Origin of the sequence: Tropicibacter oceani, from assembly GCF_029958925.1 — a bacterium.
GTDB classification, from domain to species: Bacteria; Pseudomonadota; Alphaproteobacteria; order Rhodobacterales; family Rhodobacteraceae; genus Pacificoceanicola; species Pacificoceanicola oceani.
In genome coordinates this window covers 1352984-1408481 of the sequence record NZ_CP124616.1, presented here as the reverse complement: position 1 = coordinate 1408481, position 55498 = coordinate 1352984, and the positions used below count along the sequence as shown (strand labels likewise).

Annotated in this window: 61 protein-coding genes and 1 tRNA gene (2 of these 62 cut by a window edge); 14 read left to right on the top strand and 48 right to left on the bottom strand. The window is 61.8% G+C overall.

Annotated features, from left to right (window positions below):
• Both QF118_RS06760 and QF118_RS06755 read left to right on the top strand, forming a co-directional pair.
• Nucleotides 1–668, top strand: the 3' portion of a protein-coding gene (locus QF118_RS06760; RefSeq protein ID WP_282301868.1) for a DEAD/DEAH box helicase. The gene continues 595 nt to the left of window position 1, outside the view; 668 of the gene's 1263 nt are visible here — the last part of the coding sequence; its start codon lies beyond the left edge, outside the window; the stop codon is at nt 666–668.
• A 185-nt stretch (nt 669–853) separates the two neighbouring features.
• Nucleotides 854–1318 (top strand): SRPBCC family protein, encoded by a 465-nt coding sequence (locus tag QF118_RS06755; RefSeq protein WP_282301867.1) that lies wholly within the window; start codon nt 854–856, stop codon nt 1316–1318.
• A gap of 6 nt (nt 1319–1324) precedes the next feature.
• Here the strand turns inward: QF118_RS06755 and QF118_RS06750 are convergent, their stop codons facing one another.
• The 29 genes from QF118_RS06750 to rpsL all read right to left on the bottom strand — a co-directional run bounded on the left by QF118_RS06750 (nt 1325) and on the right by rpsL (nt 20517).
• Complete coding sequence (locus QF118_RS06750; RefSeq protein WP_282301866.1) at nt 1325–2533, bottom strand: cytochrome P450; 1209 nt, start codon at nt 2531–2533, stop codon at nt 1325–1327.
• 124 nt (nt 2534–2657) lie between these two features.
• Nucleotides 2658–3443 carry an MBL fold metallo-hydrolase gene (locus QF118_RS06745; RefSeq protein ID WP_282301865.1) on the bottom strand — a complete coding sequence of 262 codons (786 nt, stop codon included), beginning with the start codon at nt 3441–3443 and terminating at the stop codon, nt 2658–2660.
• 272 nt (nt 3444–3715) lie between these two features.
• Nucleotides 3716–3904 carry a 50S ribosomal protein L30 gene (rpmD, locus tag QF118_RS06740; RefSeq protein ID WP_282301864.1) on the bottom strand — a complete coding sequence of 63 codons (189 nt, stop codon included), beginning with the start codon at nt 3902–3904 and terminating at the stop codon, nt 3716–3718.
• A gap of 5 nt (nt 3905–3909) precedes the next feature.
• On the bottom strand, nt 3910–4485 hold the full coding sequence (rpsE, locus tag QF118_RS06735) for a 30S ribosomal protein S5 (protein ID WP_282301863.1): 576 nt from the start codon (nt 4483–4485) through the stop codon (nt 3910–3912).
• Between the two features lie 129 nt (nt 4486–4614).
• Complete coding sequence (gene rplR / locus QF118_RS06730; RefSeq protein WP_282301862.1) at nt 4615–4974, bottom strand: 50S ribosomal protein L18; 360 nt, start codon at nt 4972–4974, stop codon at nt 4615–4617.
• Nucleotides 4975–4985: 11 nt separating this feature from the next.
• Nucleotides 4986–5519, bottom strand: a complete 534-nt coding sequence (gene rplF / locus QF118_RS06725) for a 50S ribosomal protein L6 (protein WP_282301861.1) — start codon at nt 5517–5519, stop codon at nt 4986–4988.
• A 10-nt stretch (nt 5520–5529) separates the two neighbouring features.
• Entirely contained in the window at nt 5530–5922 is a 393-nt protein-coding gene (gene rpsH / locus QF118_RS06720; protein WP_282301860.1) for a 30S ribosomal protein S8, read from the bottom strand.
• 15 nt (nt 5923–5937) lie between these two features.
• A complete protein-coding gene (gene rpsN / locus QF118_RS06715) occupies nt 5938–6243 on the bottom strand; it encodes a 30S ribosomal protein S14 (RefSeq protein ID WP_282301859.1) in 306 nt (101 codons plus the stop codon).
• Between the two features lie 12 nt (nt 6244–6255).
• The gene (gene rplE, locus QF118_RS06710; RefSeq protein ID WP_282301858.1) at nt 6256–6834 is read right to left on the bottom strand and encodes a 50S ribosomal protein L5; all 579 of its coding nucleotides are present in this window, start codon (nt 6832–6834) and stop codon (nt 6256–6258) included.
• Nucleotides 6834–7139 (bottom strand): 50S ribosomal protein L24, encoded by a 306-nt coding sequence (gene rplX, locus QF118_RS06705; RefSeq protein WP_282301857.1) that lies wholly within the window; start codon nt 7137–7139, stop codon nt 6834–6836. Before rplX ends, rplE begins: the two co-directional genes overlap by 1 nt.
• Before the next feature lies 1 nt (nt 7140).
• Complete coding sequence (gene rplN, locus QF118_RS06700) at nt 7141–7509, bottom strand: 50S ribosomal protein L14 (protein WP_282301856.1); 369 nt, start codon at nt 7507–7509, stop codon at nt 7141–7143.
• A gap of 83 nt (nt 7510–7592) precedes the next feature.
• Nucleotides 7593–7823: a 30S ribosomal protein S17 gene (gene rpsQ / locus QF118_RS06695; protein WP_282301855.1), complete on the bottom strand. Its 231-nt coding sequence runs from the start codon at nt 7821–7823 to the stop codon at nt 7593–7595.
• A gap of 3 nt (nt 7824–7826) precedes the next feature.
• Nucleotides 7827–8033 carry a 50S ribosomal protein L29 gene (gene rpmC / locus QF118_RS06690; protein ID WP_282301854.1) on the bottom strand — a complete coding sequence of 69 codons (207 nt, stop codon included), beginning with the start codon at nt 8031–8033 and terminating at the stop codon, nt 7827–7829.
• A 213-nt stretch (nt 8034–8246) separates the two neighbouring features.
• A complete protein-coding gene (locus tag QF118_RS06685; RefSeq protein WP_282301853.1) occupies nt 8247–8936 on the bottom strand; it encodes a hypothetical protein in 690 nt (229 codons plus the stop codon).
• A 106-nt stretch (nt 8937–9042) separates the two neighbouring features.
• Nucleotides 9043–9666, bottom strand: a complete 624-nt coding sequence (locus tag QF118_RS06680) for a 2OG-Fe(II) oxygenase family protein (RefSeq protein WP_282301852.1) — start codon at nt 9664–9666, stop codon at nt 9043–9045.
• Nucleotides 9667–9734: 68 nt separating this feature from the next.
• Complete coding sequence (locus QF118_RS06675; RefSeq protein WP_282301851.1) at nt 9735–10427, bottom strand: hypothetical protein; 693 nt, start codon at nt 10425–10427, stop codon at nt 9735–9737.
• Between the two features lie 92 nt (nt 10428–10519).
• A complete protein-coding gene (gene rplP, locus QF118_RS06670; protein ID WP_282301850.1) occupies nt 10520–10933 on the bottom strand; it encodes a 50S ribosomal protein L16 in 414 nt (137 codons plus the stop codon).
• A gap of 2 nt (nt 10934–10935) precedes the next feature.
• Nucleotides 10936–11655: a 30S ribosomal protein S3 gene (rpsC, locus tag QF118_RS06665; RefSeq protein WP_282301849.1), complete on the bottom strand. Its 720-nt coding sequence runs from the start codon at nt 11653–11655 to the stop codon at nt 10936–10938.
• Nucleotides 11655–12035, bottom strand: coding sequence for a 50S ribosomal protein L22 (rplV, locus tag QF118_RS06660; protein ID WP_282301848.1), 381 nt, complete (start codon nt 12033–12035; stop codon nt 11655–11657). Before rplV ends, rpsC begins: the two co-directional genes overlap by 1 nt.
• 3 nt (nt 12036–12038) lie before the next feature.
• On the bottom strand, nt 12039–12317 hold the full coding sequence (rpsS, locus tag QF118_RS06655) for a 30S ribosomal protein S19 (protein WP_005980699.1): 279 nt from the start codon (nt 12315–12317) through the stop codon (nt 12039–12041).
• A gap of 3 nt (nt 12318–12320) precedes the next feature.
• Entirely contained in the window at nt 12321–13163 is an 843-nt protein-coding gene (gene rplB / locus QF118_RS06650; RefSeq protein WP_282301847.1) for a 50S ribosomal protein L2, read from the bottom strand.
• Between the two features lie 732 nt (nt 13164–13895).
• Nucleotides 13896–14192 (bottom strand): 50S ribosomal protein L23, encoded by a 297-nt coding sequence (locus tag QF118_RS06645; protein ID WP_282301846.1) that lies wholly within the window; start codon nt 14190–14192, stop codon nt 13896–13898.
• Nucleotides 14189–14806: a 50S ribosomal protein L4 gene (rplD, locus tag QF118_RS06640; protein WP_282301845.1), complete on the bottom strand. Its 618-nt coding sequence runs from the start codon at nt 14804–14806 to the stop codon at nt 14189–14191. Before rplD ends, QF118_RS06645 begins: the two co-directional genes overlap by 4 nt.
• The gene (gene rplC, locus QF118_RS06635) at nt 14803–15522 is read right to left on the bottom strand and encodes a 50S ribosomal protein L3 (RefSeq protein WP_282301844.1); all 720 of its coding nucleotides are present in this window, start codon (nt 15520–15522) and stop codon (nt 14803–14805) included. Before rplC ends, rplD begins: the two co-directional genes overlap by 4 nt.
• 15 nt (nt 15523–15537) lie before the next feature.
• Nucleotides 15538–15843, bottom strand: coding sequence for a 30S ribosomal protein S10 (rpsJ, locus tag QF118_RS06630; protein WP_121631216.1), 306 nt, complete (start codon nt 15841–15843; stop codon nt 15538–15540).
• Nucleotides 15844–16257: 414 nt separating this feature from the next.
• On the bottom strand, nt 16258–17433 hold the full coding sequence (gene tuf, locus QF118_RS06625; RefSeq protein WP_282301826.1) for an elongation factor Tu: 1176 nt from the start codon (nt 17431–17433) through the stop codon (nt 16258–16260).
• Nucleotides 17434–17523: 90 nt separating this feature from the next.
• Nucleotides 17524–19641, bottom strand: a complete 2118-nt coding sequence (gene fusA, locus QF118_RS06620; RefSeq protein ID WP_282301843.1) for an elongation factor G — start codon at nt 19639–19641, stop codon at nt 17524–17526.
• A gap of 21 nt (nt 19642–19662) precedes the next feature.
• Nucleotides 19663–20133 (bottom strand): 30S ribosomal protein S7, encoded by a 471-nt coding sequence (gene rpsG, locus QF118_RS06615; protein WP_282301842.1) that lies wholly within the window; start codon nt 20131–20133, stop codon nt 19663–19665.
• Between the two features lie 12 nt (nt 20134–20145).
• Nucleotides 20146–20517 carry a 30S ribosomal protein S12 gene (gene rpsL, locus QF118_RS06610; RefSeq protein WP_008883423.1) on the bottom strand — a complete coding sequence of 124 codons (372 nt, stop codon included), beginning with the start codon at nt 20515–20517 and terminating at the stop codon, nt 20146–20148.
• 376 nt (nt 20518–20893) lie between these two features.
• On the opposite strand from rpsL, the gene QF118_RS06605 reads away from it, so the two are divergent.
• Nucleotides 20894–21700: a putative rhamnosyl transferase gene (locus QF118_RS06605; RefSeq protein ID WP_282301841.1), complete on the top strand. Its 807-nt coding sequence runs from the start codon at nt 20894–20896 to the stop codon at nt 21698–21700.
• Here the strand turns inward: QF118_RS06605 and QF118_RS06600 are convergent.
• The 12 genes from QF118_RS06600 to secE form a co-directional block, all read right to left on the bottom strand.
• Nucleotides 21663–22562: a DMT family transporter gene (locus QF118_RS06600; RefSeq protein WP_282301840.1), complete on the bottom strand. Its 900-nt coding sequence runs from the start codon at nt 22560–22562 to the stop codon at nt 21663–21665. The two genes, QF118_RS06605 and QF118_RS06600, sit on opposite strands and share 38 nt — an antisense overlap.
• A gap of 153 nt (nt 22563–22715) precedes the next feature.
• Nucleotides 22716–26963 (bottom strand): DNA-directed RNA polymerase subunit beta', encoded by a 4248-nt coding sequence (gene rpoC, locus QF118_RS06595; RefSeq protein ID WP_282301839.1) that lies wholly within the window; start codon nt 26961–26963, stop codon nt 22716–22718.
• Nucleotides 26964–27048: 85 nt separating this feature from the next.
• Nucleotides 27049–31185 carry a DNA-directed RNA polymerase subunit beta gene (gene rpoB, locus QF118_RS06590; protein ID WP_282301838.1) on the bottom strand — a complete coding sequence of 1379 codons (4137 nt, stop codon included), beginning with the start codon at nt 31183–31185 and terminating at the stop codon, nt 27049–27051.
• A 595-nt stretch (nt 31186–31780) separates the two neighbouring features.
• Nucleotides 31781–32158, bottom strand: coding sequence for a 50S ribosomal protein L7/L12 (gene rplL, locus QF118_RS06585; RefSeq protein WP_282301837.1), 378 nt, complete (start codon nt 32156–32158; stop codon nt 31781–31783).
• Between the two features lie 75 nt (nt 32159–32233).
• A complete protein-coding gene (gene rplJ / locus QF118_RS06580; RefSeq protein WP_282301836.1) occupies nt 32234–32752 on the bottom strand; it encodes a 50S ribosomal protein L10 in 519 nt (172 codons plus the stop codon).
• A gap of 300 nt (nt 32753–33052) precedes the next feature.
• Nucleotides 33053–34837, bottom strand: coding sequence for an ATP-binding protein (locus QF118_RS06575; RefSeq protein ID WP_282301835.1), 1785 nt, complete (start codon nt 34835–34837; stop codon nt 33053–33055).
• Between the two features lie 3 nt (nt 34838–34840).
• A complete protein-coding gene (locus QF118_RS06570; RefSeq protein WP_282301834.1) occupies nt 34841–35341 on the bottom strand; it encodes a putative pterin-binding protein in 501 nt (166 codons plus the stop codon).
• Nucleotides 35342–35465: 124 nt separating this feature from the next.
• Complete coding sequence (gene rplA / locus QF118_RS06565; protein ID WP_282301833.1) at nt 35466–36164, bottom strand: 50S ribosomal protein L1; 699 nt, start codon at nt 36162–36164, stop codon at nt 35466–35468.
• Nucleotide 36165: 1 nt separating this feature from the next.
• The gene (gene rplK, locus QF118_RS06560) at nt 36166–36615 is read right to left on the bottom strand and encodes a 50S ribosomal protein L11 (protein WP_282301832.1); all 450 of its coding nucleotides are present in this window, start codon (nt 36613–36615) and stop codon (nt 36166–36168) included.
• A gap of 221 nt (nt 36616–36836) precedes the next feature.
• Nucleotides 36837–37826: a hypothetical protein gene (locus QF118_RS06555; RefSeq protein WP_282301831.1), complete on the bottom strand. Its 990-nt coding sequence runs from the start codon at nt 37824–37826 to the stop codon at nt 36837–36839.
• Nucleotides 37827–38026: 200 nt separating this feature from the next.
• Nucleotides 38027–38557, bottom strand: a complete 531-nt coding sequence (gene nusG, locus QF118_RS06550) for a transcription termination/antitermination protein NusG (RefSeq protein WP_282301830.1) — start codon at nt 38555–38557, stop codon at nt 38027–38029.
• A gap of 178 nt (nt 38558–38735) precedes the next feature.
• Nucleotides 38736–38936 (bottom strand): preprotein translocase subunit SecE, encoded by a 201-nt coding sequence (gene secE, locus QF118_RS06545; RefSeq protein ID WP_282301829.1) that lies wholly within the window; start codon nt 38934–38936, stop codon nt 38736–38738.
• A 243-nt stretch (nt 38937–39179) separates the two neighbouring features.
• On the opposite strand from secE, the gene QF118_RS06540 reads away from it, so the two are divergent.
• Complete coding sequence (locus QF118_RS06540) at nt 39180–39752, top strand: hypothetical protein (protein WP_282301828.1); 573 nt, start codon at nt 39180–39182, stop codon at nt 39750–39752.
• Between the two features lie 113 nt (nt 39753–39865).
• Here the strand turns inward: QF118_RS06540 and QF118_RS06535 are convergent.
• Nucleotides 39866–39941 (bottom strand) — tRNA-Trp (locus QF118_RS06535).
• Between the two features lie 451 nt (nt 39942–40392).
• On the opposite strand from QF118_RS06535, the gene QF118_RS06530 reads away from it, so the two are divergent.
• Entirely contained in the window at nt 40393–40623 is a 231-nt protein-coding gene (locus QF118_RS06530) for a hypothetical protein (RefSeq protein ID WP_282301827.1), read from the top strand.
• Nucleotides 40624–40722: 99 nt separating this feature from the next.
• Nucleotides 40723–40953: a hypothetical protein gene (locus QF118_RS06525; RefSeq protein WP_282301827.1), complete on the top strand. Its 231-nt coding sequence runs from the start codon at nt 40723–40725 to the stop codon at nt 40951–40953.
• Between the two features lie 242 nt (nt 40954–41195).
• Here QF118_RS06525 and tuf (QF118_RS06520) read toward each other — a convergent pair whose 3' ends face one another.
• Both tuf (QF118_RS06520) and QF118_RS06515 read right to left on the bottom strand, forming a co-directional pair.
• Complete coding sequence (tuf, locus tag QF118_RS06520) at nt 41196–42371, bottom strand: elongation factor Tu (protein WP_282301826.1); 1176 nt, start codon at nt 42369–42371, stop codon at nt 41196–41198.
• A 237-nt stretch (nt 42372–42608) separates the two neighbouring features.
• Nucleotides 42609–43181 carry a hypothetical protein gene (locus tag QF118_RS06515; protein WP_282301825.1) on the bottom strand — a complete coding sequence of 191 codons (573 nt, stop codon included), beginning with the start codon at nt 43179–43181 and terminating at the stop codon, nt 42609–42611.
• Nucleotides 43182–43283: 102 nt separating this feature from the next.
• Between QF118_RS06515 and QF118_RS06510 the strand changes: the two genes are divergently transcribed.
• Nucleotides 43284–44645, top strand: a complete 1362-nt coding sequence (locus tag QF118_RS06510; protein ID WP_282301824.1) for a cytochrome P450 — start codon at nt 43284–43286, stop codon at nt 44643–44645.
• A gap of 48 nt (nt 44646–44693) precedes the next feature.
• Here QF118_RS06510 and QF118_RS06505 read toward each other — a convergent pair whose 3' ends face one another.
• From QF118_RS06505 to QF118_RS06490, 4 genes are read right to left on the bottom strand one after another with little or no spacing between them, the layout of a single operon-like run.
• Nucleotides 44694–45266, bottom strand: a complete 573-nt coding sequence (locus QF118_RS06505) for a cob(I)yrinic acid a,c-diamide adenosyltransferase (RefSeq protein ID WP_282301823.1) — start codon at nt 45264–45266, stop codon at nt 44694–44696.
• 4 nt (nt 45267–45270) lie between these two features.
• Nucleotides 45271–45474: a twin transmembrane helix small protein gene (locus tag QF118_RS06500; RefSeq protein ID WP_282301822.1), complete on the bottom strand. Its 204-nt coding sequence runs from the start codon at nt 45472–45474 to the stop codon at nt 45271–45273.
• A 60-nt stretch (nt 45475–45534) separates the two neighbouring features.
• Nucleotides 45535–46368 carry an SDR family NAD(P)-dependent oxidoreductase gene (locus tag QF118_RS06495; protein WP_282301821.1) on the bottom strand — a complete coding sequence of 278 codons (834 nt, stop codon included), beginning with the start codon at nt 46366–46368 and terminating at the stop codon, nt 45535–45537.
• Nucleotides 46369–46417: 49 nt separating this feature from the next.
• A complete protein-coding gene (locus tag QF118_RS06490) occupies nt 46418–47002 on the bottom strand; it encodes an SH3 domain-containing protein (protein ID WP_282301820.1) in 585 nt (194 codons plus the stop codon).
• A gap of 163 nt (nt 47003–47165) precedes the next feature.
• Here QF118_RS06490 and QF118_RS06485 point away from each other — a divergent pair, with 163 nt between their 5' ends.
• The 7 genes from QF118_RS06485 to QF118_RS06455 all read left to right on the top strand — a co-directional run.
• Nucleotides 47166–49589, top strand: a complete 2424-nt coding sequence (locus QF118_RS06485) for a DNA topoisomerase IV subunit A (protein WP_282301819.1) — start codon at nt 47166–47168, stop codon at nt 49587–49589.
• Nucleotides 49590–49648: 59 nt separating this feature from the next.
• Nucleotides 49649–50878, top strand: a complete 1230-nt coding sequence (locus QF118_RS06480; RefSeq protein ID WP_282301818.1) for a DUF898 family protein — start codon at nt 49649–49651, stop codon at nt 50876–50878.
• On the top strand, nt 50875–51993 hold the full coding sequence (locus QF118_RS06475; protein ID WP_282301817.1) for a M48 family metallopeptidase: 1119 nt from the start codon (nt 50875–50877) through the stop codon (nt 51991–51993). Before QF118_RS06480 ends, QF118_RS06475 begins: the two co-directional genes overlap by 4 nt.
• 101 nt (nt 51994–52094) lie before the next feature.
• The gene (locus QF118_RS06470; protein WP_282301816.1) at nt 52095–53279 is read left to right on the top strand and encodes a DUF898 family protein; all 1185 of its coding nucleotides are present in this window, start codon (nt 52095–52097) and stop codon (nt 53277–53279) included.
• Nucleotides 53279–54400, top strand: coding sequence for a M48 family metallopeptidase (locus QF118_RS06465; RefSeq protein ID WP_282301815.1), 1122 nt, complete (start codon nt 53279–53281; stop codon nt 54398–54400). The genes QF118_RS06470 and QF118_RS06465 overlap by 1 nt, the downstream gene beginning before the upstream one ends.
• Before the next feature lie 189 nt (nt 54401–54589).
• Entirely contained in the window at nt 54590–55348 is a 759-nt protein-coding gene (locus QF118_RS06460; RefSeq protein ID WP_282301814.1) for an electron transfer flavoprotein subunit beta/FixA family protein, read from the top strand.
• Nucleotides 55348–55498: the beginning of an electron transfer flavoprotein subunit alpha/FixB family protein gene (locus tag QF118_RS06455; RefSeq protein ID WP_282301813.1), read on the top strand. It continues 776 nt past the right edge of the window; 151 of the gene's 927 nt are visible here — the first part of the coding sequence; the start codon lies at nt 55348–55350; its stop codon lies off the right edge, out of view. Before QF118_RS06460 ends, QF118_RS06455 begins: the two co-directional genes overlap by 1 nt.

Below are 55498 nucleotides of genomic sequence, written 5' to 3'. Positions count from 1 at the left end.
CGATCCGCATCGAGGTGTCGCCTCCGGGCAAACCGATCGAAAAGATCGAACAGTCGGTGCATTTCGTCGAACAGGCGCACAAGCCCAAGCTGCTGATCACGCACCTTGATCGTCACCGCGACGATGCCGCGCTGATCTTTGCCCGCACCAAGCACGGCGCTGAACGCCTGAAAAAAAGCCTTGAATCGCAGGGCTTCTCGGCCGGGTCGATCCACGGCAACAAAAGCCAGGGCCAGCGCGATCGCGCGCTTCAGGCCTTCCGCGATGGCGAACTCAAGGTGCTGGTCGCCACCGATGTTGCCGCACGCGGCATCGACATTCCCGCGGTGCGCTATGTCTACAACTACGATCTGCCGAACGTGCCGGACAACTATGTCCACCGCATCGGCCGGACGGCCCGCGCCGGCCGTGACGGCACCGCCGTGGCCTATTGCGCCCCGGACGAGATGGGCGAACTGAAGGCCATCCAGAAGGTGATGAAGCGCGACATCGACGTCGCCTCGGGCGAAGCCTGGGAAGGCGTCGCCAAGAAAAAGCCGAACGGCGGCGGCGGTCGTGGCCGTGGTGGCAAGCCCGGTGGCGGCGGTCGTCCTGGTGGCGGCGGCGGCGGCGGTGGCCGTCCCCAGCGCGCTCGCCGGTCCGGCGGCGGCAAGTCCCGCGCAGCCTGATACACCCTTGGAAAGCCGGGCCTCGCGCCCGGCTTTTTCTTTGCCCTCTGCTCGTCCGCCCTGCCATTACCAGCTCAAGACTCACTTTCGGAACGCCTTTGCCCGCGCTAGACTTGCCCAACACTTGGCCCGCGCGCGGCCTGGCTGCCCTGGCCACACACCGCGCCCCTTGAAAGACCGCGCAGATGGATCTGGACCCGAACACCGACCTGAGTTTCACCCGCACCCTGCCCATCGCCCCCGCGCTGGTCTGGGACTGCTGGACAACCCCCGCACACATCAAACACTTCTTTGTACCCAAACCCCATTCGATCAAATCCTGCGACATTGACTTGCGCGTCGGCGGGCGGTTCAACACCGTGATGGTGGTGAACGGGCAAGAGATGCCCAATTCGGGCGTCTATCTCGAGGTGATCCCGGGCCAGCGCCTGGTCTTTACCGACGCCTATACCGAAGGCTGGAAACCCGCCCCCGATCCGTTCATGACCGCGATCCTTGACCTGAAACCCGACGGCAAGGGCGGCACGATCTACACCGCCACCGCACGCCACCGGTCAACTGAAACACGCGAAGCCCACGAAAATATGGGATTTTACGATGGCTGGGGCACCGTGGTCGATCAACTGGTCGACTACGCCCGGACTCTGTAAAGCCCGCTAGCGCACCGACACCGGCAGCGTGGCAAACCCCCGGAACCGGGCCAGCGGCACCCTTGTCCTGTCCCCGGTCTGGCGGATTTTCGGAAAGCGCTGCACCAACTGGCCCAGGGCAATCTTGCCCTCGACCCGCGCCAGCGACGCCCCCAGACAGACATGAATGCCGGTGATAAAGGCGATGTGACGGTTCGGTTTGCGGGTGATATCCACCGCGTCGGGGTTTTCAAACACCGCCGGATCACGGTTCGCCGCCGCGATCGAGGTGTGGATATAGGTGCCCTTGGGAATGGTTTGCGTCGACAATGCGATATCCGCCCCCGCCAGCCGGTTACCGATCTGCAACGGGCTTTCCACCCTCAGGAATTCCTCGATGGCCGGGGTGATCAGGTCCGGCTGATCCAGCAGCAGCCGATGCTGATCCGGATTGTCGAACAGCACCCCCATCGCATTGCCGACAAAGCTGGTCGTCGTCTCATGCCCCGCGTTCAGCAGGAAAATGCAGTTCTGGATCAACTCTTCCTGCGTCAGGCGGCGGCCTTCGTGTTCGCCGAAAATCAGCGCATCCAGCACTTCGCCCTGCAACGCCCCGTCGGGATTGGCGCGGCGATGGTTGATCAACTCGTTCAGGATTTCGCCGAACTCGACCACCGCCCTGTTGCCCGCGTCCAGCCGATCCTGCGGTACAACCGGATCAAGCGCGCCCAGAATGGCCAGCGAATAATCACGCAGTTTCGACCGGTACTCTTCCGGGATACCCAGCATGAAACTGATGATCTCGGTCGGCAGCACCTTGGCGAAATCGTCGATCAGGTCCAGATCGCCCAGATCCTCGACCCGGTCCAGCAGGCGCCCGACGATGCCCTCGATCAGCGGTTCGAACTCGGCCAGTTTGCGCGGCGTGAAAGCGCCGGAAATCAGCTTGCGCACCACGGTATGATAAGGCGGATCGTTAAAGATCAGGCTGGTTGTGTGATGGGTGTGCAGCGGGCAGCGTCCGAACTTTTCGCCAAAGGCCTCGGTCTTGTCCGACAGCATGTCGCGCGACTGATAAACCTTCAGAACGTCGTCATGGCGCGTCAGGTAGACCGACCCATCGGCATTGCGGAACACCGGGCGATCGCGGCGCAGCGCATGCAGGGTCGGATGCGGGTTTTCGATGAACCCCATGTCGATGCGGTTCAGATCGAAGGCATCCAAATCAATATGCATGCTTATTTTCCTCCCGCAGGGATGGTGGAGCATCCCGCACAGCAGCGCAAGCATCGAAAAAGGCGCCCCGAACGGGACGCCTTTGACCAATCAGAAGCGGGGTTGTAACCCGCCCTTGGGGGTGTCAGCCCAGCTCGCCGGGTTTGTACCAGGGCCCCATCTGGACCTGCGCGGCATCGCCCACAAGGCTGGCAAATTCCGCCGGGTCCTGCGTGCCGCCATCCCGGCCGCGATAGTGATAGGGATAGACGAACTTGGGACCAAATTCCTTGACCGCATCGGCGGCGGCACTGGCCTCCATAGTAAAGGGCAGGTTCATGCAGACAAAGGCCAGCGTGATGTCTTCCAGCGCGCGCATTTCCGGAATGTCCTCGGTATCGCCCGAGATATAGGTGCGGAAATTGCCCATGGTCAGGACATAGCCGTTGTCACGCCCCTTGGGGTGGAAATTCTCGCGCCCTTCGGTGATGTTGTGCGCCGGGATCGCGTCGATCGTCACGTCGCCCCAGCTGTGGCTGTCGCCATTGGCCATGCTCATCGCCTTGGCCTTCAGCGCCTCGGGCAGCATGCCGTAAACGGCGGGGTTGGTGATCAGCTGAGTACCGTCCTTGACCAGCGCGGCCAGGGTGTCGGCGTTGTAGTGATCGCCATGCTCATGCGTGATCAGGATCAGGTCGGCATCGGGAAATCCGTCATACATCGCAGCATCACCCACGGTGTCGACGTAAATGACGCCCGCGGGCGCTTCCATCACAAAGGACGCATGCGCGACGGGGTGCACGGTGACAGGCCCCATGTCGGTTTCGAACATGTCGCCGGCATGGGCGGCCGCGCGGGCCTGAAACGGCAGGATCGTCACCGCGCCAACAGCGGCGGCGGTGGCAAGAAAGGTGCGGCGGGTCTGGGTCATAGCTCATTCTCCCTGAGGTTTATTCAGTTTAACATAGAGGCGTGCCAACCTGCGGCAATCCCTGCACAGACCATGTGCAAGGATGCGCGCACGCCTTGCACCCCCCAGCGACACCAAGCAGGAAAACCCGTCAAAGGGCAGCAAACCAGCCCCCGAAACGGGCCGTGATCCAACGCCCGTGAGCGAAAAACACACAAACCCTTCGCACGAAAAAAAGCCCCCCGGACCGAACCGAGGGGCGTTCATTCAATCCCGAAGGACTGAAAAATCGCTTAGCCGCGCTCTTCGATGATCTCGACGAGGTGCGGGATCGAGCGAACCATGCCACGAACCGAGGGTGTATCCTCCAGCTCGCGGGTGCGGTGCATCTTGTTCAGGCCCAGGCCGACCAGCGTGGCACGCTGCTTGGCGGGGCGACGGATCGGCGAGCCGATCTGCTTGACGACGATGGTCTTTGCCATTGGAATCAGGCCTCCTCGGTTGCGGCTTCGGCTGCCGGTGCGTCATCACGCTTGGGCAGGATGTCGGCCACTTTCTTGCCACGACGCTGTGCAACGTTGCGCGGCGACTGTTCTTTCGACAGGCCGTCCAGCGTGGCGCGGATCATGTTGTAGGGGTTCTGCGAGCCGATCGACTTGGCGACGACGTCCTGAACACCCAGCATTTCGAACACGGCACGCATCGGACCACCGGCGATGATCCCGGTACCGGTCGGGGCGGTGCGCATGACCACCTTGCCGGCGCCGTGACGACCTTCGATGTCGTGGTGCAGGGTACGGCCTTCTTTCAGAGGAACGCGGACCATCTGACGCTTGGCTTGCTCGGTGGCCTTGCGGATGGCCTCGGGGACCTCCTTGGCCTTGCCCTTGCCAAAGCCGACGCGGCCCTTCTGGTCCCCAACAACGACGAGTGCGGCAAAGCCAAAGCGCTTACCACCCTTCACGGTCTTGGAAACACGGTTGATCGCAACAAGGCGATCTGCAAATTCCGGAGCTTCTTCGCGTTCGCGACGGCCGCCCCGGCGGTTTTCACGTTCTGCCATCTGTGGCATCCCTTTTTCTTGGTGGCGCCGCTTTGGCACCTGCTTATTTCAATCCAAGTGGGGCACACCTGTCGCCAGGCACACGCCCCCCGGATCATCGAGGGGGCCCCGAAAGGCCCCCTGCAGACTTTAGATCTTCAGACCACCTTCACGCGCTGCGTCGGCAAGTGCCTTGACGCGGCCATGAAAGAGGAACCCGCCGCGGTCGAAATAGGCTTCGGTCACGCCGGCGGCCTTGGCACGCTCTGCGATCGCTGCGCCAATCTTTGCAGCCGCTTCGAGGTTGTTCTTGCCGACCATGCCCAGATCCTTTTCGAGGGTCGAGGCCGCCGCCAGGGTCTTGCCCTGGACGTCGTCGATCAGCTGAACACTGATGTTCTTGTTCGAACGGTGAACCGAAAGGCGAACGCGACCGGCGTTGACCTTGCGGAGTTTGTTCCGGACGCGCATGCGGCGCTTCTGGAACAGGGCTCTTTTGCTGTTTGCCATCTGTCGCGTCCTTACTTCTTCTTGCCTTCCTTGCGGAAGATGAATTCGCCCTTATAGCGAATACCCTTCCCCTTGTAGGGCTCGGGCCGGCGCCAATCGCGGATCTTGGCCGCAACTTCGCCCACTTCCTGCTTGTCGTGACCTTCGATCACGATTTCAGTCGGCTTCGGGCAGGCAACGGTGATACCCTGCGGGATGTCGAAATCGACATCGTGGCTGTAACCCAGGTTCAGCTTGAGCGTGTTACCCTGAACGGCGGCACGATAGCCGACGCCGTGGATTTCAAGCTCTTTCTTGAAGGTGTTCTGCACACCGTGAACCAGGTTGGACACGACGGTGCGGGACATCCCCCACTGCTGCAGCGCGCGCTTGGATTTGCCGCGCGGCGTGACGGTGACAGCTTCGCCATCAATGGTGATGGTGACGTCGTCGGTCGCGGTAAAGCTCTGGGTGCCTTTCGGACCCTTCACCTCGATGGTCTGGCCCGAAAGCGAGGCAGACACACCCGAGGGCAGCTCGACCGGTTTTTTCCCAATACGAGACATGAGGCCCTCCTTAGAACACCGTGCAAAGCACTTCGCCGCCGACATTGGCTGCGCGTGCATTTGCGTCCGACATCACGCCCTTGGACGTGCTGACAATCGACACACCCAGACCCTGACGGACCTGCGGGATGTCATCCACACTCATGTAGACGCGACGGCCGGGCTTGGAGACGCGCTTGACTTCACGGATCACCGGGGTGCCGTCGAAGTACTTCAAGCTGATCTCAAGCGTCGGGTGACCGCGCTCATCAGTGCCTTTTTCGTAGCCACGGATGTAACCTTCGTCCGCCAGCACATCCAGGACCCATGCCCGCAGCTTCGAAGCCGGGGTGGACACAGTGGATTTGCCGCGCATCTGAGAGTTACGGATACGGGTGAGCATATCGCCGATAGGATCGTTCATAATCTATACCCTCCCTTACCAGCTGGACTTTACGACGCCGGGCAGCTGACCGTTCGAGCCCAGCTCGCGCAACATGATCCGGGAGATCTTGAGCTTGCGATAGTAGGCGTGCGGACGGCCAGTCAGCTGGCAGCGGTTATGCAGGCGGCTGGGCGCAGAGTTGCGCGGCAGCTTGGCAAGCTTCAGGCGCGCCTTGAAGCGCTCTTCCATCGGCTTGGATTCATCGTTGGCGATTTCTTTCAGCTCAACACGTTTGGCGGCATACTTTTCCACCAGACGCTGACGCTTTTTCTCGCGTTCGATCATGGATTTCTTGGCCATGTCTGTCGCTCCTTACGCGTTGAAGGGCATGTTGAAATGCTTCAACAGCGCTTTGGCTTGCGCATCGGCCGAGTGTTCCCCGAACTGGCGCGCATTGGTGGTGATGATGATGTCCATGCCCCAGACTTCGTCGACCTTGTCGAAGTCGATTTCCGGGAAGACGATGTGTTCCTTGAGACCCATGGCAAAGTTGCCACGACCGTCGAACGACGGCTTCACGCCACGGAAGTCACGGATGCGGGGCATCGCGACAGTGACCAGGCGGTCAAGGAATTCAAACATACGGACATCGCGCAGCGTGACCTTGGTGCCGATGACCATGCCTTCGCGCAGGCGGAAAGGCGCGTGCGAATGCTTGGCGATCGTGCCGACGGCCTGCTGGCCGGCGATCTTGGTCAGGTCCTCGATGGCCGATTTGGCCTTTTTCGAGTCGCGCACGGCTTCTGCACCGCAACCGATGTTCAGAACGATCTTTTCCAGACGCGGGATCTGCAGGTCGTTCGTGTAACCAAACTGCTCTTTCAGAGCGGGCTTGATCACGTCGTTGAACTGGACCTTCAGACGCGGGGTGTAATTTGCAACATCAAGCATCAGATCACATCCCCTGTGGTCTTGGCGAAACGGACCTTCTTGTCGCCATCCATACGGAAGCCGACGCGGGTCGCTTTGCCATTGGCATCAACGATTGCGAGGTTCGACAGGTCGATCGGCAGAGCCTTGGGCAGGCGGCCGCCCTGGGCGGTCTGCGACTGACGGGTGTGGCGGATGGCGATGTTCACGCCTTCGACCACGGCTTTGCCGGCTTTGGGGTCGACGCTGGTGATCTCACCGGTCTTGCCCTTGTCCTTGCCTGCGAGCACGACGACCTTGTCGCCCTTTTTCAACTTGGCAGCCATCTTACAGCACCTCCGGCGCAAGCGAGATGATCTTCATGAAGTTCTTCGAACGCAATTCGCGAACCACCGGCCCGAAGATACGGGTGCCGACCGGCTCGTTGTTGTTGTTCAGGATGACCGCGGCGTTGCGGTCAAAGCGGATGGACGTGCCATCTTCGCGACGAACTTCCTTGGCGGTGCGCACGACGACGGCCTTGCGGACGTCACCCTTTTTCACGCGACCACGCGGAATTGCTTCCTTGACCGACACCACGATGATGTCGCCCACGGATGCATAACGGCGGTGGGAACCGCCGAGGACCTTGATGCACTGAACCCGGCGAGCGCCGGAGTTGTCAGCAACATCCAGATTGGTCTGCATCTGGATCATTTGGTTTCTCCCGACTTCCGAGGCCGCCCTATCCTTGGGACATTGACCTCGGGGTTTCGATTATCGGGAAGGAACCGCCGGGTTTATTCGGCGATCACTTCCCAACGTTTCGTTTTCGACTTGGGTGCACATTCGATGATGCGAACCATATCGCCGACAGCGAACTTTTCCGCCTCATCATGAGCGCGGTATTTCTTGGTCTTCTTGATCGTCTTCTGCATCACCGGATGCTTGAAACGACGCTCAACGAGAACGGTGACGGTCTGGGCGTTGGCCGTGGAGGTCACGGTGCCGGACAGGATACGCTTGGGCATGTCTTACGCCTCCGATGCCGCTGCAGCGGCCTTTTCGTTGAGTACGGTCTTCACCTTGGCGACGTCGCGGCGAACCTGACGCATGCGGGCGGTGTTTTCCATCTGGCCGGTGGCCTGCTGGAACCGCAGGTTGAAGGCCTCTTTTTTCAATTGGACAAGGGTGTCCCGGAGCTGGTCCGGGGTCTTGTCACGGAGTTCCTGGGCGTTCATGCGCCTCTCCTTTGTTGCAACATCACCGGCAGGCCCCTCCCTTTTTGCGAATCGCGAGGGTCACCTTTGGTCCGGTGGAGTCCGTGGATGAAGCGCCCCTATAGACCCGATGCCCCCACATGGCAAGCGGATAAGCCACCGCAGGCAGAACGGCACCGCCAAGGGCCACAATCCGGCGCAGCCGGGGCGGCTTTTGGGGGCAAGGGCCGGTGGCTAAGCCGCTTCGCGATGGCGCGATTGCAACAGCCGTTGCAGGTGCCCGTCCTCGATGGCCTTGGGGTGCACCACACCGACCTGCGCCGGCATTTCCGGCAAGTCCAGGATGCGCGCAATCGCAAAACGATGCGCCCCGCCGCCGCGCCGCAGGCAGGTTCCGTCGCGGGCCACATGCACCAGGATGCCGCCGTGTTCGCGCCGGAAATGGTCGGGCAATTCTTCCTTGGTCAGCAGCCGGCCCCGGAACCGGGTTTCGGCAAAGACCCGATCCAGCATGGCATAGCGTTCGTCCAGATCCTCGGCGGACCGGCATTCATCCGGTGCGCGACCGGCCGCAATTTCCGCCAGCATCCGCTTGTAGATCGGGGTTTCGTGCCAATCGGCGCCCTGCTCCCAGCGCATCCGGCAACTGCGCAGCTTGGTGTTGCGCTCGACATCGTCGCGGTGGGTATCCCAATCGCCGCCGATCACGCGCCCGCTGTTCTGGCGCCGGAAATGGCCAAGGGTGTCGTGATGCGCCAGCGAATGGGTCACATCGCCCGGCCTGACAAAGATCGCACTGTCCGAGGCCGGCGCCTTGCGCCCGTAGCGCAGCCAATACCAGACGTCGCGCACCGCCTTTTGCGGAACATGCGCTTCCAGGATTTTGTGCAGACGCCGCGCCTCGGCGGCAAGTTTTTCGACCATGGGAACAGAACACCAAATGAACGTCAGGCAAAAGATGCCCTGAAAAGTCACATATAACTCTAATCGAAAATGAAAAGCCCCCGAATAGGGGTGCGGCCCCGACGCCTTATTCCCACTTGTAGTTGAAGCTGACCGAAATCCGGTTGTCTTCTTCGGCCATGTTCATCGGAACCTCGTGGCGCAGCCAGCTTTCCCACAGCAGCACATCGCCGGGCTGTGTCGCCTCATAGATGAAGGGGCGCAGTTCTTCGCGCGCGCCCTTGATGCGGGTCGGCGCGGCCATCATCATCTGCAACCGCGGGTCTTCCAACTTCAGCGCGGCGGCGCCTTCGGGCATCGCCACATAGGTCGTGCCGGAAATCACCGAATGCGGGTGGATGTGGCTGGAATGCGTGCCGCCCGGCGGCAGGATGTTGATCCAGATATCCTCCAGCACCAGCCCCTTGTCGCCGAGGTCGAACTCCAGATCCTTGGCGAACGCGGCCACATGCTGGTCCAGCGCCTTGATCAGGTCGGCAAAGATCGGAAAGCGCCAGCCCAGATCGGTCAGCGACGCATAAGAGGTATAGCCGGGATAGCCGTTGTTTTCGCACCACTCCTGCCCCGCCTCGTCATCCTCGGCGATGGAATAGCACGAGGCCTCCAGCTCATCGTTGTCGATGGCGGGGCCGTGTTCGGACAGCTGAGCGCGGTACAGGCGCGTGGCGAAAAGCGATCGGATCTGAGTCATGATCAGGCTTCTACCCCTGCCGAGTGCGCCGCGAAACAGCAAAATTGTGGGCCACGGCCAAAGTTTGCCTAGACAAAGATTTCGCCCGACGGGCTCAGGAACACCGCGTCGCGCAGATCGTCGCCCTGAAGAAAGGCGCGCTTTTTCCGGCTACCGGCAAGGATGGGCCGCCGGTCGGGGTTGTCGGAAATGCAGAACCGCGCGCCGTTGTCCAAAAGCATGTCCAGCGACTTGGCCTTGATGTCCAGCGACACGATCCGCGCGCCGCTGATGCGGGCCAGCGCGGCGGCATCGTCCGCCGCGACGATCCAGGGCCCCTTGGCCCCCTGCCCTTCGTGAAACGGGTCCTCAAGGATGCGGCCATCCAGCTCGATCCAGGTCGCCGCACCGTCCAACGCGACGATCAACCATTCGCCGCTGTCCAGCAGCAGGCCGAAAAATCCATAACCGCCCATGCCATAGGACCCCAGCGTGACCGACAGCATGTCGATGCGCCGACCGACAACCTCTTCGGGCAGCGCCGGACGGCGCTCCAGCGGCATCATCTCGTATTCGCCGACAAGGCTGTTGCTCAACTCTTCGGGCAAGGGCCTCGACAGGTCGGGTGTCATGAAATCGCCCCGCACGATCGGCGAATGCGCCGGCAGGGTTTGCAGGACGCCGCGCATTTCCCGCGCCACAAGACGCCGGGCCAGCGGGTTTCCCTGTGACGCCGCGTGGGCGATGGCCCGCGTGATGCGGCGGCGCAAATATGAAAACACGGCGATCCTCGTTCCTGTTTCGTCGCGGCCAAAACGAAAATGGCCCCCGCTACGGTTGCAGCGGGGGCCATTCTTTTCACTTTGGACGGAAATTACCAGTCTTCGCGCACAACGACGCGGGTTTTGATCGGCAATTTCATCGCAGCAAGACGCAGAGCCTCACGCGCGACATCTTCGGCAACGCCGTCGATTTCGAACATGACGCGGCCCGGCTTGACCTTGCAGGCCCAGAAATCCACGGAACCTTTACCCTTACCCATACGAACTTCGGTGGGCTTGGAGGTGACCGGGGTGTCCGGGAAGATGCGGATCCAGACGCGACCCTGACGCTTCATGTGACGCGTCATGGCACGACGGGCTGCTTCGATCTGGCGTGCGGTCACACGCTCGGGCTGCGTGGCCTTGAGGCCAAAAGTCCCGAAGTTCAGATCCGAACCGCCCTTTGCAAGGCCCTTGATCCGGCCTTTGTGCATCTTGCGGAATTTAGTACGCTTTGGCTGAAGCATGATTATCTCCGGTCATCACGACGACCGCCTGCACCACGGGGTGCGGGGCCGTCCTGGATTTCCTGTGCCTTGCGGTCACGCGCGGCGGGGTCGTGTTCCATGATCTCACCTTTGAAGATCCAGACCTTGATCCCGATGATGCCGTAGGGCGTTGCCGCCTCGACAGTCGCGTAATCGATGTCAGCACGCAGGGTGTGCAGGGGCACGCGGCCTTCGCGGTACCATTCGGTACGCGCGATTTCAGCGCCACCCAGACGGCCAGCGACGTTCACCCGGATACCCAGGGCGCCCATGCGCATGGCGTTCTGCACGGCCCGTTTCATGGCACGGCGGAAAGAAACACGGCGCTCCAGCTGCTGCGAAATGCTTTCGCCAACCAGCTGTGCGTCAAGCTCCGGCTTGCGCACTTCGACGATGTTCAGGTGCAGTTCGCTGTCGGTCAAAGCCGCCAGTTTCTTGCGAAGAACTTCGATGTCCGCACCTTTCTTGCCGATGATCACGCCCGGACGCGCGGTGTGAATGGTCACACGGCACTTCTTGTGGGGGCGTTCGATGATCACGCGGGCAATACCGGCCTGCTTGCATTCCTTGTTGATGAAATCGCGGATCGCGAGATCTTCAAGCAGAAGATTGCCATAGTCCTTGGTGTCTGCGTACCAGCGGCTGTCCCAGGTGCGGTTCACCTGAAGGCGCATGCCGATCGGATTGGTCTTGTTACCCATTAGGCTTGCTCCTCGATCTGACGCACCTTGATGGTGAGTTCCGAGAACGGCTTGTTGATGCGGCCAAAACGACCCCGTGCCCGAGGACGGCCACGCTTCATCACAAGGTTCTTGCCCACGAAGGCTTCGGCGACGATCAGCTCGTCAACGTCCAGGCCGTGGTTGTTCTCGGCGTTTGCAATGGCGGACTGAAGGCATTTCTTCACGTCTTCCGCGATCCGCTTCTTCGAGAAGGTCAGATCGGTCAGAGCTTTGTCCACTTTCTTGCCGCGGATCAGCTGAGCCACAAGGTTCAGCTTCTGCGGCGAAGTGCGCAGCATGCGCAACTTGGCCATCGCTTCGTTGTCCGCCACGCGGCGGGGATTCTTATCCTTGCCCATGGCTTACTTCCTCTTGGCTTTTTTGTCGGCAGCATGACCGTAATAGGTACGGGTCGGGCTGTATTCGCCGAACTTCTGACCGATCATGTCCTCGGACACGTTCACGGGGATGTGCTTCTGGCCGTTGTAAACGCCAAACGTCAGACCCACGAACTGGGGCAGGATCGTCGAGCGGCGCGACCAGATCTTGATAACTTCGTTACGGCCGGATTCGCGTGCCGCCTCTGCCTTTTTCAAGACATAGGCATCAACGAACGGGCCTTTCCATACAGAGCGCGACATGTGTTAGCGACCCTTCTTCTTGGCGTGACGCGAGCGAACGATAAGCTTTTGCGACGCCTTGTTGGTGTTGCGGGTGCGCTTGCCTTTGGTCGGCTTGCCCCAGGGCGTCACCGGGTGACGACCACCCGAGGTCCGGCCCTCACCACCACCATGCGGGTGGTCGATGGGGTTCATCACGACGCCGCGAACGCTCGGGCGGATGCCCTTGTGACGCATGCGGCCCGCTTTACCAAAGTTCTGGTTCGAGTTGTCGGGGTTCGACACGGCACCAACGGTGGCCATGCATTCCTGACGTACCAGACGCAGTTCGCCCGAGCTCAGACGGATCTGGGCATAGCCACCGTCACGGCCGACGAACTGGGCATAGGTGCCCGCGGCGCGTGCGATCTGGCCACCCTTGCCGGGCTTCAGCTCGATGTTGTGAACGATCGTACCGATCGGCAGGCCGCTGAACGGCATCGCGTTACCGGGCTTCACGTCGGCCTTGGCCGATGCGATCACGCGGTCGCCGATGGCCAGGCGCTGAGGCGCCAGGATATAGGCCTGCTCGCCGTCGTCGTACTGAACCAGTGCGATGAATGCGGTACGGTTGGGGTCGTATTCGATACGGGCAACGGTTGCGCCCACGTCAAATTTGTTACGCTTGAAATCGACGATGCGGTAGAGGCGCTTTGCCCCGCCGCCTTTGCGACGCATCGTGATCCGTCCGGTGTTGTTCCGTCCGCCCTTTTTCGTCAGACCCTCGGTGAGGGCTTTGACAGGACGACCTTTCCACAGCTCCGAACGGTCGATCAGTACCAGCCCGCGCTGGCCAGGCGTCGTCGGTTTGTACGACTTGAGTGCCATGCTTTCTGTCTTCCGTTTGCATGCGACAGACCAAGTGTGGCCTGCCTATTTCGAGTATAGGGCCCCGAAGGTCCCCGGTGGAGGCTCTTGCCGATCACGCCCCGAACTTGCGTCCGCGGCCTCATACCAGAGGTTCCGGGTCAGGCCCGGAACGGGTTTCGGCAAGACAACAACAAAGCCCCGGAACGAATCCGGGGCCATGCCGATGGGGTCGTTTAGGGGATGGTTGGGGTGGGGTCAAGGGCGGTTGCATGCTTCGTTGCGTGCATTACTGAACCGCGGGCTTTGGTCGACACCAATGAGAGCCAGCCCGTCGCTGCGCGGATGGATCAAAACCCTCGCACGACACACCGTAGGGCGGGGTTTCACCCCGCCTCCGCGCACCCTGACCAACCCGTGATCCGGAAAAACCCGACGTCTTCCGAAATGGTGCTCATACTCATATCTGCATTTTGAAATCTGTACCAACAGCCCCAGAAGCGCACCAAAGCCCTTCTCCGGGGCCCCAGACCTCCCTTTCCGGCGGGCCTTAAACTGTACCAAACCGGCAGGGCTTCGTACCGATTGCCCCTTTCCAGGCGGTTAGCACGGCAGGTTTAACGCTGGGGCCACCGCGTTAAACCCGCATCTGCCGCCCTGCCCAACGCTCTCCCATCCGAGCATGAAAAAACCCCGACCGCTTGCGCAGCCGGGGTTCATTTTCGGTAGGCCGGTCTTCAGCCCGGCACCCGGTCAAAGACCGGTCGACACGTCGATCGTGTTGCCCGCTTCAAGCGTCACATAGGCTTTCTTGACGTCCTTGCGACGACCCATCTGGCCTTTGAAGCGCTTGACCTTGCCTTTGGTGATGGTCGTGTTCACGGCCTTCACCTTCACACCAAACAGAGCCTCGACGGCCTCTTTGATCTGCGGCTTGTTGCTGTCGATTGCCACTTCGAAAACCACTGCGCCATTTTCGGACGCCATGGTGGTTTTCTCGGTGATGATCGGCTTGCGGATCACATCGTAATGCGTTGCGTTTGCACTCATTTCAGTCGAGCCTCCAGAGCTTCGACACCCGCCTTGGTGAGCACCAGGGTGTCACGCTTGAGGATGTCAAACACGTTTGCGCCCATCGAGGGCAGCACGTCCAGACCTTCGATGTTGCGAGCAGCGGCGGCAAAGCCTTCGTTCACTGCTGCGCCATCGATGATCAGCGCGCGCTTCCAGCCCAAGTTCTTGACCTGCTTGGCCAGGATGGACGTCTTGCCGTTTGCTTCCGCGTTCTCGATGATCACCAGCGCGCCTGCCTTGGCCTTGGCCGACAGTGCATGCTTGAGACCCAGCGCGCGAACCTTCTTGGGAAGGTCATGTGCGTGCGAACGAGGGGTCGGACCCTTGTAGATGCCACCCTTGCGGAAGATGGGCGCCTTGCGGGAACCGTGGCGTGCGCCGCCGGTGCCTTTCTGGCGATAGATCTTCTTGGTCGAGTAGCTGACTTCGGACCGGGTCTTGACCTTGTGCGTACCGGCCTGCGCCTTGTTACGCTGCCAGCGGACAACGCGGTGCAGGATGTCGGCGCGCGGCTCGAGATCAAAGATCGCGTCCGTCAGGTCGACGGAACCGGCATTGCCGCCGTCCAGGTTGATCACGTCGAGTTTCATTCCTCACCTCCCTCGGCAGGCGCTTCTGCGGCGGGCGCAGCAGCGGAACGGATCGCGGCGGGGGTCGGAACGCCTTCGGGCAGCGGCTTTTTCACTGCATCCTTGACGGTGACCCAGCCACCTTTGGAGCCGGGAACGGCGCCTTTGATCATGATAAGACCACGGTCTGCATCGGTCTTGACGACCTGCAGGTTCTGCGTGGTCACGCGTACGGCACCCATGTGGCCGGCCATCTTCTTACCTTTGAAGACTTTGCCCGGGTCCTGACACTGACCGGTCGAACCATGCGAACGGTGGCTGACAGAAACACCGTGCGTGGCACGCAGACCGCCAAAGTTGTGACGTTTCATGGCGCCGGCAAAGCCTTTACCAATCGAGATGCCACTGACGTCGACGTACTGGCCTTCGTTGTAGTGTTCGGCGGTGATCTCGGCACCAACCTCGATGAGGTTCGCGGGATCGACGCGGAACTCTGCAACCTTGCGCTTCGGTTCGACCGAGGCGGCGGCAAAGTGGCCACGCATGGCTTTGGACGTGTTCTTGGCCTTGGCGCTGCCTGCGCCCAGCTGAACAGCGGTATAGCCGTGCTTGTCATCGGTGCGCTGCGAAACAACCTGAAGATTGTCCAGCTGCAACACGGTTACGGGGATCTGCTTGCCGTCTTCCATGAAGAGACGGGTCATGCCGACCTTTTTTGCGATAATTCCAGAGCGCATTGTCTGATGCTCCCCTTATACCTTGATCTCGACATCCACGCCGGCGGCGAGGTCGAGCTTCATCAGGGCATCAACGGTCTGCGGCGTCGGATCGACGATGTCGAGCATACGCTTGTGCGTACGGATCTCGAACTGGTCGCGCGACTTCTTGTTGACGTGGGGACCACGCAGAACGGTGAATTTTTCGATCTTGTTCGGCAGCGGGATCGGGCCACGAACGGTGGCGCCGGTGCGCTTGGCGGTGTTGACGATTTCCTGGGTGCTGGCGTCCAGCACGCGGTAATCAAACGCCTTGAGCCGGATACGGATGTTCTGGTTCATTGAACATACCTTATATTGGCATTGAGGTTGAGAGGAGGACACACGACCACCGCGCACCCTCATCGAACCTTAAGGGCGGAGAATCACCCCGCCCTTGCACGACCCATGGGCCGTTGCGCGCGTATACGGGTTTGGGGTGGGTGTGGCAAGGCTTTCATGGCGCATTCCGCGACAGAAAAACCCGGGGCCAGCCAGGCTTTCCCGGCTCGTACCCGTGACGCTGCTGGCATGGCGCAGAAGATACGCAATATGCCCTTGCACTCAGGCGGTTTGCCATGGCTGTGGTGACCGTCGGGCAAAGTGCGCGCGCCGCAAGTCTCAAACAGCGCGGATGGGACGAAGCAAAAAAGGGCGCCCTTTGGGGCGCCCTTCTGTTTTCTCGACCAAAGGGTGGGTTGAAACCCACCCTGGGGCTTATGCGAGGATCTTCGACACGACGCCCGAACCAACGGTGCGGCCGCCTTCGCGGATGGCGAAACGCAGGCCGTCTTCCATCGCGATCGGTGCGATCAGTTCGACTTCGAACTTCAGGTTGTCGCCCGGCATCACCATCTCGGTGCCCTCGGGCAGGTTGACCGTGCCGGTCACGTCCGTCGTGCGGAAGTAGAACTGCGGGCGGTAGTTCGCGAAGAACGGCGTGTGACGACCGCCTTCTTCCTTGGTCAGGATGTAGACCTCGGCTTCGAACTTGGTGTGCGGGTTCACCGACTTGGGCTTGCACAGAACCTGACCGCGCTCGACGCCTTCGCGGTCGATGCCGCGCAGCAGAACGCCGACGTTGTCGCCTGCTTCACCGCGGTCCAGCAGCTTGCGGAACATTTCAACGCCCGTGCAGGTCGTCTTGGCGGTGTCGCGGATGCCGACGATCTCGATTTCGTCGCCAACGTTGATCACGCCACGCTCGATACGGCCGGTCACAACCGTACCACGACCCGAGATCGAGAACACGTCTTCGATCGGCATCAGGAACGGCTGGTCGATCGCGCGGGCCGGCTGCGGGATATACTCGTCCACGGCCTTCATCAGTTCGCGGATCTTCTCTTCGCCGATTTCCGGCTGCGTGCCGTTCATCGCGTGCAGAGCCGAACCGGCAATGATCGGAATGTCGTCGCCCGGGAAGTCGTAGGCCGACAGAAGCTCGCGGATTTCCATTTCCACCAGTTCCAGCAGCTCTTCGTCGTCGACCTGGTCAACCTTGTTCATGAACACGACCATGGCGGGGATACCCACCTGGCGGCCCAGCAGGATGTGCTCGCGCGTTTGCGGCATCGGGCCGTCAGCGGCGTTCACAACCAGGATCGCGCCGTCCATCTGGGCAGCACCGGTGATCATGTTCTTGACGTAGTCGGCGTGGCCGGGGCAGTCGACGTGCGCATAGTGACGCGCTTCGGTCTCGTACTCCACGTGCGCCGTCGAGATCGTGATCCCGCGGGCCTTCTCTTCGGGCGCGCCGTCGATCTGGTCGTACGCCTTGAAGTCACCAAAATACTTGGTGATCGCCGCCGTCAGCGTCGTCTTGCCGTGGTCAACGTGACCGATCGTGCCGATGTTGCAATGCGGCTTGCCGCGTTCAAACTTTTCCTTACCCATAGGTAGGCTCCTTTTTCGTGTACGGATGGTGGGCACAGGCCCACCCTACAATGTTGGGCAGGGCGGGGTTTCCCCCGCCACCCGGTTTTCTTAAGCGTATTTCGCCTGAATCTCTTCCGAGATGTTCTGCGGAACCGGATCGTAATGGTCGAACTGCATCGTGAACTGCGCGCGGCCCGAAGACATGGAACGCAGGGTGTTGATGTAGCCGAACATGTTGGCCAGCGGCACGAATGCCTGGATCGCAACGGCGTTGCCGCGCGAGTCCTGACCCGACACCTGACCACGACGGGACGTCAGGTCGCCGATGATGCCGCCGGTGTATTCTTCCGGGGTCACGACCTCGACCTTCATCATCGGCTCGAGCAGCTTGGCGCCGGCTTTGCGCAGACCTTCGCGCATTGCCATACGAGCAGCGATTTCGAAGGCCAGAACCGAGGAGTCCACGTCGTGGAACTTGCCGTCGATCAGCGCGACCTTGAAGTCGATCACGGGGAAGCCTGCCAGCGGACCGGAGTCCATGACCGACTTGATGCCCTTTTCAACGCCCGGGATGTATTCCTTGGGAACAGCACCACCAACGATCTTGGACTCGAAGGAATAGCCTTCGCCCGGCTGTGTCGGCGAAATGACCAGCTTGACTTCGGCGAACTGACCCGAACCACCCGACTGTTTCTTGTGGGTGTAGGTGTGCTCGATCTCGTGACCGATGGTCTCGCGATAAGCCACCTGCGGGGCACCGATGTTGGCCTCGACCTTGAATTCCCGCTTGAGACGGTCAACCAGGATGTCGAGGTGAAGTTCGCCCATGCCCTTCATGATCGTCTGACCGGACTCGAGGTCGGTTTCGACGCGGAACGACGGATCTTCTGCCGCCAGGCGCGCGAGGCCCTGGGACATCTTTTCCTGGTCGCCCTTGGTCTTGGGCTCGACCGCGATCTCGATCACCGGATCGGGGAAGGTCATGGTTTCGAGAACGACCGGCGATTTGGCGTCGCACAGGGTGTCACCGGTGGTGGTGTCCTTCAGGCCCGCCAGCGCGATGATGTCGCCTGCAAAGGCTTCTTCGATCTCTTCGCGGTTGTTCGAGTGCATCATCATCATACGACCGATGCGCTCTTTCTTGCCCTTGGTCGAGTTCAGGATCGAGTCGCCCTTCTTCATGGTGCCCGAATAGATCCGGGTGAAGGTCAGCGAGCCGACGAAGGGGTCGTTCATGATCTTGAACGCCAGACCTGCGAAGGGCATGTTGTCGTCCGCACGGCGGGCGATGTTACGCTCTTCGGTTTCGTCATCCGGCGAGAAGCCCATGTAATCAACAACGTCCAGCGGGCTGGGCAGATAGTCGATCACGGCGTTCAGCAGCGGCTGCACGCCTTTGTTCTTGAACGCGGAACCACCCAGAACCGGCACGAAGTGCATGGCCAAGGTGCCCTTGCGCAGCAGTTTGCGCAGGGTCGGAACGTCGGGTTCTTCGCCTTCGAGGTAGGCTTCCATCGCGTCGTCGTCTTCTTCGACGGCGGCTTCGATCATCTTGCCACGCCATTCGTCAGCCATGTCCTTCAGGCTGTCGCGGATATCCGTCTGGATCCACGATGCGCCAAGGTCTTCACCCTGCCACAGCCATTCCTTCATGGTAACGAGATCGATCAGGCCTTCCAGCTCGTTCTCGGCGCCGATCGGAATACCGACGGGAACGGCGCGGGCGCCGGTGCGGTCTTCGATCATGTGAACGCAGTTGAAGAAGTCAGCGCCGATCTTGTCCATCTTGTTGACGAAGACGATGCGCGGAACCTTGTAGCGGTCAGCCTGACGCCACACGGTTTCGGTCTGCGGTTCGACACCGGCGTTGGCGTCCAGAACGGCAACGGCGCCGTCCAGAACGGCCAGCGAACGTTCGACTTCGATGGTGAAGTCAACGTGGCCGGGGGTGTCGATGATGTTCAGGCGGTGCTTGGGCGTGTCCGGCGTTACGCCATCTTCGGTGCGTTCCCAGAAGGTGGTCGTTGCAGCCGAGGTGATGGTGATGCCGCGTTCCTGCTCCTGCTCCATCCAGTCCATGGTGGCTGCACCATCGTGCACCTCACCGATGTTGTGGGACTTGCCGGTGTAGAAAAGGATACGCTCGGAGCAGGTGGTTTTACCTGCGTCGATGTGCGCCATGATACCGAAGTTGCGGTACCGGTCGAGGGGATAATCGCGTGCCATTTGGTCAGGACCTCTCGGGGGTTACCAGCGATAATGGCTGAACGCTTTGTTCGCGTCGGCCATCTTGTGGGTGTCTTCACGCTTTTTCACGGCGGAACCGCGCGACTGGACAGCATCCAGAAGCTCGCCTGCAAGGCGCTCTTCCATGGTGTTTTCGTTGCGGGCGCGCGAGGCGTTGATCAGCCAGCGGATCGCAAGCGCTTCGCGGCGCTCGGGGCGGACTTCGACGGGCACCTGGTAGGTGGCGCCACCAACCCGGCGGGAGCGGACTTCGACCGACGGCTTGATGTTGTCGAGCGCTTCGTGGAACAGTTCCACGGGCGCGCGCTTGACCTTGGCTTCAACGCGATCGAGGGCGTTGTAGACGATACGCTCGGCGGTGGATTTCTTTCCATCGAGCATCAGGTTGTTCATGAACTTGGTCAGAACCCGATCGCCGTACTTGGCATCGGGCAGAACTTCGCGTTTTTCAGCGGCGTGACGACGAGACATCTGATCTTCCTCTTACTTCGGACGCTTCGCGCCATACTTGGAGCGACGCTGCTTCCGGTCTTTGACGCCCTGGGTATCCAGAACACCGCGCAGGATGTGGTAACGAACGCCGGGAAGGTCTTTCACACGGCCGCCACGGATCAGGACAACCGAGTGTTCCTGAAGGTTGTGGCTTTCGCCGGGAATATAGCTGATCACCTCGAAGCCGTTGGTCAGACGGACCTTGGCAACTTTACGCATGGCCGAGTTCGGCTTTTTGGGCGTGGTGGTATAAACGCGCGTACAAACGCCACGCTTTTGCGGGCATTGCTCAAGGTGCTGCGACTTCGAGCGCTTGACTTTGGGCTGACGCGGCTTGCGGATCAGCTGTTGGATCGTGGGCATTAGGTAACTTTCCCCGTGCTTCTCACATATGTGCCGCCGGGACCTTCCCGACGAGGTTCAATTCAAGGCGCCCTGCGCGTCCGCAGATCACCGGGCTAAGCTGTTCGAAGTGCAGTGCACAAACGAACAAAAAGCCGCTTCGCTCCCATTCCGAGGTGAACGATGCGGCGGGTTCTCAGAGGATCGGAGCATTTAAGTCGCCCGGATCTTGACCACTGGTCTTCAGATTTCGGCAAATGGGTCTCCCCGCGCCGGATGGTCGGGCGTATATGGGGAGTCGCATGGCATGTCAACCGCATCTTCATATTGTGCGGGGCCGGGCGCGGTGCAAGGGTTGTGATACAGGTTTGCGGCCAGATCAACAGGGAAATTCAACGTGCAAGTCATCGGGTTATGTCGGTTTTCCTATCCCGCCGAGGGTGGTTTCCAGGTCGGGCATGAGACCATCGAGGACCGGCGCCGCTATCTGTACGCCCCCGAGCGGATCGAGGACCGGCTTCGGTCCTTCGAGGCGATCACCCTGGCCGGGCTGAGGGCGCAAACCGATCCGGATTTCACCTTTGTCATCCTTGTGGACGAGGCATTGCCGGAACCGCTGGCAGAGCGTCTTTTGGCGCTGATCCAGAACATGCCGCAGGCGGTGGTGGTGCCCTGGGCGCCGGGACCGCATCGCAAGGTCTGCCAGCAGGTTCTGAACATGGCCCGGACCGATCCAGCGGCATCCTGCATCCAGTTTCGAATGGACGATGACGACACCGTTGCTGTTGATTTCGTCGAACGTCTGCGCGCCGATGTCAAATTGGTCCAGCCGCTTTGCGATGCCAACCGCTTGGTGACGCTGGATTACAACCGTGGCTTTGTGGTTCAGGCCGATGCCCGGGGTCTGGCGGCCGAAGAATGCACCCTGCCCTATTATCCCATGGGCATGGCCATGGTGATCGCCGGGGGCGTGCGCCAGTCGATCATGAATTTCGGACACAGCAAGGTGGCGCAGTTCATGCCCACGGTGACCTTTACCGACAGCCCCATGTATATCCGTGGTCACAACGCCTTTAACGACTCGCGGCAGAAGGCCCATGTGCAACCGGTCCGCCTGCCCCGCGCCGATGCCGCGACGCTTGCCGTGCTGCAAAACCGCTTTGGGGTTACCGAGCCCGAGGTCCGCCGGATCTACGGCGCCTGAGCTGCGTTTCACGCCACAGGGTAAACAGCCCCGTACCAACAATCAACGCCGCGCCGGCCAGGGCAACGGGCTTGGGCCATTCGTCAAAGAACGCCAACCCAAGGATCAGCGACAACACCAGGCTGGTGTACCGGAACGGCGCGATAAAGCCGACCTCGCCGACCCGCATCACCATCACGCTGAGCGTGTAGCCCGCCACGATCAAGACACTGGCACTGCCCAGCAGCGCCGTCGTCATGCCCGTCAGGGGCACCCAATCCTGCGACAGCGACCAAAGCGCCGCAAAGACCAGCACCGTCAGAGAGGTCGCAAAGGTGACCGCCAGCGACGGCACGGCCGCCGACATGCGCCGGGTCACCAGATCGCGCAGGGTGACGCAGGCCACGGCGGCAAGGGCCCACAGGGAATAGATGTTGAACCCGTCGGTGCCGGGCCGCACGATCAGCAACATCCCCAGAAACCCCGCCGCAATGGCCAACCAACGACGCCAGCCCACCGGCTCTTTGAAAAACAGGGCGCTGCCCAGCGTTATGGTCAGCGGCAACATCTGCAACAGCGCCGATACGTTGGCGATGGGCATGTTGAACAAGGCTGTGAAAAAGAAGACGGCCGCGCCGACTTCGGCAATGGCGCGCAGGGCAACCAGCGCCTTGTCCCGCGCCGGAAATCGCAGGTGCAACGCCTTGGCCCGCCAGGCCAGCACCCCGATGAAAAAGGTCGCGACCAACCCGCGCAAGGTCAGGACCTGCGACAGGGGCATCGAGGTGCCGATCGCCTTGATGCAGATGTCGCCAAAGGTGAAGGCGGACATGGACGCGACCATCAAAAGCGCGCCGCGGGAATTGTCTGACTGGATGCTCATGCATTTGGCCATAGCAGGAGCGCTGGCCCCTCACCATGCCATTTGCGACATCCCCTTGGCCTGAATGGAAAAACGCCCCCACCATGCGGCAGGGGCGTTTCGATGATGTCAGGTGAATGGAGTTTCAGCTTGGAACTCCATCCCGCCTCAAGGTCACTCGCGGCTTTCGGGCGTGTCGACGATCAGGGTGTCGAACTCGTCCCCACCGACCACGTCAGCGGCCATGTCGGGCGCAGCCAGAGCGGCGGCGGCCTCGGCTTCTTCGCGGCGTGCTTCGATCACGACGTTGTCACGCTGCTGCGCGATGTGGCGCATGTCCTGCGTGGCACCACCGGTGCCCGCCGGGATCAGACGACCCACGATGACGTTTTCCTTCAGACCGACCAGCTTGTCTTTCTTGCCCTGCACCGATGCCTCGGTGAGAACGCGGGTGGTTTCCTGGAACGAGGCCGCCGAGATGAACGACCGGGTCTGCAGCGACGCCTTGGTGATGCCCAGCAGGATCGGTTCGCCCTTGGCAGGACGCCCGCCCTTCTTCTCGGACTTCTCGTTGGCAAGGTCGAATTCAGCCTTGTCGACGTGTTCGCCCTTGAGCAACGTGGTGTCGCCGCTGTCGAGGATTTCCCACTTTTGCAGCATCTGGCGAACGATCACTTCGACGTGCTTGTCGTTGATCTTCACACCCTGCAGTCGATAGACGTCCTGGACCTCGTCGATCATGTAGTTTGCCAGCGCCTCGATCCCCATGATCGACAGAATGTCGTGCGGGGCCGGGTTGCCGTCCATGATGTAGTCGCCCTTCTGGATGAAGTCGCCTTCGCCCACCGGGATGTGCTTGCCCTTGGGGATCATGTATTCCCGCGGTTCAAGGCTCTCGTCGGTCGGCTCGATGGTGATGCGGCGCTTGTTCTTGTAGTCCTTGCCAAAGCGCACATAGCCGTCGATTTCCGCGATGATCGCGTGATCCTTGGGACGACGGGCTTCGAACAGTTCGGCCACACGCGGCAGACCACCGGTGATGTCCTTGGTCTTGGCGCCTTCGCGCGGGATACGCGCCACAACGTCACCGGCCTTGACCTCTTGCCCGTCTTCACAGGAAAGGATCGCGTCCACCGACATGGTGTAGGTGATCGGGTTGCCCTGATCATTGCGCACCGGCTCGCCGTCGGCATCCATCAGGATGATCTCGGGCTTGAGCTCGTTGCCCTTGGGGGCCGCGCGCCAGTCGATCACGATCTTCTGGGTCATGCCTGTGGCATCGTCCGTCTCTTCGCGCACGGCAAGGCCGTTCACGAGGTCGACGTGCTTGGCGATACCATCCTTCTCGGCGATGATCGGAAGCGTGTAGGGGTCCCATTCAAACAGCTTGTCGCCGCGGGCAACGGTTGCACCCTCTTTGACAAACAGCTTGGCACCGTAGCCGATCTTGTGGCTCGACAGTTCCTCGTCCTGATCGCTCATGATCAACAGGGTCATGTTGCGGTTCATGACGATCTGCTCGCCCGCGGCGTTTTCGATGGTCGCGGGGTTCGCGAACACGATCTTGCCGGCGTGGCTGGCTTCGAGGAAAGACCGCGACGAACCCTGCGCAACGCCGCCCATGTGGAAGGTCCGCATGGTCAGCTGCGTGCCGGGTTCACCGATCGACTGCGCCGCGATGATGCCGACGGCTTCGCCGGTGTTCACCTTGGTGCCGCGAGCCAGGTCACGACCATAGCAGGTGGCGCAGACGCCCTCTTCGGCTTCGCAGGTCAGCGGGCTGCGGATGCGCATGGACTGCACGCCCGCCTCTTCGATCGCGTCCGCCATGCGTTCGTCGATCAACTGACCCTGCTTGACGATCACGTCTTCGGTGCCCGGAACGCAGACGTCGTCCGCGGCCACACGGCCCAGAACGCGTTCACCGATCGAGGACACGACTTCGCCGTCGTTCACCGCCGCTTCGGCGGTGATGGCGCGGTCGGTGCCGCAATCGTCCAGACGCACGATGCAGTCCTGCGCGACGTCCACCAGACGGCGGGTCAGATACCCCGAGTTCGCCGTCTTCAGAGCCGTGTCGGACAGACCCTTGCGGGCGCCGTGGGTCGAGTTGAAGTATTCAAGAACGGTCAGACCTTCCTTGAAGTTAGAGATGATCGGCGTTTCGATGATGTCGCCGTTCGGCTTGGCCATCAGGCCGCGCATCCCGCCCAGCTGCTTCATCTGGGTGACCGAGCCACGCGCACCGGAGTGGGCCATCATGTAGACCGAGTTCGGCTCCATTTCTGACCCGTCCGCATCGCGGCGCTCGGCCGAGATGGTGGCCATCATGGCTTCGGTAACCTTGTCGTTACACTTGGACCAGGCATCGACAACCTTGTTGTACTTTTCGCCCTGAGTGATCAGGCCGTCCATGTACTGCTGTTCGAAATCCTTCACCTGGTCGCGGGTTTCCTCGACGATCGGCCATTTGCTTTCGGGGATGACCATGTCATCCTTGCCGAAGGAAATGCCCGCCTTGAAGGCCTCGCGGAAGCCCATGGTCATGATCTGGTCACAGAAGATGACCGACTCTTTCTGACCGCAATACCGGTAAACGGTGTCGATGACCCGCTGCACGTCTTTCTTGCGCAGCAGCTGGTTGACCAGGTCGAAAGGCGCCTTGGCGTTCATCGGCAGAAGCGCACCCAGACGGACACGGCCCGGCGTGGTTTCGAAACGCTTGACGATTTCGTTGCCTTCGTCGTCGATCTGACGGACGCGGGCCTGGATCTTGGCGTGCAGGTGCACTTCGCCGGCGGTCAGGGCGTGCTCGACCTCTTCGATGGACGAGAAGATCATGCCTTCGCCCTTCATGCCTTCGCGCATGATGGTGACGTAGTACAGACCAAGGATCATGTCCTGCGACGGAACGATGATCGGCGCGCCGTTGGCGGGCGACAGAACGTTGTTCGTCGACATCATCAGAACGCGCGCTTCCAACTGGGCCTCAAGGCTCAGCGGGACGTGAACGGCCATCTGGTCGCCGTCAAAGTCGGCGTTGAAGGCCGAACAGACCAGCGGGTGCAGCTGGATGGCCTTGCCTTCGATCAGCGTGGGTTCAAAGGCCTGGATACCCAGACGGTGCAGCGTCGGCGCACGGTTCAGCATGACCGGGTGTTCGCGGATCACCTCGTCGAGGATGTCCCAAACCTCGGGGCGCTCTTTTTCGACCAGCTTCTTCGCCTGCTTCACGGTGCTGGACAGGCCCTTGGCCTCCAGTCGCGAATAGATGAAGGGCTTGAACAGTTCGAGCGCCATCTTCTTGGGCAGGCCGCACTGGTGCAGCTTGAGTTCCGGACCGGTCACGATGACCGAACGGCCCGAAAAGTCGACGCGCTTGCCCAAAAGGTTCTGACGGAAGCGACCCTGCTTGCCCTTGAGCATGTCAGAGAGCGACTTCAGCGGACGCTTGTTGGCGCCCGTGATGACGCGGCCGCGACGACCGTTGTCAAACAGCGCGTCCACGGATTCCTGAAGCATCCGCTTTTCGTTGCGGACGATGATATCGGGCGCGCGCAGCTCGATCAGCCGCTTGAGGCGGTTGTTCCGGTTGATCACACGGCGATACAGATCGTTCAGGTCAGAGGTCGCAAAACGGCCGCCATCCAGCGGCACCAGCGGACGCAGTTCCGGCGGGATCACGGGGATCACGGTCAGAACCATCCATTCCGGGCGGTTGCCGGATTCCAGGAAGCTCTCAACCACCTTCAGGCGCTTGATGATCTTCTTGGGCTTCAGCTCGCCGGTGGCCTCTTTGAGGTCGGCGCGCAGGTTTTCTGCCTCGGCCTCAAGGTCGATGGCCGCCAGCATTTCGCGGATCGCTTCGGCGCCAATGTTGGCGGTGAAGGCGTCCATGCCGTACTGGTCCTGCGCGTCGAGGAATTCCTCTTCGTTCAGCATCTGGCCATAGGTCAGGTCGGTCAGACCGGGTTCGATCACCACGTAGTTTTCAAAGTACAGCACGCGTTCCAGATCGCGCAGCGTCATGTCCAGCATCAGGCCAATGCGCGAGGGCAGCGACTTGAGGAACCAGATATGGGCGCAGGGGGCGGCCAGTTCGATGTGGCCCATACGCTCGCGGCGGACCTTTTGCAGCGTGACTTCGACGCCGCATTTTTCGCAGACGACGCCGCGATATTTCATGCGCTTGTATTTGCCGCACAGGCATTCGTAATCCTTGATCGGGCCAAAGATACGCGCGCAGAACAGACCGTCACGCTCGGGCTTGAACGTGCGGTAGTTGATGGTTTCCGGCTTCTTGATCTCGCCGAAGGACCACGAAAGGATCCGTTCGGGGGAAGCAAGCGAGACCTTGATCTCGTCGAATGTCTTAACCGGTGCAACAGGGTTGAACGGATTGTTGGTCAGTTCCTGGTTCATGTGTTCCTCACAAATTCAGAGGGAAGCGGGGGAGGCGCAGGATGGGTCAGGACCCATCCTGCCGTGAGTGTCGGCGGCGGGCGCCTTACTCATCCTCCTCCGCATCCAGGAGTTCCATGTTGAGGCCCAGACCGCGGACCTCTTTGACGAGAACGTTGAAGGATTCCGGCACGCCGGCTTCAAAGTTGTCCTCACCCTTGACGATGCTTTCATAGACCTTGGTCCGGCCTGCCACGTCGTCCGATTTCACCGTCAGCATTTCCTGCAGGGTGTAGGCGGCGCCGTACGCTTCCAGAGCCCAGACCTCCATTTCCCCGAAACGCTGGCCGCCGAACTGCGCCTTACCACCCAGCGGCTGCTGCGTGACAAGCGAGTACGGTCCGGTGGAACGGGCGTGGATCTTGTCGTCGACAAGGTGGTGCAGCTTGAGCAGGTACTTGACTCCCACCGTCACCTTGCGGCTGAACTGATCGCCGGTGCGGCCATCGTACAGAACCGACTGACCCGAGGTGTCGAAACCGGCCCGCTTGAGCGAGTCGTTCACGTCCGCCTCTTTGGCGCCGTCAAAGACCGGGGTCGCGATCGGCACACCCTTGGTCACGTTCGAAGCCGCTTCGACAAGCGTGTCTTCGTCCATGCCCTTGATGCCCTCTTCATAGACCTCGTCGCCATAGGCGATGCGCATGGCTTCGCGGATCGGCGTCAGGTCGCCGGTGCGGCGATAGTCCTGCAGCGCCTCGTCGATTTCCAGACCCAGCGCACGCGCGGCCCAACCCATGTGGGTTTCAAGGATCTGACCGACGTTCATGCGCGACGGCACGCCCAGCGGGTTCAGACAGAAATCCACCGGGGTCCCGTCCGCAAGGAACGGCATGTCCTCGATCGGCACAACGCGGGAAATGACGCCCTTGTTGCCGTGACGGCCGGCCATCTTGTCGCCCGGCTGAAGCTTGCGCTTCACGGCGATGAAGACCTTGACCATCTTCATCACGCCCGGGGGCAGATCGTCGCCGCGGCGGACCTTTTCGACCTTGTCCTCGAAACGGGCATCCAAAGCGCGCTTTTGCACTTCGTACTGCTCGTGCAGGGCCTCGACATGCTTGGCGTCCTGCTCTTCGCCCAGGGCCAGCTGCCACCACTGACCGCGGGTCAGGCTGCTCAGCAGGTCCTCGTTGATTTCCGAGTTCGGCTTGACGCCTTTCGGGCCCTTTACCGCGACCTTGCCTTCGATCATCGAACGCAGACGCGCATAGATGTTGCGGTCAAGGATCGCCAGCTCGTCGTCGCGGTCGCGCGCCAGGCTTTCGATCTCTTCACGCTCGATCTGCAGCGCACGTTCGTCTTTTTCCACGCCATGGCGGTTAAAGACGCGCACTTCGACAACCGTGCCGTAATCACCGGGCTTCACACGCAGCGAGGTGTCGCGCACGTCCGATGCCTTTTCACCAAAGATGGCGCGCAGAAGCTTTTCTTCCGGCGTCATCGGGCTTTCGCCCTTCGGGGTGATCTTGCCGACAAGGATATCGCCCGGCTCGACGTCCGCGCCGATATAGACGATGCCCGCTTCGTCGAGGTTGCGCAGGGCTTCCTCGCCGACGTTGGGGATGTCGCGGGTGATTTCCTCGGGCCCAAGCTTGGTGTCACGGGCGGCCACTTCGAATTCCTCGATGTGGACGCTGGTGAACACGTCATCGCGGGCGATGCGTTCCGAGATCAGGATCGAGTCTTCGTAGTTGTAGCCGTTCCAGGGCATGAAGGCGACGATGACGTTCTTGCCCAGGGCCAGTTCGCCCATGTCGGTCGACGGACCGTCGGCAATCACTTCGCCCTTCTGAACCGTGTCACCCACCTTCACCAGAGGCTTCTGGTTGATACAGGTGTTCTGGTTCGAACGCTGGAATTTGCGCATGCGGTAAATGTCGACGCCCGCATCGCCCAATTCCAGATCTTCGGTGGCCCGGATCACGATACGCTGCGCATCGACCTGGTCGATGATGCCCGCACGCTTGGCCATGACGGCCGCGCCGGAATCGCGCGCCACGATTTCCTCGATGCCGGTGCCGACCAGCGGCGCTTCCGAGCGCAGGGTCGGAACCGCCTGACGTTGCATGTTCGAACCCATCAGGGCGCGGTTGGCGTCGTCGTTTTCAAGGAAGGGGATCAGCGATGCCGCGACCGAAACCAGCTGCTTGGGCGACACGTCGATCAGATCGACGCTTTCGCTGGGCGACAGGGTGTAGTCACCGGATTTCCGGGTGCTGACCAGATCGTTGACGAACTTGCCGTCCTCGTCCAGCGATGCGTTGGCCTGTGCCACGGTGTGGCGCATTTCCTCGGTCGCGGACATGTAATGCACTTCGTCGGTGACCTGACGATCCTTGACCACGCGGTACGGGGTTTCAATGAAACCGTACTTGTTCACGCGGGCAAAGGTGGCGAGGCTGTTGATAAGACCGATGTTCGGGCCTTCCGGCGTTTCAATCGGGCACATCCGGCCATAGTGCGTCGGGTGCACGTCGCGCACCTCAAAGCCAGCGCGTTCGCGGGTCAGACCGCCCGGCCCAAGCGCCGACAGGCGACGCTTGTGCGTCACTTCGGACAGCGGGTTGGTCTGGTCCATGAACTGCGACAGCTGGGACGAACCGAAGAATTCGCGCACTGCGGCGGCCGCCGGCTTGGCGTTGATCAGGTCCTGCGGCATGACAGTGTCGATCTCGACGCTGGACATGCGTTCCTTGATCGCACGCTCCATGCGCAGCAGGCCAACACGGTACTGGTTTTCCATCAATTCGCCGACCGAACGTACCCGGCGGTTGCCAAGGTGGTCGATGTCGTCGATGTCGCCGCGGCCGTCGCGCAGGTCGACCAGGGCCTTGATGCAGGCCACGATGTCGTCACGGTCCAGCGTGCGCTGAGTGTCTTCCTTGTCCAGCGCAAGACGCATGTTCATCTTGACGCGGCCAACGGCGGACAGGTCATAACGCTCGCTGTCAAAGAACAGCGTGTCGAACAGGGCCGACGCGGCTTCGACGGTGGGCGGCTCGCCCGGGCGCATGACGCGGTAGATGTCCATGAGCGCGGTATCGCGGCCCATGTTCTTGTCCAGCGCCATGGTGTTGCGCATGTAGGGGCCGACGTTGACGTTGTCGATGTCCAGGACCGGGATCTCGGTCACACCGGCGTCGACCAGCTCCTTGAGCGTGCCACCGGTGACGTCGCCGTCCTTGTCCACTTCCCAGGTCAGCTCATCGCCAGCCTCGACGTAGATCGCGCCGGTTTCCTCGTTGATGATGTCCTTGGCGGCATACTTGCCGACGATCGCCTCGAAGGGCACCAGCAGGTTCTTGACCTTGGCGTCGTCGATCAGCTTTTTCACCGCGCGCGGCGTGACCTTCTTGCCGGCTTCGGCGATCACTTCGCCGCTGTCGGCGTCGACCAGATCATAGGTCGGGCGGGTGCCGCGCACACGCTCGGGGAAGAACTTGGTCGCCCAACCTTCACCTTTGCGCAGCTCGTAGGTCACCGTGTCGTAATAGGCGTCCATGATCGCCTCTTGGTCCAGACCAAGAGCGTACAGAAGCGTCGTCACCGGCAGCTTGCGGCGGCGGTCGATCCGGGCAAAGACGATGTCCTTGGCGTCGAATTCAAAGTCCAGCCACGACCCGCGGTAGGGAATGATGCGGCAGGCGAACAGCAGCTTGCCCGACGAATGGGTCTTGCCCTTGTCGTGGTCAAAGAACACGCCCGGCGAACGGTGCATCTGGGAAACGATCACACGTTCGGTCCCGTTCACGACAAAGGTGCCGTTCGGGGTCATCAGGGGCATATCGCCCATAAAGACGTCTTGTTCCTTGATATCCTTGACGGATTTCGCGCCGGTATCTTCGTCGATATCGAACACGATCAGACGCAGGGTGACCTTCAGCGGGGCGCTGTAGGTCATGTCGCGCTGCATGCACTCTTCGACGTCATACTTGGGCTTTTCGAGGTCGTAATCGACGAACTCGAGAATGGCGGTTTCGTTGAAGTCCTTGATCGGGAAAACCGACTGGAAGACGCCTTTGATACCTTCCCCGTCCATCGGCTTGGGCTGGTCACCCGAGTCTAGGAAAAGCTTGTAGGAAGATTTCTGAACCTCAATGAGGTTCGGCATTTCAAGCACTTCGCGGATCTTGCCGTAGTACCGGCGAAGACGTTTCTGTCCGAGGAAGCTTTGCGCCATGTAGGGGCCACCCTTTTCTTTTCTCTGCCTGGATGGCGCGGCTGTCGGGCCACAGCGTGCCATCTCGTCAGTGACGATACGAACTTTGGTCCATTCTCGACGGGCGTCCCACCGCCTGTCTCTCGATCCATGTTCCTATCTTGGAAAGATCCTCCGCAGAGGAGCTTGCCAAGCACAGGACTGTGCGGGCCGGGTATTTCCCCATCTCGCAGCACGCCGGGTCATGTTTTCTGGATGATTTGACCTATTTGGGTGCGGCAGTCAGGGATTTCAACGATGTCTCGGCGCACCTCGCAGTCTGCAACAGACAAAAAGCGGCTTCGAATCGCTCGAACCCGCAGGAGACTTCCGAATATTCTGTGAACATAAAGAACGCAAGTCCCCCAAGGGGAGCTTTGCGTAATTTCTACGTTCACGCAGAATGACAAAAACCGCGGAGAAGGTCAAGCATTCGCTTGGATTCCGACGCCGCCGCCCTGCCTGATCGGGCAGCCCCACGGACTGGGATATGACGCGTGCCGCACCCTGCCCCGAAAACGAAACAAGCGCCCCCAAAAGGGAGCGCTTGCCAGGTAAAACAGCCCGAAGGCCGGAATTACTTGAGTTCGACTTCGGCGCCAGCTTCTTCAAGCTGCTTCTTGAGCGCTTCGGCTTCGTCCTTGGAAACGCCTTCCTTGACAGCCTTGCCGCCGGCTTCGACCAGCTCTTTGGCTTCTTTCAGGCCCAGGCCGGTGATGCCGCGGACTTCTTTGATCACGTTGATCTTCTTGTCGCCAGCGGACTTGAGGATCACGTCGAATTCGGTTTGCTCTTCGGCAGCCGGGCCAGCTTCTGCTGCGGGGCCTGCCATCATCACTGCGCCGCCAGCGGCGGGCTCGATGCCATACTCGTCCTTGAGGATGGTTTTCAGTTCTTGTGCTTCAAGCAGCGTCAGGTTGACGATTTGCTCAGCAAGTGCTTTCAGATCAGCCATTTTGAGACTCTTTCCGTTATACTAGATGTGTTCCAACGCGTGGGCCTGGGCCCTACGTAGATCGTTTCAGCTGCCTTACGCCGCTTCCGCCTTTTCTTCGATGGTCGAAAGGATGGAAGCGATGTTCGATGCAGGTGCGCCAATTGCGCCGGCGATGTTCGATGCGGGTGCGCCGATGCAGCCGACGATGGAGGCAATAAGCTCCTCGCGCGACGGCATTTTCGACACGGCTTCGACACCGGCCCGGTCCAGAGCCGTTCCGCCCATGTTCCCGCCGAGGATCTCAAACTTTTTGTTATCCTTGGCGAAATCCTCACACACCTTGGCGGCTGCCACGGGGTCTTCGGAATAGGTCAGAACAGTCATTCCACCCAGGAGGGACGCGATGCTTTCACAAGGCGTACCCGCGAGGGCAATCTTGGCGAGCCTGTTCTTGGCGACGCGAACCGACGTGTTCTCGGCGCGTGCGCGCCCACGAAGATCCTGCATCTCGGCAACTGTGAGACCTTCGTAGCGGCTAACCACCACGACGCCAGAGCTTTCAAAGATCTGGCCGAGTTCCTCGACCAATTTTTCTTTCTGGGCTCTATCCACAGTTTCACTCCAATCATTGGAGGGTGACCCCTCCGGCTCGTTTCAGCCGGGATATCCCGGCCAAGAGGTCCGTTCGGGTCGTCACATCACGTGGCCCGGAACACATCAGCGCCCGGAGAGATGTCTCTTCCCGCCTCAGGCAGGACTTAACGGCGCGGGGTATCTCTACCACTGGCCAGCCCACCGTCTCGGACGAAATCAAGGGCACCGACGAATCACGCAGGTGCCCTCAGACGCGGTACTAACCGGTTCTCTTGCGCTTGCCAAGCCTTTGCCGCGTGGCGGGCGACGTGAATGGCGCTATGCGGCATCCCGGCGGCCAAGGCAGCTGTCCAGCACCTGCCACAGGGCCTTTTTCGAGGCCGGTTTGGGCAGCACATGGTCCATGCCAGCGGCGTGGTATTCATCGACCTGATGGCTCAGCACATTTGCGGTCACCCCGATCACCGGGGTAGCCGGTCGCCCGCTTGCGGCCTCTTCGGCCCGGATTTCACGCGTTGCGGCGACCCCGTCCATCACTGGCATCTGGATGTCCATCAGCACCAGGTCAAAGCGCGCCTCGCGCAGCGCCGCGACCGCCTCGGCGCCGTTTTCGGCCTGCGTCACCACCGCCCCGGTCGGCTTGATGAACCGGTCAAGGATCAGGCGGTTTGTGGCATTGTCATCGACGACCAGAATGCGCATTCCGCTCAGATCGCTGGGGGCCGCGCGCGGGCTGTCGGCCTGCACCGGCTTTGGAACTTCGACCGCCGGCAAGGGCAGGACGCAGCTGAACACGGCCCCTTTGCCCAGGTCACTAGCCAGCGACAGCGTCCCGCCCATGGCGACACAAAGCTGGCGGGAAATCGTCAGGCCCAGACCAGTGCCCCCGTGCACCCGCGTGATGCTCGTATCCGCCTGGGTGAAGGGTTCAAAGATGCGTTCCTGCGCCTCGGCGGGGATTCCGGGCCCGGTGTCCCGCACCTCGATCCGGATCAAGCCTGGGTCGGCATCTACCAAAGCGCGGACAAGCACCTGGCCGGTTGGTGTGAATTTGACGGCATTGGCGATCAGGTTGTTCAGAACCTGGCGCAGCCTGCGCCCGTCGCCGCGCACCAACCCGGGGACAGAGCTGTCCGTTTCAACGCTCAGTTCCAGCCCCTTTTCCCGCGCCGACGCCGAATAAAGCGATGCCGCCGCGTTCAGCAGCGTGCGCAGATCGAAAGCATGGGCCTCGATGTGGAACTGCCCGGCCTCGACCTTGGACAGGTCCAGCACGTCGTTGATCGTCGATAGCAATAGACCGCCAGATTGTTCGATGACATCAACACAGCGTCGTTGATCCGCGTCCAGATCGGTTTCGGCCAGTTCCGTCGCCATGCTCAGGATACCGTTCAAGGGGGTGCGGATCTCATGGCTGATGTTGGCAAGGAACCGCGACTTGGCCGCGCTGGATTGGGCTGCCGCCTCGTGCAGGCGCATTTCGCGGTTCCGGTCCCGGTTCGCGCTGAAAATCTCGATCACCACGAACAGCATCAACAACCCGATCATGGCCGCGGTGACCGTGCGATAGTACAGTCCCTGCCGCCTGTCTGCGATTTGCGTGGCGTGAAGCGCCGTGTTCTTGTCGGCCATGGCCTCGGACCAGACGCTGCGCGCACGATGTGACAAGACCTGTAGCTGCCCGCGCATGCGATCGACGTCCGCATCCGACAAGGGCGCGTCGCCAAAAACCGCGGGTTCTTCCGCTTTCAGAAAGTCGCTGTAGCCCTGGATCACCTGCGCAAAGACCAACGTTCGTTCCCCGGCGGCCACCGACAGGACATCCGTCCTGCTCCACAGGATGTCAAAGCGCAAGGCAACACCCTGCTGCGTGTCATCCCCGATGGCATAAGCCAGAAGCACCCCGGACAGGCGTTCGGTTTCGTAGATCAATTCGCTGATCTTCCAAAGGGCCGAATTCACGGAATACAGCTCGGCCTCGCGGTCCGTGGCGCGCTGCTGCTCGCGGACGAACAGAATCGCCGCCAGGCTGCCCGCAAGGCATACCGCGAACACCGCACGCAGCATGCGGTTGTTGTCCCTGATCCAGGACGACAGCTTCATGCGCTAGCGAACCACCTCGATGCGGACCAGTTGCCAGATCATTTCACTGTCAAAGGGCTGGCGCTTGGCCGCATCCTCGGACAGCGGATAGACAATCCAGATCGGCCCCTTGGTTCGCACCGTCATCGGGCTGCCGTTGTGATCCAGCGCCAGTAGGACGTCGTGTTCAAAGGCGTGCGAGACCGGGATTTCGACGGTATAGTCGTTGACCGCCGAGGCCCGCAAAACCCCGTCGCTGACCCCAACAGCCTGCAACAATGACGCAAGCGTGGGGCCGGAAAAGCTCTGCTCGCCTTCTGTAAAGGAGGTAAAGGTCCGAATCTCGCGCCAATCCAAGTCTTCGAGCGCGGCGCGGTCAAAACGCATCATGCCGCCCTGTGCCGCCCCGTCGATGGCGCCGGATATTGTCAGGATTGCCGGGGACCTTGGGTTATCAAGGGCATAAGCCGGCAAGGATAAGCTGCCGACAAGGCAGGAAAGCAAAAAAGCCAGTAGGCGAAACATGACGAAACCCCGTGTTGAGACAGATGTTCCGCAGTCTTGACGCCAAATCTCTAACACAGCCTTTCGACCAACAAAAAAGGCGGACCCGAAAGGCCCGCCTTTTCCGAAAATTTGTGATCGAGGATCAGTTGCCGGTGGCGCTGCTGACGTCGACCGACACGCCCGGGCCCATCGAGGAGCTGAGCGCGATCTTCTTCATGTAGGTGCCCTTGGCGCCGGTCGGCTTGGCTGCGGAAACGGCCGCGACAAAGGCGCGGATGTTTTCGACCAGCTTGGCTTCGTCAAAGGAAACCTTGCCAACGCCAGCGTGCACGACGCCAGCCTTTTCGGCCTTGAACTGAACCTGACCGCCCTTGGCTGCCTTGACAGCCTCGGCGACGTCCATGGTCACGGTGCCGACCTTGGGGTTCGGCATCAGGTTGCGCGGGCCCAGCACTTTGCCCAGACGGCCCACGACGGGCATCATGTCCGGGGTTGCGATGCAACGGTCAAAGTCGATGGTGCCGCCCTGAACGGTTTCCATCAGGTCCTCTGCGCCAACGATGTCCGCACCAGCGGCCAGGGCTTCGTCTGCCTTGGCGCCGCGGGCGAACACGGCCACGCGCACGGTCTTGCCGGTGCCGTTCGGCAGGCCGACAACGCCGCGAACCATCTGGTCTGCGTGACGCGGGTCAACACCCAGGTTCATCGCGATTTCAACGGTCTCGTCGAACTTGGTGTTCGAGTTGCCCTTGATCAGCGCGACGGCTTCTTCGATGGTGATGTCTTCTTTGCCAGCAAAGGCTTCGCGGGCTGCGCGGGTACGTTTTCCAAGCTTTGCCATATTACTTCACCTCGATGCCCATCGAGTTGGCAGAGCCAACGATGATCTTCATTGCCGCTTCGACGTCATTCGCCGACAGGTCCTTCATCTTGGCCTCGGCGATTTCGCGCACCTGCTTGAGGGTCACGGTCGCGATGGTTTCACGGCCCGGAAGCACGGCGCCCTTGGGGCGGTTGCGCTTGCCGACCGGCTTCAGACCGGCGGCCTTTTTCAGGTAATAAGACGCGGGGGGCGTCTTGATGTCCATGGTGAAGGACTTGTCCTGATAATAGGTGATCACGGTCGGGCACGGCGCGCCGGGCTCCATTTCCTGCGTCTTGGCGTTGAACGCCTTGCAGAATTCCATGATGTTGATGCCGCGCTGACCCAGGGCGGGGCCCACGGGCGGCGACGGGTTGGCTTTGCCTGCAGGGATCTGCAGCTTCATCTTGCCAGCAAGCTTCTTGGCCATTGGCTTTCTCCTTTACAACACCCCGCGAACGCGTTCTTGGGGCCGGTTTGTTGCGTGGTCAGGTCCGGATTTCGCGAAACCCTCGCCTCCCACGTTTCGGGGTCCGTGCGACTCGCAGCGGCCAACCGAAGCCCGGCGCATAGCCCAGCTTTGACCGGCGATCAACCCCGCATGGCGGAAAGCCTGCGGTTTTGGCGGTTTCGTGACGCGCCCTCCCCGGCTCAACGCTTGCCCAGAAGTTTTGGCCAAAACCGCGCCAGGCGGCTTTTCCGGTGCCACGTGTCCCGTCCGACATCAAACAGCCAGTCCGGAACGTCATTGCGCGTCAACTCGAACAAAGGCTTGCCCTCGATACTGGCCACACGAACCGGAAAATTGCTGCGCAGCGAGGCCGCATCGGTACTGTCAAACAGCCGCAGCGGTCCCTTGTCGGTCTGAATCCAAAGCGAGCCGCGGTCATAACCCTGCTCCCGCTCCCAAAAGGCAAAGCGATACTCGTAGCCATGTGCGCGCAGGGCCGCCTGATGCCGGCGTGTCAACCACCCGACAGGGTCGTTCGGCCCGGTCCAACTGGTGTCCGGCCACTCGGGTGAATAGCGTGCAAATGCCTGAGTTTCTGTGATCCGCGTGGCCCAATACACGTCAAACGTCTCTTGGCTGACGCCCTCAAGATTGAACAACGCGGAAATTTCGGCCTCCACATACTGCGAGGGCAATCCTGCGTCCTTGAAAACGGCAATCGAGGCTGCCTGCCGTTCAGCGCAGGCCTGCTCGAACGCGCCGCGATCATGCATCCTATAGTATCCGCCTTCGCCGTCGGGCATAAACTCATCCAGATCGTCGTCTTCGTTGGGATCGACCTTTTCAACCTGGATGGTGCGCAGAAACGCCTCCTGGTCTTGCCAAAGATCCGCGACGCGCGCATAGCCCAGGGCGCGGAAAGCTGCCAAAGGGCTCCAGCCGTCAAAATTTCCATGCAGCCTGTCGTGCAACAATGCCCACCAACTGTCCCAAGCAGTCGGGAGGCACTCGGACCCAAGCGCGGTTATCGCGGTCGCATGCATGTCTCTGTCTTGCAGCCGTTCAATTGCCGCCTCATCGACATCCACGCCGAAATAGTCACGAGTCAGTGCGATACAGGCCAGATCCTGCCGCATCTTTCCGTGGTCGCCAAGAGCGGCCTCCCGGACAATCAGCGCTTCTTTTGTCATGGACTTAGTCAACTCGCACAGCTTCGGAACATGTCAACCGGGTCGCCTTCCATCGCAACCTTTGGTCATCGGAACGATCAACGCCGGGTCTTGTGGGCGTCTGCAACGAAATAGGGGCGCGCATTGCTGCCCGCCCCTTTTGATTACTTTAGCACCACAAGGCCAAGTGACGCGAAATCGCGTCAGATGCCGCAGCGCAATTACTGCTTTGTAACCTGGGTGAATTCCAGTTCGACCGGGGTTTCCCGGCCAAAGATCGACACCGCGACACGCAGGCGCTGGTTGTCTTCGTCCACGCCCTCGACCATGCCATCGAAGCCCTCGAAGGGGCCATCGTTGACCTTGACCTTTTCGCCGATCTCAAAGTGGATCAGCGTGCGCGGCGCATCTTCGTTTTCCTGGACGCGGCCAAGGATCGCCTCGACCTCGGCGTCGCGCATCGGCATCGGGCGCCCCTGCGGACCAAGGAACCCGGTCACGCGGTTGATCGAGTTGATCAGGTGATAGCCGCGGTCCGACATTTCCATGTGCACCAGCACGTAACCGGGCATGAAGCGACGCTCGGTCGTTACCTTCTTGCCGCGACGGACCTCGATCACCTCTTCGGTGGGAACCAGCACTTCGTCGATCTGATCCTCGAGCCCCTGCTCTTCCACCGAAGTGCGGATCTGCTCGGCAATCTTCTTTTCGAAGTTCGAGAGCACGCTCACCGAATACCACCGCTTTGCCATCTGGGCTGTCCCTCGTTCCTTGGCCAGGTCAAAGCCCGGCCTTTGTCGTCCATCCCCGCCGCGATGCGCGCGGGAAACAAAAAAGCGGCGTGCAACTCGAATCAGTGCACGCCCTTCATTCAGTAGGCCGTTCCCTACCGCCAAGCCCCCCTGAATTCAAGAGGCCCGGGCGCCAAGGTCAGCCAAAGAGCGTCAGGATCCCCTGAAGACCGCTGCGGATCAGGATATCGACCAACGCAAAAAAGATCGCGGTCAGCGTCGCCATGATAAAGACCATGATCGTCGTCAGCACGACCTCGCGGCGGGTCGGCCAGACAACCTTGGAAACCTCAGCACGGACCTGCTGGATGAATTGAAGCGGATTGGTGGTGCGGGCCATGGCCGAATGCCTTTTGATCGGTGTCGCGATGTCGGGCGTATCTACGCGCGGGTCTGACGAATTACAACCCTGTTGCGACCGCCGTGCGAAATGACCCGGTGCACTGTCGCCGGATCGCCCCGCCTCACGCCAGCTTCACGGCACCGTGAAGACAAATTCGGAACGCAATCGCCCGTGGCCGGTTGGGGATGCAGATGACGGGCCGCGTCTGGCGCCCCGCGAAAGCAAACAGGAGATATCCTTATGAAACGTCTTTTTGCCACCACCGCCCTTGCCGCCACCCTTGCCACCGGCGCCTTTGCCGCAACCTCGGGTCAGTTGAACATGCTGCAGTCCTACCTGCCGACCGTCGATGTCGATCTGCTGAGCGAAGCTCAGATCGACGAGCTGTTGATCATCGCCAACGGCGGTGCATCGGACACGGAAAAGGCCACCCAGATGCAGGCCGTCGTGACCGCCCGCAACGCACTGAATGTGGAACCCCTGACGCCGGTCGAGATCAACAAGATTCGCTCCGTTGACGCCAATGTCGACACGTCGATCTTTACGGACGCCGAGATTTCCGAACTGCGTCTTGCCATCGCTTCCGGTGACCGCCAGGCCATCGAACGGGCAATCATGACCCCCACGGCCGAGGCCGGCATGGTGAAACCCGCCGATTTCACCCAGCAGGAAGAGGTCGCCATTCTGCGGTTCGCGCCGGACGCTGACTTTTCGATGATTGACGCGGTCGAAAGCCGCCAGATCCGCGCCGCGCTGACCAGCGGTGACGAAGACGCCATCGAAACCGCGATTTCGGCCGCTCTGGCCAGCTGATCGCCGCACCATCCAGAAAAGGGGTCGCATTCGCGGCCCCTTTTTTCGTGCGCACATCTCACACCGCGCTTTCAAAGCACGGGCGGCGCCGGTGTATCACGATGTATGGGAAATGGCAGGGGCAGCAGGGTTCGAACCCGCGACCTACGGTTTTGGAGACCGTCGCTCTACCAGCTGAGCTATACCCCTAAGGTCCGGGGCCTGATCTACGAAAGGTGCAGGCGCTTTGCAAGCCGGAAAAGCGCAGTTTGACGGCCGGGGCCATGGTTTGGCGAACAATTTTTCCGCCTGCCCTGGGGCGTGGCGGCATCCCGGGGGCCAAGACCGGCACAATTTCCGGATTCAAAAACATGTGATGCAGCCAAAGTCGCGGCTTCTGCCGCGTCCGAAACACCGCCGCGCGCGCAGCCCGGACTGCGCACCTTCCAAGCCGGCTTGATGCGCACCAAAGCTGTGCATTTCTTCACATACCCCGTTTCGACGACCCCGAATTTCAAGGACACAGGTGCGTGAACCAATTGATATTGCTTCGTGATTTCAACTTCGGAATTCCAGGCCCTATCTGGATTTGTGTCGGACAGACAGTTCGACCCAGACAATCAGAACCGTGGCAAACGCCACCGTAAAAAAGGAAAACACCATGAAACGCATCATCGCATCCAGCCTCGTCGCAATCGCCGCCTTTGCTGGCGCAGCCCAGGCCATGACCTCGACCCCGACCGCAGCCCAGCTGCACGAAATCCAGACCTTTGCACCGCAGGCCGACCTGTCCGGTCTGTCCGCCACCGAAGTCAACTCGATCCTCGCCGTGATCCACTCGGGCGACAGCGCAGGCGAGACCCGCGGCAAAGTCCTGGCAATGATCAAGTGATCATGCCCCCAGGCAAAACACTGACGGCCTTTGGCCACCCTCAATGACCGGCATATTCAAATCCAAAGCCGGAAACCTCTGAATGAAAAGGAAAACACCATGAAACGCATCATCGCATCCAGCCTCGTCGCAATCGCCGCCTTTGCTGGCGCAGCCCAGGCCATGACCTCGACCCCGACCGCAGCCCAGCTGCACGAAATCCAGACCTTTGCACCGCAGGCCGACCTGTCCGGTCTGTCCGCCACCGAAGTCAACTCGATCCTCGCCGTGATCCACTCGGGCGACAGCGCAGGCGAGACCCGCGGCAAAGTACTGGCAATGATCAAGTGATCATGCCCCTGCCCGCCATGCGTCCCCTCCCTGGCGCATGGCGGATTGCAAAAGGCACTTTTCGCGAAAGGACCGTCCCAAGGGGCGGTCTTTTCTGTTTTGAGGGCATGGTATCGCCACCGCGACCGGGATGGCCACACGCGGGCGACATGGAAGACTGCAGCACCATGCAAAAAAGGGCGCCCTTTGGGGCGCCCTTCTGTTTTCTCGACCAAAGGGTGGGTTGAAACCCACCCTGGGGCTTATGCGAGGATCTTCGACACGACGCCCGAACCAACGGTGCGGCCGCCTTCGCGGATGGCGAAACGCAGGCCGTCTTCCATCGCGATCGGTGCGATCAGTTCGACTTCGAACTTCAGGTTGTCGCCCGGCATCACCATCTCGGTGCCCTCGGGCAGGTTGACCGTGCCGGTCACGTCCGTCGTGCGGAAGTAGAACTGCGGGCGGTAGTTCGCGAAGAACGGCGTGTGACGACCGCCTTCTTCCTTGGTCAGGATGTAGACCTCGGCTTCGAACTTGGTGTGCGGGTTCACCGACTTGGGCTTGCACAGAACCTGACCGCGCTCGACGCCTTCGCGGTCGATGCCGCGCAGCAGAACGCCGACGTTGTCGCCTGCTTCACCGCGGTCCAGCAGCTTGCGGAACATTTCAACGCCCGTGCAGGTCGTCTTGGCGGTGTCGCGGATGCCGACGATCTCGATTTCGTCGCCAACGTTGATCACGCCACGCTCGATACGGCCGGTCACAACCGTACCACGACCCGAGATCGAGAACACGTCTTCGATCGGCATCAGGAACGGCTGGTCGATCGCGCGGGCCGGCTGCGGGATATACTCGTCCACGGCCTTCATCAGTTCGCGGATCTTCTCTTCGCCGATTTCCGGCTGCGTGCCGTTCATCGCGTGCAGAGCCGAACCGGCAATGATCGGAATGTCGTCGCCCGGGAAGTCGTAGGCCGACAGAAGCTCGCGGATTTCCATTTCCACCAGTTCCAGCAGCTCTTCGTCGTCGACCTGGTCAACCTTGTTCATGAACACGACCATGGCGGGGATACCCACCTGGCGGCCCAGCAGGATGTGCTCGCGCGTTTGCGGCATCGGGCCGTCAGCGGCGTTCACAACCAGGATCGCGCCGTCCATCTGGGCAGCACCGGTGATCATGTTCTTGACGTAGTCGGCGTGGCCGGGGCAGTCGACGTGCGCATAGTGACGCGCTTCGGTCTCGTACTCCACGTGCGCCGTCGAGATCGTGATCCCGCGGGCCTTCTCTTCGGGCGCGCCGTCGATCTGGTCGTACGCCTTGAAGTCACCAAAATACTTGGTGATCGCCGCCGTCAGCGTCGTCTTGCCGTGGTCAACGTGACCGATCGTGCCGATGTTGCAATGCGGCTTGCCGCGTTCAAACTTTTCCTTACCCATCTCTGAGACGCCTCACGGTTTGGGGCCACACCCGGGCCCGGGGTTTGCATCGCGGGCCACATATTGGGTTGAGCCGCGAAAATCAAGTGGATGATGTTGCGCAGCGCCCTTCTGGGCGCCGAACACCGCGTTCTTTTGGTTGCAAGCGCCGGACGGCACCGTTCTGGGCGCGCCGCGCCCTGCCTTTCCAGCGGGTTGCCCGATCCGCGGGGATGCCGGTGTTTCAGCGGCGCAAGGTCAGCTGGGACCGTCGGCAGGGGCCTCTGCGATATCTTCGGCGGCTTCCTCGACTTCCGGAAGCCCGCCAAACCAGCCTTTGGTTTCCTGTTCTTCGCGCAGCCATTTTTCGATCAGCAGCGCCGCCTCCAGCGCCAGCCCCTGCATCTGTTCATCGCGATTCTTGGACAGGCGGGATTCAAAGACCTTGATCACGTGGATCGGCTCGGGCTTGGTGTTCAGCTTGGATTGCGTCGCGTCGTCCCAGACCGTGACATGCAGGGCCAGCGCCGATTTTCCGGGCACCACCGGGGGCGGCAGGGAATAGGCCTCGACGCTGATGCCGATGTGATAAAACTTGTCGCCCTCATAGCGGCGAAAGCGTTGTTCCATGGCCTCGTCGACGACCTTGATCCATTCTTCCTTGGTCGCCTCGCGCGATACCAGAAGCTGTTGCAGGTTGGGCGCGACGACCTCGGCATGGCCAAGTTTGAAGTCCCCAAGGGCAACCGGCGGTTTCGACAGGTCGGCCGGCACATCCGAACAGGCGGCAAGGCCCAGCACCAAGGAAAAAGCGACAAGAATACGGATCATGGAGTCCCCCAGGGTTTCATGTTCGGACTGGATACCGCGAAGGGGCGCGCCATGCAATCAGTGGGGCTTTGCCATGGCGCCGCCGCCGCCTACATTAGGGTCATGACAAACCATTCCCCAGCCGCCCCCCTGCCCGTCCGTGTCCCCCTGGTGACCCGCCCCATGGGGCTTTGGGAAAGTCTGCAGGCGTCTCGGCGCAACGTGTTGTCCATCATCCCCGAGGTCGCAACCCGCCAGCCGATCCTGTCCGGCAAGACCGGCAAGCGCTGGCACATGGTCATGGACCCGGCAGGCAACCGGCGGGTGCTGCTGGAAAATCTGGCCAATTACCCCAAGTCGACCGTGACCAAGAACCTTTTGCGCCCGGCCATCGGGGAATCGCTGTTCATCGCCGAAGGCGCGCATTGGCGCTGGCAGCGGCGCACGGCCGCGCCTGTGTTCAGCCATCGCAACGTGATGAACCTTGCGCCAATCATGACCGGCGCGGCGCAGCGTTCGGTCCGGCGTATCGGGGCGGCCGGGCCAAAGGCGATCAACTTTCTGGATGAAATGGTCAGCCTGACCTTTGACGTCATTTCCGACGTGACTTTTTCGGGCGATGCGGGGTTCGACCGCGACGGGGTGCACGGGGCCATCGACGCCTATATTTCCGAGGCCGGGAAAATCTCGCTGTTCGACCTGCTGGGCTTTCCTGATTGGGTGCCGCGCCCGGGGCGGGTGTTTTCCGCCGGCGCGGTGGCGCAGATGAAAAAGGTTGCCGACACCGCCATCGAGGGCCGCGCCCAGCGCGGCGCCGAAGGTGTGCCCGACCTGCTGGACCTGCTGCTGGCGGGCGAGGACCCGGAAACCAAGCGCCGCATGAACACCGCCGAGCTGCGCGACAACCTGCTGACCTTCATCGTCGCCGGGCATGAAACCACCGCCCTGACCCTGGCTTGGTCGCTCTACCTGCTGGCCTTCGATCCAGAGGTGCAGGACCAGGCCCGGCAAGAGGTTCTGTCAGTGGTCAAGGACGGCGCCGCGACTGGCGAAGACGTGGAAAACCTGCCCCTGATCCGGCGCATCGTCGACGAGGCGCTGCGCCTTTATCCCCCCGCCGCCATGCTGTCGCGCACCGCGCAGGCGGATGACCAGCTGTGCGGGCGCCAGATCCGCAAGGGCGACACGGTGATCCTGCCGATCTATGCCCTGCACCGCAGCGCGCTGCTTTGGGATGAACCCGATGCTTTCCGACCCGCCCGCTGGGAGGGCAGCAAACCGGACCGCTATGCCTATCTGCCGTTCGGCGACGGGCCGCGCATCTGCATCGGCGCGTCGTTCGCCATCCAGGAAGCGGTGATCGTGCTGGCAACGCTTTTGGCGAATTTCCGGTTCAAGGCCGTGCCGGGCCGCAATCCCGACCCGGTGATGATCCTGACCCTGCGCCCCGAAGGCGGCGTCTGGCTGGAGGCCGAGCCGCTTTAGCGGTTCGGCCTTCCGGGTGCCGGTGTTTCCACCGCAAGCCCCGCCGCCTTAGCGGTTCGCCCCCGGAATCCAAAGCACATCGGCGCGGCCGTCGTCATTGGCGATGCGCGCGGCGACAAAGAACCAGTCGGACAGACGGTTGAGATACTTGATCGCCTCGGGGTTCACCGTCTCGACGGTGGCCAGTTCGACCGACAGCCGCTCGGCGCGGCGGGCCTGGGTGCGGCAGACGTGCAGATGCGCCGACAGGGCCGAGCCGCCCGGCAGGATGAAACTGCGAAGCGGCTCCAGCCGGGCGTTCATCGCGTCGATTTCGTTCTCAAGCCGCGTCACCTGTTCGGCCACCATGCGCAGCGGCGGGTATTCCGCCTGCGCGTCCTGCTCCATGTCCGGGCGGCACAGGTCGGCGCCCAGATCGAACAGGTCGTTCTGGATGCGCATCAGTGCCGTGTCCATGTCGCCTTCGGCGTGCAGGCGGGCAACGCCGACGGCCGAGTTCAGCTCGTCCGAGGTGCCATAGCTGGCGACTCGGGGATCGAACTTGGCCACCCGCGCGCCATTGCCCAGCGCGGTATCGCCCTTGTCACCGGTGCGGGTGTAAATCTTGTTCAGAACAACCATCGTGTCAGCCTCCGCGCCGCAACCAGACGAACCCCAGGATCAAAAGCACTGCAACGAATTGCGCGGCGATCCGCAGGCGCATGGCCTTGTTGGCGTATTTGCGGTTGAACTCTCCGCCACGGGCGAAAGCGCCGATGCCGAACAGAAGGACCGCCACGACAAACAGCATGGCGATGGCGACGACGATGAAAAGCGGATCCTTGGCCACGGGCGACTCCTATGTCTTTGCGCCATGACTTAGACGCCTTTGCGCAAAAAGCGAACCCAATTAGCTGCCTTTCGTCAAAAGCCAGTCCAGCGCCCGCGTCGACAGCAACCGCCGCGCCATGCCCGAAATGTAGGTTGGCGTGGTGATGTAATAGCGCGGCTTTGGACGGCTTGCCTCGACCGCGTGGATCAGCTTGGCGGTGACCGCCGAGGGCGGCAATTCAAAGCGGTCCGGGCCGTTGTCCTCGTACAGGCGGGGCAGCAGCGTTTCGCGGTACTGATCGGCGCGCGGCGAAGCCTTCCAGTCGATCCATTTCTCGAAATGCGGGATGGCGTTGACGCGGATCTTTGACGTGACCGGCCCGGTGTTCAGAGTGATCACGTGAATGGGCGTGTCGCGCATCTCCAGCCGAAGGGTGTCGGTCAGCCCTTCGATCGCGAATTTCGAGGTGTTGTAGGCCGCACGCCAGGGCTGGACCACAAGTCCCAGAACCGAGGAATGGTTGACGATCCGGCCATGCCCCTGCGCCCGCATGACAGGGATCACCCGGGTCGTCAGATCATGCCAACCAAAGACATTCGTCTCGAAAATCGCGCGCAGGGCGTCGGCAGGCAGGTCTTCGGCGGCGCCGGGCGCCGCATAGGCGCCGTTGTTGAACAGAACGTCCAGCGTGCCGCCGGTCGCGGCCAGCACCTCGGCCAGGGCCGATTTGATGCTGCCTCCGTCCGCGTAGTCAAGCCGCGGGCTTTCAAAGCCCATCGCCCGCAGACGGGTGCAGTCGGCCTGCTGGCGGCAGGAGGCAAAGACGCGCCAGCCGCGCGCCTTCAGGCCCTGGGCGGCGTCCAGGCCAATGCCCGACGAACAGCCCGTGATAAGAATGGATTTCTGTGTCATGCCGCCGATCTATGTCAGGCAGCGCGCCCGCGAAAGGGCGTTTTGTGCCCTAGTTGCCGGCAACCAGGAACTGCTCGGACATCCAGCCGATGTCGCTGCCGCGCAGCGCGCGCAGTTTGACCCAGCCGGTGCCGTCCTCTTGCAGCACTTCGACCTCGTCTCCGCGCACAAGTTTGGTCACCACGTCGAACCCGGTGCTGGGACCGCTGCGCAGGTTCACACGGTTGCCCGTGACGGTGCGATAGTCGATCGACGACGCGACCGATACCACCGGTACCATGATCGGCTTGGCCGCCACTTGCGACCCTTCGTCCGCGGCCACGACCGTGTTCACCAGCGACGCGATGTCGTCGGCCTTGGCCGTGCCGGTTTCCCAGGGGGCGGCGACCCGCGTCAGGTTGCCCACATTGGCCAGCGAAGTGCCCATGCCAGTGGTGCGGGTAACTTCGGGACGCGGCGGCGTTTCGGTCTTGGTGCTGACGATGGCGACCCGTTCGGGGCGCGCGATCGTGGTTTCTTCGACCGGCGCAAGCACCATCAACGAATTCGTTCCGGGCTCAAAGGCGCTGCCGCCGGACATTTCGTACCATGCCCAACCCAAAAAACCAAAAGTCACAAGGATAACCCGCGTCATCACATACCCCCCGAAAACGACCCAAACACCACGTGCACCGCAGGCAGATTGCGCGGCGTTTCGACGTTTTAACCGATTCCCGCCGCTGGCCTAAGGGAAAAACGGGGATTTTTTCCCACGGGCTGGCTTGCCGGTGCCAATGGGCAACGGTATCACAGCATCTATGGATGACGATACGCTCGACCCCAACATGAACCCTCGGGAAATGTCCGAAACGCTGCGCCGTGCAATCGGTGACCGCTATCTGACCTATGCCCTTTCGACGATCATGCACCGGGCGCTGCCCGATGCCCGCGACGGGCTGAAGCCCGTGCATCGGCGTATCCTGTACGCCATGCGCCGGTTGCGGCTCAACTCGACCGGGGGGTTCCTGAAATCCGCCAAGATCAGCGGCGACACCATGGGCGATTTCCACCCCCACGGCGATGCCGCGATCTATGATGCAATGGCGCGCCTGGCGCAGGATTTCACCATCCGCTACCCGCTGGTCGACGGTCAGGGCAACTTTGGCAACATCGACGGCGACAACCCCGCCGCCTCGCGCTATACCGAGGCCCGCATGACCATCATGTCCGAGGCCCTGCTAGAAGGCCTGGACGAAAACGCCGTTGATTTCCGGGACAATTATGACGGCCGCCTGCAGGAACCCGTGGTTCTGCCCGCGTCCTACCCGAACCTTCTGGCCAATGGGTCCAGCGGCATTGCCGTGGGCATGGCGACCAACATCCCGCCGCACAACATCGGCGAATTGCTGGATGCCTGCCTGCATCTGATCAAATCCCCCGACGCCCGCGACGACACGCTGCTGCAATACGTTCCCGGCCCCGATTTCCCCACCGGCGGGGTGATCGTCGAACCGGCCGACAACATCGCCAACGCCTATCGCACCGGGCGCGGCAGCATTCGCCTGCGCGCCAAGTGGGAGGTCGAGGACCTTGGCCGCGGCCTGTGGCAGGCCGTCGTGACCGAAATCCCCTACCAGGTGCAGAAATCCAAGCTGGTCGAACGCATCGCCGAGCTGATCCAGACCAAGAAGATCCCGATTCTGGCCGATGTACGCGACGAATCCGCCGACGACATCCGCATGGTGCTGGAGCCCAAGTCCAAGAACGTCGACCCCGATGTCCTGATGAACATGCTGTTCCGCAATTCCGATCTGGAAACCCGGTTCAGCCTGAACATGAACGTGCTGATCGACGGCGTCACGCCGCGCGTCTGCTCGCTCAAAGAGGTTCTGCGCGCCTTTCTCGACTTCCGCCGCGATGTGCTGGTCCGCCGGTCGCGTCACCGCATGGCCAAGATCGACAACCGCCTCGAAGTGCTCGAAGGGCTGATCGTCGCCTTTCTGAACCTTGACCGCGTCATCGACATCATCCGCTATGACGATGATCCCAAGGCCGCGCTGATGTACGAGGACTGGTCGAAAACCCATCAGGCGACCATCACCCGCGCAACGGATGAACGCGATTACCAGTCGCCGCTGGCCGGGATCGACGTCAAATCCCTGACCCTTCGCGAAGACCCCGAGGCCATCGCGCGCGGCGTTCTGGCCGACGACGGCACCGACGCCAAGGTGCCCGCGCGCTTTGTCGGGCGCTCCGAAGGGCTGTCGGACGTGCAGGCCGAGGCGATCCTCAACATGCGCCTGCGCAGCCTGCGCCGCCTTGAGGAACTGGAACTGGTCGGCGAGCGAGACCGCCTGATGGAGGAACGCGCCGGGCTCGAAGACCTGCTCGATTCCGGCGATCTGCAATGGTCGCGCATCGCCGAACAGCTGCGCGAGGTCCGCAAGGCCTTTGGCAAGGGCTACGAAGGCGGCCCGCGCCGCACCCGGTTCGCCGAGGCCGCCGAGGCCGAAGATGTCCCGATCGAGGCAATGATCGAACGCGAACCGATCACCGTGGTCTGTTCGCAAATGGGCTGGATCCGGGCGATGACCGGCCATATCGACCTGAACCGCGAACTGAAATTCAAGGACGGCGACGGCCCGCGCTTTATCTTCCACGCCGAAACCACCGACAAACTGCTGGTCTTTGGCTCGAACGGCCGTTTCTACACCCTGTCCGCCGCCGGTCTGCCCGGTGGGCGCGGCATGGGCGAACCACTGCGCCTGATGGTCGATCTGCCGAACGAGGCCGAGATCGTCGATCTGTTCATTCACCGCCCCGACGGCAAACTGCTGGTCGCCTCCTCTGCCGGGGATGGCTTTGTCGTGCCCGAGGCCGATGTGATCGCGCAGACCCGGTCGGGCAAACAGGTGCTGAACGTCAAGGATGACGTGCGCGCCCGCGTCTGCAAACCGGTCACCGGCGATCATGTCGCCGTGGTCGGCGAAAACCGCAAGGTTCTGGTCTTTGCGCTGGACGAACTGCCTGAAATGGGTCGCGGCAAGGGTGTGCGCCTGCAAAAGTACAAGGATGGCGGCATGTCCGACGTGCGCACCTTTACCCTGTCCGAAGGGCTCAGCTGGCTGGATCCGGCAGGGCGCACCCGCACCGAAACCGATCTAGAGGAATGGATAGGCAAGCGGGCCGGCACCGGCCGCATGGCCCCGCGCGGTTTCCCAAGGGACAACAGGTTCAACTGACTTTACCGCCGCGCCTGCGCCTGTATCCTGCTCCGCATTGACAGCCAGGGGCAGGACATTTGAACGACGCGCAGACACAGGGACCATGGACAGCGCCCGCCGCCGCCCCGCCCCTGCATGGTGACTTTCAAGGCAAGCGGTCCAGCCTGTTGGCGCTGGCGCTTCGATCCGGCGCGCTGACCGTGGTGACCCTGGGCCTCTACCGGTTCTGGATGAAGACCCGGTTACGCCGCTGGTACTGGTCGGCGATCCGCATTGGCGGGATGCCGCTGGAATACGTTGGCGACCCCTTTGAAAAGCTGCTGGGCTTCCTTGTCGCCGTGGTCATCCTGGCGTTCTACATCGGCATCGTGAACCTGGCGCTGATGTTCGCCAGCTTTTCCCTGCTGCAAGACAACGCCGCCGCCTATCTGTTGTCCTTTGTCGGCGTGATCCCGATCTGGTTCTACGCGCAGTACCGCGCCCGACGCTATGTGCTGGCGCGCACCCGCTGGCTGGGCCTGCGCTTTGGATTGGAGCCGGGAGCCTGGGGCTATGCCTTTCGGGCGCTGGGTTACTGGCTTCTGACGATCCTGTCGGCGGGGCTGCTGTGGCCGCTGATGACCTATCGGCTTGAGAAATACAAAACCGACCGCACCTTTTTCGGCGATCGCAGGATGCATCAGGGCGGACGCTGGACCATGCTGTACCGGTCGCTTGTCTGGATCGCGCTTGCGCTGGTCCTTGGCCTTGTGGGCATTGTGGTGCTGGAGCTTGGCAATACGGCAGCAGCGCTGCCTGTGTTGGTCTTTGCCGGGGGGCTCGCTGGATTCGGGCTGATCTATTACAAGGTCGACAGCCTGCGCCGCCTGACCGCCACCAAATCGCTGGACGGCGTCGGCCTGACCCTGACGGCCAGCCCCTGGCGCGTGCTGTGGATTCACGTCTTTGGCTATCTGTTGGCGGCGCTGGCAGCGGCCGTGCCGATCGGCATCCTTGGAATCGTCTATGCCCAGATCCAGACCCTGGCGCCGCAAATCGACATTGCCAACGATGGCGTGGCCATTGGCTGGACCCGTAAAACCCAATGGGCCTTTGTCGCCCTGTCCGCCATGGCCTATTTCTCGATCTTCCTGACCTGGTCGGCCTTTTCCCACGCCATGGTCACCCTGCCCGTGCTGCGCCACTATGCCCGCGGTCTGAGCCTGACCGGGGGCGCCGCCCTGTCGCAGATCCGCCAGCGCCCGCGCGACGAACACGCCGAGGCCGAAGGCTTTGCCGAGGCGCTGGATGTGGGGGCCTCGCTATGACCGACATGGCGGACAGCTTCGACACAGATTTCGAGACCACGGCACTGCACCTGGACGGCCAGACCGGCAGCCCCCGGCAGGTCGAGGTGTTCCTCGACAGCGCGGCGCGGGCCCTGCGCGGAAAGGGCATCGACTGGCCACTGGACCGGATCCGAGTGCCGCCCGATTTTGCCGGATCGGACCTGATCGTGCTGCGCCTGGCCGATGATCCGCTGCAACGGTTGATCCTCAAGGAACCCGGCCTGGTGCTTCACCTGCCCCGGCCGCACAAAACCGCCCCTGCCGCCAACCGTGGCGCAATCCTGAAATGGGCCGCCGCCGCCATCGCCTCGGTCGCGCTGATCGTCTTTGTGCTGGTGCCGGTGATGGCCGACCAACTGGCCCGCTTCATCCCGCCCGAAGGCGAACGCGCCCTGGGCGAAGCCACCCTGACCCAGATCCGCGAAGCGATGGACGAAACCGGCTATCGCCCCGTGGCCTTTTGTGACGCCCCGGCCGGCCGCGCGGCGCTGGACAGGCTTCAGGCCCGGCTTGAGACAGCGGTCGATCTGCCCACCGAATTGACGGTGCATGTGCTGGACCACGACATGGTCAATGCCTTCGCCCTGCCCGGCGGGCACATCGTGTTCTTCAAGGGGCTGATCGACACCGCCGACCAACCTGACGAACTGGCAGCCGTCTTTGCCCATGAAATCGGCCATGTGGTCAGCCGCGACCCGACCCGGCACGCACTGCGCACGGCGGGTTCGATCGGGGTGCTGGGGCTGCTTTTGGGGGATTTCGCCGGTGGCACCCTTGTGCTGTTTCTGGCGGAACGGCTGATCGACGCGCAATATTCACAAGGGGCCGAGGCCAAGGCCGATCTGTTTGCCCATCGCGTCATGCTGGAGGCGGGGCTGCCGCCCGACGCGCTGGCCCGGATGTTCGAACGCTTTGGCGAACAGGGCTCCGAAGCCGCCGGGATCATGGCGCATTTCCTGTCGCATCCGGCCCTTGGCGACCGGATAAAGGCCGCGCGCGCCGCTACGCCCCGGGGCCATGGCTTTGCCCCGCTTCTGGCCTCGGACGACTGGCACGCCCTGAAATCCATCTGCGAACAAAAACGGTGGCAGTGACCGCGAAAACAGCGCCAAGGCCGGCAAAACCCGACTTTACTTATGGTTGTCCCGGCGGCACTCTGCCCGGAATTACCGCGTGACAGTGAGGACTTAGGTAAATGCATTCCAACCCGGACGATTTTGCAATCCACTATACCGGCGAAAGGGGGCCGCTTTTCAATCTGGCCCTGAAAACCGGCTTTCTGACCCTGGCAACGCTTGGGATCTATCGTTTTTGGCAAAAGACCCGCCTGCGCAAATACATCTGGTCATCGACCAATGCCGGCGGAGATACATTCGAATACACCGGCACCGGCATGGAAAAGTTCCTGGGCTTTCTGCTGGCGGTGCTTTTCCTGGCGGTCTACGTCGGGCTGATCCAGATGGTGCTGTTCTTCTTCGGGCTGACGCTGATGACCCCGGCCGTCACGATGGAGCAAGCCATCGGCCAACTCATCGCGCTGTATGTCACCATCTTTGCGGTCGTGCCCTTTTTGCTGTTCGCGGTCTACCGCGCCCGGCGCTACAAGATGGCGCGCACCCGCTGGCGGGGCATCCGCTTTGGCATGGAAAAGGGCGCCTGGGGCTTTGTCTGGCGCGCCATCGGACACGGGCTTTTGACCCTGGTCACGCTTGGCGCCCTGCTGCCGCGCCAGGTCTTTTTCCTGGAAAAGTACATGACCGACCGCAGCTGGTACGGTGATGCCCGCTTTGTCCAGGAAGGCAAATGGACCGATCTGTATGGCGCGATGAAGCATGTCGGGATCGGCATCGGGCTTATGGTGCTGGGCGGCGTGCTGGGCGCGGCGCAGGTTCCGGGCGTGGCCGCGATTGCCGGCGGCGTCGGCTATGTCTGGCTGATCATCGGCCTTGTGTATTTCGGCGTGCGCAGCTTTGGCTATCTGACCAGCCACAAACGCCTGGGCGCGGACATCCGCTTTGTCTCGGCCCCGCGAACCGGCACCGTGCTCAAGACCTATATCCTTGGCTCCCTGCTGGTCGGGCTTGCCCTGGCTGCCGTGATCGCCGTGCTGGCCGGCCTCGTCTTTCTTGTGACCGAGGCATCGGGCGGCACCCCCGGGATCGGCACCATTGCCATTGGCGCGATCGGCTATGTCGTGGCCTTGATCGCGGTTCAGGCGCTGGCCCTGGTCTTTATCGTCCAGCCGATCCTGGCCCATTACATCGGCACCATCACGGTCACCAACCCGGACGCCCTGAACGCCATCCGTCAGCGCGAGGCCGAAACCGGCCTGGACGCCGAAGGCTTTGCCGACGCGCTGGATATCGGCGGCGCGATCTGATGCAGCCCACCGGCGCGGAGTTCTTTGACGGTGAAACGGCGGGGCGACACAGCGTGTTTGTCGCCCTGTCAAAGGACCGTCAGGCGCTCGAGATCACCGGGCAGACCCTGCCCGGTGCCCTGCAATGGAAACTGCCCGACCTGCGGGCCCTGCATGACACCGCCGACCCGTCGCGCCTGATCCTGACGCGGTTGGCCGAAACCACCGACGAGGCCCCGCGCGATCCCGCCCGCCTGGTGATCCATGACCCCGATCTGATCGCCTGGCTGCACAGGACGCGGCCAAACCTGTTCAAACAGGATCTGCACAAGGGCACCGGGCGCAAGGCCGTGAAATATGCCGCGGGGGCGGTGGTGGCGGCGCTGATGATGCTGTTCGTGATCCTGCCCGCAATGGCCAACACCCTCGCCCGCATCCTGCCGATCGAGCGCGAAATCGCCTTTGGCAAGACCGTCACCGCCCAGATGGAGCGGGTCCTGGGCGGCACGCGCATCGGGGCGCTGCACTGCGACGACCCCGCCGGCAACGCCGCCCTGCAGGCCATGCTGCGCCGCCTGACCGCAGGGCAACAGATGCGCTATGACATCGAGCTTCAGGTACTGGACCACCCGATGATCAACGCCTTTGCCGCCCCCGGTGGTCAGGTCGTGATCCTGCGCGGTCTTCTGGACAAGGCCAGCGGCCCCGACGAAGTCGCCGGTGTTCTGGCGCATGAACTGGGCCACGTCGAAGCCCGCGACGCCACGCGAAACGCGCTGCGTGCCGCCGGGTCCGCCGGCCTGTTGTCCATGCTGATCGGGGATTTCACCGGCGGGGCGCTGTTCGCCATCCTGGGCGAACACATGATCAACGCCTCGTATACCCGCGACGCCGAAGGTCAGGCCGATGCCTTTGCCCTTCGGATGCTGGACAATTCGGGCGTCAGCGCCACGGGCTTTGCGGCATTCTTCGATGTGATCGACGCGGAACTGGGCGGGCTGGAATTGCCCGGCTACCTGGCGACCCACCCGGTCACTGCCGAACGCGCCGAACAGGCCCGCAGTTTTGCCGAAAGCCAATCCGACACCAACCCGATCCTGAACCGCGCGGAATGGCAGGCGCTGCAGCGAATCTGCGACTGATTTTCAGCCGGGTCCGGGAATTTTCCCCTGATTTTGGCCGGTGTTTTCGACATGCCTCAAAAACGCGACGTCCTTTGGCGCTAACGTGACGATTTTGCTCTGTTTCCCCGTGCTGCGGCGCGGTATCAAACTGCCTGAGGAATGCCGCGTGGCAGAATCCGCCGCGCCAGACCAAGGAGAGGAACGCCGATGAAGGTACTCGTGCCCGTCAAGCGCGTGATTGATTACAACGTGAAGGTCCGCGTCAAGGCGGACGGAAGCGGTGTCGATCTCGCCAACGTGAAAATGTCGATGAACCCGTTCGACGAAATCGCAGTCGAAGAGGCGATCCGCCTGAAAGAGGCTGGCAAGGCGACCGAGGTCGTCGCGGTTTCGATCGGGGTCAAGCAGGCCACCGACACGCTGCGCAACGCGCTGGCCATGGGTGCCGACCGCGCCATTCTGGTGATCGCCGCCGACGACGTCCACCAGGACATCGAACCGCTGGCCGTCGCCAAGATCCTCAAGGCCGTGGTCGACGAGGAACAGCCCGGTCTGGTGCTTTGTGGCAAGCAGGCCATCGACAACGACATGAACGCCACCGGCCAGATGCTGGCGGCGCTGTTGGGCTGGTCCCAGGCGACCTTTGCCTCGGACGTCGAGATCGACGGCGACAGCGCCAAGGTCACCCGCGAGGTGGACGGCGGTCTGCAGACGATCAGCGTCAAGATGCCCGCCGTCGTGACGGTCGATCTGCGCCTGAACGAACCGCGCTATGCCTCGCTGCCGAACATCATGAAGGCCAAGAAAAAGCCGCTGGATGAAAAATCTGCCGCCGACTACGGCGTCGATGTCACCCCGCGTCTGACGGTCCTCAAGACCTCGGAGCCCAGCGAACGCGCTGCCGGCATCAAGGTAGGCTCGGTCGACGAGCTGATTGCGAAACTCAAAGAGGCGGGGGCTGTATAATGGCTGTTCTTCTTCTTGCAGATGTGACCAACGGTCAACTGTCCACCGACGCGGTCGCCAAGGCGCTGACCGCCGTTGCCTCGCTGGGCGATGTTCATGTGCTGGTCGCAGGCCAGGGCGGTGACGCCGCCGCCGCCGAGGCTGCCACGC

Excerpts from the sequence above, each read along its gene's own strand:
- QF118_RS06755 (WP_282301867.1), top strand. The coding sequence starts at position 854 with ATGGATCTGGACCCGAACACCGACCTGAGTTTCACCCGCACCCTGCCC.
- QF118_RS06750 (WP_282301866.1), bottom strand. The coding sequence starts at position 2,533 with ATGCATATTGATTTGGATGCCTTCGATCTGAACCGCATCGACATGGGG.
- QF118_RS06745 (WP_282301865.1), bottom strand. The coding sequence starts at position 3,443 with ATGACCCAGACCCGCCGCACCTTTCTTGCCACCGCCGCCGCTGTTGGC.
- rpmD (WP_282301864.1), bottom strand. The coding sequence starts at position 3,904 with ATGGCAAAGACCATCGTCGTCAAGCAGATCGGCTCGCCGATCCGTCGC.
- rpsE (WP_282301863.1), bottom strand. The coding sequence starts at position 4,485 with ATGGCAGAACGTGAAAACCGCCGGGGCGGCCGTCGCGAACGCGAAGAA.
- rplR (WP_282301862.1), bottom strand. The coding sequence starts at position 4,974 with ATGGCAAACAGCAAAAGAGCCCTGTTCCAGAAGCGCCGCATGCGCGTC.
- rplF (WP_282301861.1), bottom strand. The coding sequence starts at position 5,519 with ATGTCTCGTATTGGGAAAAAACCGGTCGAGCTGCCCTCGGGTGTGTCT.
- rpsH (WP_282301860.1), bottom strand. The coding sequence starts at position 5,922 with ATGAACGATCCTATCGGCGATATGCTCACCCGTATCCGTAACTCTCAG.
- rpsN (WP_282301859.1), bottom strand. The coding sequence starts at position 6,243 with ATGGCCAAGAAATCCATGATCGAACGCGAGAAAAAGCGTCAGCGTCTG.
- rplE (WP_282301858.1), bottom strand. The coding sequence starts at position 6,834 with ATGCTTGATGTTGCAAATTACACCCCGCGTCTGAAGGTCCAGTTCAAC.
- rplX (WP_282301857.1), bottom strand. The coding sequence starts at position 7,139 with ATGGCTGCCAAGTTGAAAAAGGGCGACAAGGTCGTCGTGCTCGCAGGC.
- rplN (WP_282301856.1), bottom strand. The coding sequence starts at position 7,509 with ATGATCCAGATGCAGACCAATCTGGATGTTGCTGACAACTCCGGCGCT.
- rpsQ (WP_282301855.1), bottom strand. The coding sequence starts at position 7,823 with ATGCCCAAGCGTATCCTGTCCGGCACCGTGACCTCCACGGCCAACGCC.
- rpmC (WP_282301854.1), bottom strand. The coding sequence starts at position 8,033 with ATGAACGCCCAGGAACTCCGTGACAAGACCCCGGACCAGCTCCGGGAC.
- QF118_RS06685 (WP_282301853.1), bottom strand. The coding sequence starts at position 8,936 with ATGGTCGAAAAACTTGCCGCCGAGGCGCGGCGTCTGCACAAAATCCTG.
- QF118_RS06680 (WP_282301852.1), bottom strand. The coding sequence starts at position 9,666 with ATGACTCAGATCCGATCGCTTTTCGCCACGCGCCTGTACCGCGCTCAG.
- rplP (WP_282301850.1), bottom strand. The coding sequence starts at position 10,933 with ATGCTTCAGCCAAAGCGTACTAAATTCCGCAAGATGCACAAAGGCCGG.
- rpsC (WP_282301849.1), bottom strand. The coding sequence starts at position 11,655 with ATGGGTAACAAGACCAATCCGATCGGCATGCGCCTTCAGGTGAACCGC.
- rplV (WP_282301848.1), bottom strand. The coding sequence starts at position 12,035 with ATGGGCAAGGATAAGAATCCCCGCCGCGTGGCGGACAACGAAGCGATG.
- rpsS (WP_005980699.1), bottom strand. The coding sequence starts at position 12,317 with ATGTCGCGCTCTGTATGGAAAGGCCCGTTCGTTGATGCCTATGTCTTG.
- rplB (WP_282301847.1), bottom strand. The coding sequence starts at position 13,163 with ATGGCACTCAAGTCGTACAAACCGACGACGCCTGGCCAGCGCGGGCTG.
- QF118_RS06645 (WP_282301846.1), bottom strand. The coding sequence starts at position 14,192 with ATGAGTGCAAACGCAACGCATTACGATGTGATCCGCAAGCCGATCATC.
- rplD (WP_282301845.1), bottom strand. The coding sequence starts at position 14,806 with ATGAAACTCGACGTGATCAACCTGGACGGCGGCAATGCCGGTTCCGTC.
- rplC (WP_282301844.1), bottom strand. The coding sequence starts at position 15,522 with ATGCGCTCTGGAATTATCGCAAAAAAGGTCGGCATGACCCGTCTCTTC.
- rpsJ (WP_121631216.1), bottom strand. The coding sequence starts at position 15,843 with ATGAACCAGAACATCCGTATCCGGCTCAAGGCGTTTGATTACCGCGTG.
- tuf (WP_282301826.1), bottom strand. The coding sequence starts at position 17,433 with ATGGGTAAGGAAAAGTTTGAACGCGGCAAGCCGCATTGCAACATCGGC.
- fusA (WP_282301843.1), bottom strand. The coding sequence starts at position 19,641 with ATGGCACGCGATTATCCCCTCGACCGGTACCGCAACTTCGGTATCATG.
- rpsG (WP_282301842.1), bottom strand. The coding sequence starts at position 20,133 with ATGTCTCGTCGTCACGCCGCTGAAAAACGCGAAGTTCTGCCCGATGCC.
- rpsL (WP_008883423.1), bottom strand. The coding sequence starts at position 20,517 with ATGCCCACGATCCAACAGCTGATCCGCAAGCCGCGTCAGCCCAAAGTC.
- QF118_RS06600 (WP_282301840.1), bottom strand. The coding sequence starts at position 22,562 with ATGAGCATCCAGTCAGACAATTCCCGCGGCGCGCTTTTGATGGTCGCG.
- rpoC (WP_282301839.1), bottom strand. The coding sequence starts at position 26,963 with ATGAACCAGGAACTGACCAACAATCCGTTCAACCCTGTTGCACCGGTT.
- rpoB (WP_282301838.1), bottom strand. The coding sequence starts at position 31,185 with ATGGCGCAAAGCTTCCTCGGACAGAAACGTCTTCGCCGGTACTACGGC.
- rplL (WP_282301837.1), bottom strand. The coding sequence starts at position 32,158 with ATGGCTGATCTGAAAGCACTTGCTGAGCAAATCGTCAACCTGACGCTG.
- QF118_RS06575 (WP_282301835.1), bottom strand. The coding sequence starts at position 34,837 with ATGAAGCTGTCGTCCTGGATCAGGGACAACAACCGCATGCTGCGTGCG.
- QF118_RS06570 (WP_282301834.1), bottom strand. The coding sequence starts at position 35,341 with ATGTTTCGCCTACTGGCTTTTTTGCTTTCCTGCCTTGTCGGCAGCTTA.
- rplA (WP_282301833.1), bottom strand. The coding sequence starts at position 36,164 with ATGGCAAAGCTTGGAAAACGTACCCGCGCAGCCCGCGAAGCCTTTGCT.
- rplK (WP_282301832.1), bottom strand. The coding sequence starts at position 36,615 with ATGGCCAAGAAGCTTGCTGGCAAGATGAAGCTGCAGATCCCTGCAGGC.
- QF118_RS06555 (WP_282301831.1), bottom strand. The coding sequence starts at position 37,826 with ATGACAAAAGAAGCGCTGATTGTCCGGGAGGCCGCTCTTGGCGACCAC.
- nusG (WP_282301830.1), bottom strand. The coding sequence starts at position 38,557 with ATGGCAAAGCGGTGGTATTCGGTGAGCGTGCTCTCGAACTTCGAAAAG.
- secE (WP_282301829.1), bottom strand. The coding sequence starts at position 38,936 with ATGGCCCGCACCACCAATCCGCTTCAATTCATCCAGCAGGTCCGTGCT.
- QF118_RS06540 (WP_282301828.1), top strand. The coding sequence starts at position 39,180 with ATGAAACGTCTTTTTGCCACCACCGCCCTTGCCGCCACCCTTGCCACC.
- QF118_RS06530 (WP_282301827.1), top strand. The coding sequence starts at position 40,393 with ATGAAACGCATCATCGCATCCAGCCTCGTCGCAATCGCCGCCTTTGCT.
- QF118_RS06525 (WP_282301827.1), top strand. The coding sequence starts at position 40,723 with ATGAAACGCATCATCGCATCCAGCCTCGTCGCAATCGCCGCCTTTGCT.
- tuf (WP_282301826.1), bottom strand. The coding sequence starts at position 42,371 with ATGGGTAAGGAAAAGTTTGAACGCGGCAAGCCGCATTGCAACATCGGC.
- QF118_RS06515 (WP_282301825.1), bottom strand. The coding sequence starts at position 43,181 with ATGATCCGTATTCTTGTCGCTTTTTCCTTGGTGCTGGGCCTTGCCGCC.
- QF118_RS06510 (WP_282301824.1), top strand. The coding sequence starts at position 43,284 with ATGACAAACCATTCCCCAGCCGCCCCCCTGCCCGTCCGTGTCCCCCTG.
- QF118_RS06505 (WP_282301823.1), bottom strand. The coding sequence starts at position 45,266 with ATGGTTGTTCTGAACAAGATTTACACCCGCACCGGTGACAAGGGCGAT.
- QF118_RS06495 (WP_282301821.1), bottom strand. The coding sequence starts at position 46,368 with ATGACACAGAAATCCATTCTTATCACGGGCTGTTCGTCGGGCATTGGC.
- QF118_RS06490 (WP_282301820.1), bottom strand. The coding sequence starts at position 47,002 with ATGACGCGGGTTATCCTTGTGACTTTTGGTTTTTTGGGTTGGGCATGG.
- QF118_RS06485 (WP_282301819.1), top strand. The coding sequence starts at position 47,166 with ATGGATGACGATACGCTCGACCCCAACATGAACCCTCGGGAAATGTCC.
- QF118_RS06475 (WP_282301817.1), top strand. The coding sequence starts at position 50,875 with ATGACCGACATGGCGGACAGCTTCGACACAGATTTCGAGACCACGGCA.
- QF118_RS06470 (WP_282301816.1), top strand. The coding sequence starts at position 52,095 with ATGCATTCCAACCCGGACGATTTTGCAATCCACTATACCGGCGAAAGG.
- QF118_RS06465 (WP_282301815.1), top strand. The coding sequence starts at position 53,279 with ATGCAGCCCACCGGCGCGGAGTTCTTTGACGGTGAAACGGCGGGGCGA.
- QF118_RS06460 (WP_282301814.1), top strand. The coding sequence starts at position 54,590 with ATGAAGGTACTCGTGCCCGTCAAGCGCGTGATTGATTACAACGTGAAG.